General features: G+C 63.5%; 50 protein-coding genes (2 of these 50 running past the window's edge). 37 read left to right on the top strand and 13 right to left on the bottom strand.

Going from position 1 to position 57,671, the window contains the following annotated elements:
- From mnmC to ACFPTO_RS10450, 7 genes are all read left to right on the top strand, one after another.
- A protein-coding gene (gene mnmC, locus ACFPTO_RS10480; RefSeq protein ID WP_377711305.1) for a bifunctional tRNA (5-methylaminomethyl-2-thiouridine)(34)-methyltransferase MnmC2/FAD-dependent 5-carboxymethylaminomethyl-2-thiouridine(34) oxidoreductase MnmC1 crosses the window boundary here: on the top strand, positions 1-1,709 show its 3' portion. It extends 253 nt beyond the left edge of the window; only the last 1,709 of its 1,962 coding nucleotides appear in the window; the start codon falls outside the window, past its left edge; its stop codon occupies positions 1,707-1,709.
- Between the two features lie 830 nt (positions 1,710-2,539).
- On the top strand, positions 2,540-3,745 hold the full coding sequence (locus tag ACFPTO_RS10475; protein WP_377711304.1) for a cation:proton antiporter: 1,206 nt from the start codon (positions 2,540-2,542) through the stop codon (positions 3,743-3,745).
- A 100-nt stretch (positions 3,746-3,845) separates the two neighbouring features.
- Positions 3,846-4,961 (top strand): YbdK family carboxylate-amine ligase, encoded by a 1,116-nt coding sequence (locus tag ACFPTO_RS10470; protein ID WP_293033636.1) that lies wholly within the window; start codon positions 3,846-3,848, stop codon positions 4,959-4,961.
- Positions 4,962-5,676: 715 nt separating this feature from the next.
- Positions 5,677-6,318 carry a MarR family winged helix-turn-helix transcriptional regulator gene (locus tag ACFPTO_RS10465; protein WP_377711303.1) on the top strand — a complete coding sequence of 214 codons (642 nt, stop codon included), beginning with the start codon at positions 5,677-5,679 and terminating at the stop codon, positions 6,316-6,318.
- A gap of 97 nt (positions 6,319-6,415) precedes the next feature.
- Positions 6,416-7,168, top strand: coding sequence for a glutamine amidotransferase (locus ACFPTO_RS10460; protein ID WP_377711302.1), 753 nt, complete (start codon positions 6,416-6,418; stop codon positions 7,166-7,168).
- A gap of 120 nt (positions 7,169-7,288) precedes the next feature.
- The gene (locus ACFPTO_RS10455; RefSeq protein WP_377711301.1) at positions 7,289-8,401 is read left to right on the top strand and encodes an NADH:flavin oxidoreductase/NADH oxidase; all 1,113 of its coding nucleotides are present in this window, start codon (positions 7,289-7,291) and stop codon (positions 8,399-8,401) included.
- 254 nt (positions 8,402-8,655) lie between these two features.
- The gene (locus tag ACFPTO_RS10450; protein WP_377711300.1) at positions 8,656-9,168 is read left to right on the top strand and encodes an SET domain-containing protein; all 513 of its coding nucleotides are present in this window, start codon (positions 8,656-8,658) and stop codon (positions 9,166-9,168) included.
- A 106-nt stretch (positions 9,169-9,274) separates the two neighbouring features.
- Here the strand turns inward: ACFPTO_RS10450 and ACFPTO_RS10445 are convergent, their stop codons facing one another.
- Together ACFPTO_RS10445 and ACFPTO_RS10440 are read right to left on the bottom strand one after the other, a co-directional pair.
- Complete coding sequence (locus ACFPTO_RS10445) at positions 9,275-10,849, bottom strand: sensor histidine kinase (protein ID WP_377711299.1); 1,575 nt, start codon at positions 10,847-10,849, stop codon at positions 9,275-9,277.
- A gap of 256 nt (positions 10,850-11,105) precedes the next feature.
- Positions 11,106-11,792, bottom strand: coding sequence for a response regulator transcription factor (locus ACFPTO_RS10440; protein ID WP_293033626.1), 687 nt, complete (start codon positions 11,790-11,792; stop codon positions 11,106-11,108).
- Between the two features lie 127 nt (positions 11,793-11,919).
- Here ACFPTO_RS10440 and ACFPTO_RS10435 point away from each other — a divergent pair, with 127 nt between their 5' ends.
- A complete protein-coding gene (locus ACFPTO_RS10435) occupies positions 11,920-12,150 on the top strand; it encodes a DUF3717 domain-containing protein (protein ID WP_377711298.1) in 231 nt (76 codons plus the stop codon).
- Between the two features lie 48 nt (positions 12,151-12,198).
- On the opposite strand, the gene ACFPTO_RS10430 is transcribed toward ACFPTO_RS10435, so the two are convergent.
- Positions 12,199-12,504 (bottom strand): 4a-hydroxytetrahydrobiopterin dehydratase, encoded by a 306-nt coding sequence (locus ACFPTO_RS10430; protein WP_377711296.1) that lies wholly within the window; start codon positions 12,502-12,504, stop codon positions 12,199-12,201.
- A 244-nt stretch (positions 12,505-12,748) separates the two neighbouring features.
- Between ACFPTO_RS10430 and ACFPTO_RS10425 the strand changes: the two genes are divergently transcribed.
- A complete protein-coding gene (locus ACFPTO_RS10425; protein ID WP_377711294.1) occupies positions 12,749-13,255 on the top strand; it encodes an Lrp/AsnC family transcriptional regulator in 507 nt (168 codons plus the stop codon).
- Between the two features lie 70 nt (positions 13,256-13,325).
- Here the strand turns inward: ACFPTO_RS10425 and ACFPTO_RS10420 are convergent, their stop codons facing one another.
- Together ACFPTO_RS10420 and ACFPTO_RS10415 are read right to left on the bottom strand one after the other, a co-directional pair.
- Positions 13,326-13,850 carry a class IV adenylate cyclase gene (locus ACFPTO_RS10420; protein ID WP_198108135.1) on the bottom strand — a complete coding sequence of 175 codons (525 nt, stop codon included), beginning with the start codon at positions 13,848-13,850 and terminating at the stop codon, positions 13,326-13,328.
- Positions 13,851-14,094: 244 nt separating this feature from the next.
- Positions 14,095-14,982 (bottom strand): LysR family transcriptional regulator, encoded by an 888-nt coding sequence (locus ACFPTO_RS10415; protein WP_377711292.1) that lies wholly within the window; start codon positions 14,980-14,982, stop codon positions 14,095-14,097.
- A 170-nt stretch (positions 14,983-15,152) separates the two neighbouring features.
- Between ACFPTO_RS10415 and ACFPTO_RS10410 the strand changes: the two genes are divergently transcribed.
- The 23 genes from ACFPTO_RS10410 (at position 15,153) to ACFPTO_RS10300 (ending at position 41,449) form a co-directional block, all read left to right on the top strand.
- Entirely contained in the window at positions 15,153-16,676 is a 1,524-nt protein-coding gene (locus ACFPTO_RS10410; RefSeq protein ID WP_377711290.1) for a CoA-acylating methylmalonate-semialdehyde dehydrogenase, read from the top strand.
- A gap of 126 nt (positions 16,677-16,802) precedes the next feature.
- On the top strand, positions 16,803-18,515 hold the full coding sequence (locus tag ACFPTO_RS10405) for a GMC family oxidoreductase (RefSeq protein WP_377711288.1): 1,713 nt from the start codon (positions 16,803-16,805) through the stop codon (positions 18,513-18,515).
- A gap of 183 nt (positions 18,516-18,698) precedes the next feature.
- Positions 18,699-19,478 (top strand): ABC transporter ATP-binding protein, encoded by a 780-nt coding sequence (locus ACFPTO_RS10400; RefSeq protein WP_377711287.1) that lies wholly within the window; start codon positions 18,699-18,701, stop codon positions 19,476-19,478.
- Positions 19,475-20,230 (top strand): ABC transporter ATP-binding protein, encoded by a 756-nt coding sequence (locus ACFPTO_RS10395; RefSeq protein WP_377711285.1) that lies wholly within the window; start codon positions 19,475-19,477, stop codon positions 20,228-20,230. The genes ACFPTO_RS10400 and ACFPTO_RS10395 overlap by 4 nt, the downstream gene beginning before the upstream one ends.
- A gap of 146 nt (positions 20,231-20,376) precedes the next feature.
- Positions 20,377-21,597 (top strand): ABC transporter substrate-binding protein, encoded by a 1,221-nt coding sequence (locus ACFPTO_RS10390; protein ID WP_465262954.1) that lies wholly within the window; start codon positions 20,377-20,379, stop codon positions 21,595-21,597.
- Between the two features lie 89 nt (positions 21,598-21,686).
- Positions 21,687-22,571 (top strand): branched-chain amino acid ABC transporter permease, encoded by an 885-nt coding sequence (locus ACFPTO_RS10385; RefSeq protein WP_377711283.1) that lies wholly within the window; start codon positions 21,687-21,689, stop codon positions 22,569-22,571.
- Complete coding sequence (locus ACFPTO_RS10380) at positions 22,571-23,542, top strand: branched-chain amino acid ABC transporter permease (RefSeq protein WP_377711282.1); 972 nt, start codon at positions 22,571-22,573, stop codon at positions 23,540-23,542. The genes ACFPTO_RS10385 and ACFPTO_RS10380 overlap by 1 nt, the downstream gene beginning before the upstream one ends.
- A 1,199-nt stretch (positions 23,543-24,741) precedes the next feature.
- Positions 24,742-24,903 (top strand): hypothetical protein, encoded by a 162-nt coding sequence (locus tag ACFPTO_RS10375; protein WP_377711281.1) that lies wholly within the window; start codon positions 24,742-24,744, stop codon positions 24,901-24,903.
- An 870-nt stretch (positions 24,904-25,773) separates the two neighbouring features.
- Positions 25,774-27,732 (top strand): tRNA uridine-5-carboxymethylaminomethyl(34) synthesis enzyme MnmG, encoded by a 1,959-nt coding sequence (gene mnmG / locus ACFPTO_RS10370; RefSeq protein ID WP_377711279.1) that lies wholly within the window; start codon positions 25,774-25,776, stop codon positions 27,730-27,732.
- On the top strand, positions 27,729-28,424 hold the full coding sequence (gene rsmG, locus ACFPTO_RS10365; protein WP_377711278.1) for a 16S rRNA (guanine(527)-N(7))-methyltransferase RsmG: 696 nt from the start codon (positions 27,729-27,731) through the stop codon (positions 28,422-28,424). The genes mnmG and rsmG overlap by 4 nt, the downstream gene beginning before the upstream one ends.
- 108 nt (positions 28,425-28,532) lie before the next feature.
- On the top strand, positions 28,533-29,303 hold the full coding sequence (locus tag ACFPTO_RS10360; protein ID WP_377711277.1) for a ParA family protein: 771 nt from the start codon (positions 28,533-28,535) through the stop codon (positions 29,301-29,303).
- 35 nt (positions 29,304-29,338) lie between these two features.
- The gene (locus tag ACFPTO_RS10355; RefSeq protein ID WP_377711276.1) at positions 29,339-30,226 is read left to right on the top strand and encodes a ParB/RepB/Spo0J family partition protein; all 888 of its coding nucleotides are present in this window, start codon (positions 29,339-29,341) and stop codon (positions 30,224-30,226) included.
- Between the two features lie 34 nt (positions 30,227-30,260).
- Positions 30,261-31,400 (top strand): SLC13 family permease, encoded by a 1,140-nt coding sequence (locus tag ACFPTO_RS10350; protein ID WP_377711275.1) that lies wholly within the window; start codon positions 30,261-30,263, stop codon positions 31,398-31,400.
- Positions 31,401-31,716: 316 nt separating this feature from the next.
- The gene (locus ACFPTO_RS10345; RefSeq protein ID WP_377711273.1) at positions 31,717-32,292 is read left to right on the top strand and encodes an ATP synthase subunit I; all 576 of its coding nucleotides are present in this window, start codon (positions 31,717-31,719) and stop codon (positions 32,290-32,292) included.
- Between the two features lie 172 nt (positions 32,293-32,464).
- A complete protein-coding gene (gene atpB / locus ACFPTO_RS10340) occupies positions 32,465-33,316 on the top strand; it encodes a F0F1 ATP synthase subunit A (protein WP_377711272.1) in 852 nt (283 codons plus the stop codon).
- Positions 33,317-33,385: 69 nt separating this feature from the next.
- The gene (atpE, locus tag ACFPTO_RS10335) at positions 33,386-33,655 is read left to right on the top strand and encodes a F0F1 ATP synthase subunit C (protein WP_028203308.1); all 270 of its coding nucleotides are present in this window, start codon (positions 33,386-33,388) and stop codon (positions 33,653-33,655) included.
- Positions 33,656-33,796: 141 nt separating this feature from the next.
- A complete protein-coding gene (locus ACFPTO_RS10330; protein WP_293046351.1) occupies positions 33,797-34,267 on the top strand; it encodes a F0F1 ATP synthase subunit B in 471 nt (156 codons plus the stop codon).
- A gap of 2 nt (positions 34,268-34,269) precedes the next feature.
- Entirely contained in the window at positions 34,270-34,809 is a 540-nt protein-coding gene (locus ACFPTO_RS10325; protein WP_296662757.1) for a F0F1 ATP synthase subunit delta, read from the top strand.
- Positions 34,810-34,863: 54 nt separating this feature from the next.
- Positions 34,864-36,405 carry a F0F1 ATP synthase subunit alpha gene (gene atpA, locus ACFPTO_RS10320; protein WP_377711271.1) on the top strand — a complete coding sequence of 514 codons (1,542 nt, stop codon included), beginning with the start codon at positions 34,864-34,866 and terminating at the stop codon, positions 36,403-36,405.
- Between the two features lie 89 nt (positions 36,406-36,494).
- On the top strand, positions 36,495-37,376 hold the full coding sequence (gene atpG / locus ACFPTO_RS10315) for a F0F1 ATP synthase subunit gamma (protein WP_377711270.1): 882 nt from the start codon (positions 36,495-36,497) through the stop codon (positions 37,374-37,376).
- 89 nt (positions 37,377-37,465) lie between these two features.
- Complete coding sequence (gene atpD, locus ACFPTO_RS10310; RefSeq protein WP_296662749.1) at positions 37,466-38,860, top strand: F0F1 ATP synthase subunit beta; 1,395 nt, start codon at positions 37,466-37,468, stop codon at positions 38,858-38,860.
- A 79-nt stretch (positions 38,861-38,939) separates the two neighbouring features.
- The gene (locus ACFPTO_RS10305; RefSeq protein ID WP_377711268.1) at positions 38,940-39,365 is read left to right on the top strand and encodes a F0F1 ATP synthase subunit epsilon; all 426 of its coding nucleotides are present in this window, start codon (positions 38,940-38,942) and stop codon (positions 39,363-39,365) included.
- A 341-nt stretch (positions 39,366-39,706) separates the two neighbouring features.
- Positions 39,707-41,449, top strand: coding sequence for an AMP-binding protein (locus ACFPTO_RS10300; protein ID WP_377711267.1), 1,743 nt, complete (start codon positions 39,707-39,709; stop codon positions 41,447-41,449).
- Between the two features lie 745 nt (positions 41,450-42,194).
- Here ACFPTO_RS10300 and ACFPTO_RS10295 read toward each other — a convergent pair.
- Positions 42,195-42,998 (bottom strand): transporter substrate-binding domain-containing protein, encoded by an 804-nt coding sequence (locus tag ACFPTO_RS10295; RefSeq protein WP_377711266.1) that lies wholly within the window; start codon positions 42,996-42,998, stop codon positions 42,195-42,197.
- A gap of 208 nt (positions 42,999-43,206) precedes the next feature.
- Between ACFPTO_RS10295 and hemE the strand changes: the two genes are divergently transcribed.
- Entirely contained in the window at positions 43,207-44,295 is a 1,089-nt protein-coding gene (hemE, locus tag ACFPTO_RS10290; protein ID WP_377711265.1) for a uroporphyrinogen decarboxylase, read from the top strand.
- 445 nt (positions 44,296-44,740) lie between these two features.
- Positions 44,741-47,029, top strand: coding sequence for a primosomal protein N' (locus ACFPTO_RS10285; protein ID WP_377711264.1), 2,289 nt, complete (start codon positions 44,741-44,743; stop codon positions 47,027-47,029).
- A 52-nt stretch (positions 47,030-47,081) separates the two neighbouring features.
- On the opposite strand, the gene ACFPTO_RS10280 is transcribed toward ACFPTO_RS10285, so the two are convergent.
- Positions 47,082-47,204 carry a hypothetical protein gene (locus ACFPTO_RS10280; protein WP_377711263.1) on the bottom strand — a complete coding sequence of 41 codons (123 nt, stop codon included), beginning with the start codon at positions 47,202-47,204 and terminating at the stop codon, positions 47,082-47,084.
- 287 nt (positions 47,205-47,491) lie between these two features.
- On the opposite strand from ACFPTO_RS10280, the gene putA reads away from it, so the two are divergent.
- Both putA and ACFPTO_RS10270 read left to right on the top strand, forming a co-directional pair.
- Positions 47,492-51,463: a trifunctional transcriptional regulator/proline dehydrogenase/L-glutamate gamma-semialdehyde dehydrogenase gene (gene putA, locus ACFPTO_RS10275; RefSeq protein ID WP_377711262.1), complete on the top strand. Its 3,972-nt coding sequence runs from the start codon at positions 47,492-47,494 to the stop codon at positions 51,461-51,463.
- Positions 51,464-51,557: 94 nt separating this feature from the next.
- The gene (locus tag ACFPTO_RS10270; RefSeq protein WP_377711261.1) at positions 51,558-52,706 is read left to right on the top strand and encodes a branched-chain amino acid ABC transporter substrate-binding protein; all 1,149 of its coding nucleotides are present in this window, start codon (positions 51,558-51,560) and stop codon (positions 52,704-52,706) included.
- Positions 52,707-52,860: 154 nt separating this feature from the next.
- Here the strand turns inward: ACFPTO_RS10270 and ACFPTO_RS10265 are convergent, their stop codons facing one another.
- The 4 genes from ACFPTO_RS10265 to ACFPTO_RS10250 form a co-directional block, all read right to left on the bottom strand.
- Positions 52,861-53,289 carry a GNAT family N-acetyltransferase gene (locus ACFPTO_RS10265; protein ID WP_377711260.1) on the bottom strand — a complete coding sequence of 143 codons (429 nt, stop codon included), beginning with the start codon at positions 53,287-53,289 and terminating at the stop codon, positions 52,861-52,863.
- A gap of 56 nt (positions 53,290-53,345) precedes the next feature.
- Positions 53,346-53,639, bottom strand: a complete 294-nt coding sequence (locus ACFPTO_RS10260) for a type II toxin-antitoxin system TacA family antitoxin (RefSeq protein ID WP_377711259.1) — start codon at positions 53,637-53,639, stop codon at positions 53,346-53,348.
- A gap of 168 nt (positions 53,640-53,807) precedes the next feature.
- The gene (locus tag ACFPTO_RS10255) at positions 53,808-54,212 is read right to left on the bottom strand and encodes a DUF5384 family protein (protein WP_377711257.1); all 405 of its coding nucleotides are present in this window, start codon (positions 54,210-54,212) and stop codon (positions 53,808-53,810) included.
- Positions 54,213-54,304: 92 nt separating this feature from the next.
- Complete coding sequence (locus ACFPTO_RS10250; protein ID WP_377711256.1) at positions 54,305-54,856, bottom strand: hypothetical protein; 552 nt, start codon at positions 54,854-54,856, stop codon at positions 54,305-54,307.
- Between the two features lie 177 nt (positions 54,857-55,033).
- Between ACFPTO_RS10250 and ACFPTO_RS10245 the strand changes: the two genes are divergently transcribed.
- Positions 55,034-55,411, top strand: a complete 378-nt coding sequence (locus ACFPTO_RS10245; RefSeq protein ID WP_377711255.1) for a hypothetical protein — start codon at positions 55,034-55,036, stop codon at positions 55,409-55,411.
- On the opposite strand, the gene ACFPTO_RS10240 is transcribed toward ACFPTO_RS10245, so the two are convergent.
- Positions 55,395-57,125 carry a thiamine pyrophosphate-binding protein gene (locus ACFPTO_RS10240; protein ID WP_377711254.1) on the bottom strand — a complete coding sequence of 577 codons (1,731 nt, stop codon included), beginning with the start codon at positions 57,123-57,125 and terminating at the stop codon, positions 55,395-55,397. The two genes, ACFPTO_RS10245 and ACFPTO_RS10240, sit on opposite strands and share 17 nt — an antisense overlap.
- Before the next feature lie 102 nt (positions 57,126-57,227).
- On the bottom strand, positions 57,228-57,671 hold the final stretch of the coding sequence (locus ACFPTO_RS10235) for an L-serine ammonia-lyase (RefSeq protein ID WP_377711253.1). It continues 945 nt past the right edge of the window; only the last 444 of its 1,389 coding nucleotides appear in the window; its start codon lies beyond the right edge, outside the window; the stop codon is at positions 57,228-57,230.

The following is a 57,671-nucleotide window of genomic DNA, read 5'->3' as shown; positions in this document are numbered from 1 at the left end:
AGCGGTTGCATTTCGTCTCGGTGGAAAAGCACCCGTTTTCGCGTGAAGACCTGCGCACGGTGCTCGCTTCGGTGGTTGCGCACACATCGCTTATCGCACGCGCGCAGGAACTCGCCGATGCCTGGCCGATGCTCGTGCCCGGTACGCACCGGCTCGAATTCGAGGGCGGCCGCGTCACGCTAACGCTTGTTTTCGGCGATGCGGTCGAAGCACTTCCCAAAATGTGGTTGCGCGCCGACGCGTTTTATCTCGACGGCTTTGCGCCCGCAAAAAATCACGAACTCTGGTCGCAGACGATGTTCAAGGCGCTCGCGCGCGTGGCGGGCGAGGACGCCACATTCGCCACGTGGAGCTGCGCGGGAGAAGTCAAACACGCGCTCGTCGACAACGGTTTCGAATACCGCAAGATCGAGGGCTTCGGCTCGAAACGCGCCATGCTCGTGGGCCGTTTTGCGCCGCGCTGGCGCGTGCGGCGCTACGAACCGCCGCTGCCCGTCGCCGTGCGCGAGCGGCATGCGATCGTGGTGGGCGCCGGGATGGCCGGTTGCGCGCTCATCGAGCGGCTCGCCGCACGCGGCTGGCGCGTCACGCTGATCGAGCGGCACGCCGCGCCCGCATGCGAAGCGTCGGGCAATCCGGCAGGCGTCTTTCATCCGCTGATTTCGCGCGACGACAGCAGCACGTCGCGCATCACGCGCGCGAGCTACCTCTACGCACTACGACGCTGGTCCGAACTCGAAGCTGCCGGCCTGGCCACCATGCGCACGCACGAAGGTCTGCTGCATATCGCCACCGACGACGAATCGCGCGCCGTTGCCGCAGCGCTCGAATCGTTCGCGTATCCCGCCGAATACGCGCTCGCCGTTTCGTGCGAACGCGCAGAGCAGATCGCAGGCGTCACGCTCGCACAGGGCGGCTGGTTCTATCCGCTCGCAGGCGCGATCAGTCCGGCGGCAGTGTGCCGCGCGCAGTGCGAAGCGGCGGGCGCGCAACTCGACGCGCATTTCGGTGTGAGCGTCGCGCGCATCGAACGCGCGGGCGACGCATGGCGCGCCTTCGACGACAACGGCGCGCTGGTCGCCGAAGCGCCGGTCATGATCTTTGCGAATGCACACGATGCCTCGCGCGCGGCCGCGCTCGACCATGCGCCGACGCGTCTTGTGCGCGGCCAGTTGACGCTCGTGGAGCACAGCCCGCTTGCCAGCCTGCGCGTGCCGGTGGTCGGCGAGGGCTACGCGCTGCCGCTCCCGGACGGCGTCACGCTGACCGGCGCCACCTACGAACTCGACGATGCCGACGACGCGATCCGCGAGGCCGGTCACGCCGAAAACCTCGAACGCGTTGCGCGGATGCTGCCGGAACTCGCTGCGGCACGCGACGCCGCGCGCGCCCACGACCGGACCGGTCGCGTCGGGTTCCGCTGCGTGACGAGCGATCGTCTGCCGATGATCGGCCAGCTCGGCGACGAAGCCGCCGCACGGCGCGACGCGTCGCGCCTCAGTGGCGCATGGCCGCTCGATTTGCCGCGCCTGCCAGGGCTCTACGGCGCCTATGCGTACGGTTCGCGCGGGCTCGTGTGGGCCGCGCTCGGTGCGGAGCTGATCGCGTCGCAACTGGAAGGCGAGCCGTGGCCGCTCGAGCGCGAACTCGCCGAACACGTCGATCCCGCGCGGTTTCTGCAACGTGCGCTGCGTCTGCGCAGCCTCTGATCGCACCGGGCAGCCACCGGCTCCACGTTATCCACGCCAGTCTGTGGACAACCGCGTGAATTGCAGGTGAAGCAGGTGTGTAATGCATGTGGACGTAAACGGGGTAACTTGCGGCACCCTGCCAGGGGACCAAAAGTTACTCTTCGATCACAGCCGGCACCGCACATGCTGTGCAACCGGTTGTGCGTTCGGCAAACAACTGATTTTCCATACTTATCCAGGGTTATCCACAGAAAACGAGGCCCTTTGTTAACTCTTACTACGTATACATACGGTAAACAGTAAACCCGAAGGTGAAGCCATCGCCGTCACGCGTTGACTTCGCCCTCGAACCCGCCTGAATGGGGAACCTGCATGTGGGCACGGCATGAAGACCCGGTCAGGCAGCACGTCGATGTCCGCATCTGTGGACGTGAGCGCCGTTCCCAAAAAGCTATGGCACAATCGGCCTTCTTCCTGCGTATCGGGCTGGTGGAGGCCAGTGGGCCACCACAGACGATGCGTCCAAGGAACGGATGTCGCTTGTACTGATCTCAGTCGTGAGGAGGGCAAGCAGCGTTCGTTCATCCACGGCGGGCGCGCCTTGTCGCACATAAGCGCACACAAGCGCCCGCAACGGCTGTCCGCCTTATCCGGCAACCGGGCGTAGTGCATTTCCGCAGTCGAATTCCAGCCGGCTCATTGCGCCCCGGCTGCTTGCCATCCGCGTCGCAAACCGTGTATCGGATGACGAATATCAAGTCGTGTGGCACGCGGCTTGCCCGTGTGCCAGTCGTCGTCGAGCGATGTCGGATAGACGGACTGTCTTCTGCCAAGGAGAAGCCACCACGATGAAGTCGGCGTTTTCGTTCTTTCCCGCCTGGCCGTTGCAGCTCGATGGGATTTTCTGGGCCGGGCTCGCGCTGCTCGCCGCCGGACTGTGCGGCGAGTTGTGCTATCGCGCCTGGCGGCTGCCGCGCATTTCGGGTTACGCCGTCATTGGCCTGATCGCCGGATCGGCTGGCTTTGGTGTGATCGATACCGACATGGCCGACAACGCGCGCCCGCTGCTCGACGTCGCGCTCGGACTGCTGCTGTTCGAACTCGGCAGCCGGCTCGACCTGCGCTGGATCCGCCGCAATCCGTGGCTGATCCTGTCGAGCCTCGCCGAAGCGACGCTCACGTTCGTGCTCGTGCTGGTCGTGCTGCTCTTTCTCAAAGTGCCGGTCATGATCGCGCTGGTGGTCGCGTCGATTGCGATGGCGACTTCGCCGGCAATGGTCATACAGCTCAAAACCGAACTGCGCGCCGAAGGGCAGGTGACGCAGCGTTTGCTAACGCTCACCGCGCTGAACAGCATGTATGCGGTGATCGTCGTCAAGCTCGCGTCCGGCTGGCTGCATCAGGAGATTTACGGCAATGTGTTCGCGACAATTCTTCAGCCGCTCTATCTGCTCGTCGGATCGCTGATTCTTGCGTACGCGCTCGCGCGTGCATGCACGCTGTTCTATCGACGGCTCAGCCCGCAAGACGAGCATTCGTTCGTCGCGCTCTTCGGTCTCGTCCTGCTGGCGATTGCGATCTCGCACGTCCTCAAGCTGTCGACGATCCTGAGCCTGCTCGCCGCGGGCATCATCGTGAAGAACCTCGAAGCGCGCCCGCAACTGTGGCCGCAGCACTTCGGCACGGCGGGCTGGCTGCTCACCGTGATTCTTTTCGTGCTCACGCTCACGACCTTCGAATGGCACGATATCGCGGTCGGCGGCGTGGCGGCGGCGGGGCTGATCGTGGCGCGGCTGGTTGCGAAACTCGTCGGCGTGCTGATCTTTGCGCGGCCAAGCGGTCTCGAATGGAAGCAGGGCGTCGCGCTCGGTCTCGCGCTCACACCGATGTCGGCGCTCGCGCTACTGCTTGCAGAGGATACCTATGAGCTTTATCCCAACTTCGATCCTCAACTGCGCGCGATCGTGATGTGCGCGATCGTCGTGCTGCAACTGCTGGGGCCGTGGCTCGTCTATCGCGCGCTTGCACTTGTGGGCGAACGGGGCGAAAAATGAAGTCGGCGGCACCGGCTCGCCGCCGGGTGCCGCACACCATGCAACACCGCGTGCCGCAGCGACCGATGTTTCGCGCGGCGCGTCTGCAAGAGGGGATGTCATGTCACTGGAATCATTTGTCGATTCGAAGCCGTTCACATTCGGCATCGAACTCGAAATGCAGATCGTCAACACGCACGACTACGATCTCACGAAGGCCGGCAGCGACCTGATGCGCCTCGTCAAGGACCAGCAGATCCCGGGCAATATCACGCCCGAGATCACCGAAAGCATGATCGAGCTGTCCACCGGCATCTGCACGACGCACGAGCAGGCGGTGACCGACCTGCGCAGGATCCGCGACACGCTCGTCGCGGCCGCTGATCGTCTGAACGTCGGTTTGTGCGGCGGCGGCACGCATGCGTTTCAGCAGTGGAGCGACCGGCGCATCGTCGATACGCCGCGCTTTCAATACCTCTCCGAGCTTTACGGATATCTCGCGAAGCAGTTCACGGTGTTCGGCCAGCACGTCCACATCGGCTGCCCCGATGCGGACAGCGCGCTGTTCCTGCTGCACTCGCTCTCGCGCTTCATTCCGCACTTTATTGCGCTTTCGGCGTCGTCGCCGTATGTGCAGGGCGTCGATACCGGATTTCACTCGGCGCGGCTGAATTCGGTCTTCGCGTTCCCGCTGTCCGGCCGCGCGCCGTTCGTGCTGAGCTGGGAGGAGTTCAAGGATTACTTCTCGAAGATGGTCCACACGGGCGTCGTCAACAGCATGAAGGATTTCTACTGGGACATTCGCCCGAAGCCCGGCTTCGGCACGATCGAGGTGCGCGTGATGGATACGCCGCTTTCGGTCGAACGGGCCGCGGCCATTGCGTGCTACATCCAGACACTCGCGCGCCATCTGCTGATGGACCGGCCCATCGTGCCGCGCGAGGACGACTACCTCGTCTACACGTTCAACCGCTTCCAGGCGTGCCGCTTCGGGCTGGCCGGCACCTGCGTGAATCCGCAGACGGGCGAGCGGCAAACCATCTCGGAAGATATTCTCCGCACACTCGAGCAGATTGCGCCGCACGGCGAGGCGCTGGGGGCGACCCGCGCGCTGACCGAAATCGGGTTGATCGCGCGCGGGCATGCCAACGACGCCACCTGGCTGCGGGGCGTGGTCGCCGAGGAGAAGTCGCTGCACGAAGCGGTTCGTCAGCAGTGCCTGCGCTGGCGCGCGTGAGCGGCGCGGCGGATCGTCCGGAGGCCGGACTCGGGAAGCGGCGGGAGGCTGCCGAGGCCTCCAGGGGGGCGGTCTGCCAGCATTTCGGGCACCGAACCGGCCCGGACGCACCCGGCGGGTGAGCAGTGGGGCGTGCAGAACCTCACACTGTGAAAAAGATTTTTCGAGATATTACTCGGTCATTTCGCGATACTGCGGGGTTCTGATTGTTTCAATGGCGAAGGGCAATCAGGCACGCCGCGCGGGCGAGCCGAGCGCCCATCCGCCTGTGGGTAACCGGGAAAATTGCTGAATACTCAAAGTCTTGCGCAAGCGACCGCCGTGCAGATTTTGATTGCGTTTATGCAAGAAATACGGGATAACCTGGGAACGTCCGATGCGCTCGCCGCGCGTCATCACGCCGCTGTCGGCCCGCCATCGGCGTCTTTATCAACGGGTTATCCACAGTCTCGGGTGGATAACTTAGCTGTGCGATTGGCTACTCTCGCATAAAATGTCGAATTGTCGTTGTGCTCCTCGGAAGAGGACGGTGCTTGAGACCGTCGCGGCGAGAAGGGACGAATATGCGATGCGAGACCTTTTGACGGTCACGCAAAGCACCGATTTTTGAGATGGCATGCGATCCGGATTGCCGGATGCGGCCTTTTCCATGAGGCCGTCGGCCCATGCAGCGGCCGACGATGCAGCGCAAGCTGCCAATAACCAGCGAAAGATTATGAGCGAAGGCGTATACGGAGAGCAGGCAGCCGGGCGGGTAACCCATAGCCTGTTGCGACTCAGCACGGCGATGCGGAGCCAGGCATGGGACTGGGCCGAAGGAGCGGGGCTCACGCCGACTCAGGGTGAAATTCTCGTGCTGCTGATGCAGCGCAAGGGGCCGATGCGCCTCGGCGAGATCGCCCGGGAAACGGCGCTGACCGCAGCGACGACCAGCGATGCAGTGAGCACGCTCGAAACGAAGGGGCTCGTCGAAAAGCGCCGTGCGCTCGACGACGGCCGCGCGCTTGCAGTGCGCCTCACGGCGCGTGGCCGCACGGCCGCGAAGAAGGCGGCGCAATGGCCGGATTTCCTCTCGAAGGCCGTGGGCACGCTGCGCGGCGACGAGCAGGCGGTGTTCTATCGCACCCTTTTTTTGAAGACCGTCTATCAACTCGAAGTTCAGGAAGCCATCCCGCAGCACCGGATGTGCCTTACCTGCTCGCACTTCGAAGCCAGCAAGAATCCGAAGAAGACGCCGCATCATTGCCAGTTGCTCGGCATCGACATGGCCGACACCGATCTGCGGCTGGATTGCTCGGTGTACGAACAGGCTGAAGTGACGACCCAGAAGAAAAACTGGAAGATCTTCGCGGTGTAACGCGTGGTCTGTCTCGCGATGTAAAGCAAGCAAGCGAGCGGCGGCGTCATGCCGCCGCTCGGCCCGTCTGGTATCGCTGCTCCCGGGGAATGAGCCGATGAATCGCGAAGTATTGGCTGTCCGCCATGTGTATTTCGAGGACCTCGGCAGCTTCGAGCGCGTGCTCGGCGAGCGCGGGCGGCCCGTCCGTTACGTGGACGTCGGCTTCGCGCGCATCGGCGCGCTCAATCCGGTCGCGGCGTCGCTGATGGTCATACTCGGCGGGCCGATCAACGCCTGCGACGATGCGCGCTATCCCACGCTTGCGGCGCTCGCCGCACTGATCGAAAAGCGTATTCACGCCGGGCTTCCGACGCTCGGCATCTGCCTCGGCGCCCAATTGATCGCGCGCGTGCTCGGTGCGCGCGTCTATCGCGCGGCTGAAGCCGAAATCGGCTGGACGCCGCTCACGCTGACCGATGCCGGGCGCGCATCGCCGCTGCGTCATCTGGACGGCGCGGCGACGTCGATGCTGCACTGGCACGGCGATACGTTCGATTTACCGGCGGGCGCCACGCGTCTTGCCTCGACGCCACGCTGCGAGAACCAGGCCTTCGCATGGGGCAATCATGTGCTCGGCCTGCAATGTCATCCCGAGGTGCGCGCCGACCGCTTCGAGCCCTGGTTGATCGGCCATGCCGCTGAAATCGACCACGCGGGCGTCGATGTCAACGCGCTGCGCGCGGAAACGGCGCAGCATGGCCCGCATCTGGAACAGCAGGCGAGCCGCATGTTCGGCGACTGGCTCGATGCAGTCGATGCGCGTGCTGCCGACGCGGCTTCTGTGGCCGCCACGGTCAATCGTCCCTGAGATTGCATTGAGCGCTGCGCGCCGCTGCGGGCTCGCCAGGTTCGCCGTGCCGGGCGCGAGCACCTGAAAAGTCAGCGTGCTATTCTCGATCGCACCTTTTTCCCGTTCGAGTTTTCTTCCATGAGCCCGCTCTTCACTCCGATTGCACTGCGCGGCGTGACGCTCGCCAATCGCATCGTCGTCTCGCCAATGTGCCAGTATTCCGCCGATCGCGGTGAGGCCAACGACTGGCATCTGATCCATCTCGGCCATCTCGCGCTCTCGGGAGCGGGCATGCTGTGCATCGAAGCGACCGCCGTCGAGCCGGACGGACGCATCACGCCAGGCGATCTCGGCCTGTGGGACGACGCGACTGAAGCCGCGCTCGTGCCGGTGATCGCCGCGATCCGCCGCCATTCGCCGATCCGCATCGCGATGCAGATTGCGCACGCGGGCCGCAAGGCATCGAGCCACGTGCCCTGGGAAGGCGGCCAGCTGATTTCTCCGGCCGATGGCGGCTGGGTGACGCACGCGCCATCGGCGCTGCCGCACAAGGACGGTGAAGCGCCGCCGCTCGCACTCGACATCGACGGCCTGAAGCGCGTGCGCGAAGCGTTTCGCGCGACGACGCGGCGTGCGGCGCGGCTCGGCATCGACGCGATCGAGCTGCATGCGGCGCACGGCTATTTGATGCATCAGTTTCTCTCGCCGATCGCGAATCAGCGCAGCGACGCATACGGCGGCTCACGCGAGAACCGCATGCGTTTTCCGCTTGAAGTCTTCGATGCGGTGCGCGCCGAATTTCCCGCCGATCGTCCGGTTGGCGTGCGCGTGTCGGCAACCGACTGGGTGGAGGGCGGCTGGACGCTCGATGACACCGTCGCATTCGCGCAGGCTTTGAAGGCGCATGGCGCGGACTGGATCGATGTGTCGTCGGGCGGCGTATCGCCCTTGCAGCAGATCCCGCTCGAACCGGGCTATCAAGTGCCGTTTGCTCAAGCGGTGAAACATGCCACCGGCCTGCCGACGATTGCGGTTGGCCTCATCACCGATCCTCTTCAGGCGCATCAGGCGATCGCCGATGGCGACGCCGACATGATCGCGATGGCGCGTGCAATGCTCTACGATCCGCGCTGGCCGTGGCATGCGGCAGCCCAGCTCGGCGCGAGCGTGAATGCGCCGCCGCAGTACTGGCGCTCGCAGCCGCGCGATCAGAAAAAGCTCTTCGGCGAGACGACAATCGGACAGCGTTAGTCAGCGCGCGTCGTGCGTGAGCGCATGGGTTGAACGAAGATGGCGCGAACGTGTACGATGCCGGTTGTAGCGCGCGAGGCGCTGCACGAGCGCGGCGCCGACACGGCGCCGCGTTTGCGTAGAGAGGCGGGTGCAGCACGAGAGCGCACAAGAGCACACGAAAGAGCACATTCGGCGCACGCTCAGCGCACGTTTAGCGCGCCGCTCGCCGCAGCAGGGATAGTCTCGCTAGTACCATCACGAGGATGCATTCAATGAGTGTACGCAGGATCGTCGTGCGCCAGTCGGGCGTACACGGTAAGGGCGTGTTTGCGACGGCGCCGATCGAGGCGGGCGCGCGCCTGATCGAATACAAGGGCGAGCGCATCTCCTGGAAGGAGGCGTTGCGGCGCCACCCGCACAATCCGGACGACCCGAACCACACGTTCTATTTCGCGCTCGATGACGGCGATGTCATCGACGGCAAGGTGAAGGGCAACAGTGCGCGCTGGATCAATCACTCGTGCGCGCCGAATTGTGAAGCGGAAGAGATCGACGGGCATGTGTATATTCATGCGCTGCACGAAATCGCCGAAGGCGAAGAACTGTTTTACGACTACGGTCTCGTGATCGACGCAAGACAGACCCGCAAGCTCAAGCGCGAATACGAATGCCGCTGCGGCGCGCGCAAGTGCCGTGGCACGATGCTCGCTCCGCCGGAAAAAGAAAAGGGCAAGGAGAAGGGCGTAAAAGCAGGCAAGTCGGGGAAAAGCAAAAAGAAGAAGTGATCGCCGCGACTGTGCTGCACGCGAATCAAAAAAGGGCCGCTGTTCAATCAGCGGCCCTTGTTATCTGCAACGGCGGTTTTATACGGCGGTGAATGACGCGCGCGGCTCAGAGATCAACCGGCGCCTGATTAGGTGCCTGCTTGGGGGCCTGCTTGGGTGCCTGATTAGGCGCCTGATTCGGCGACGGCTTTGCCGCCAGGGCCGCTTTCTGATGATGTTTATCGGCTGAAGCGTCACTGCCCGCATCGGCCGATCCGTGTTGTGCGAGCGGGATGCGTACGATGAAGCGCGCGCCGCCCTCCGGGGCATCTTCGTAATGCACGCTGCCGCGATGGAGCGCCATGATGTCGTGAACGATGGCAAGACCGAGACCCGCGCCGCTGTCCACGCCGCTTTCGGTCTGGCCGTCGCCGCGGAAAAAGCGCTTGAAGAGATCGGCTTGCTGCGCAGGCGGCACGCCGCGCCCGTTGTCCTCGACGACGATCTCGGCCATCGGCGTGTCGTCGACGACGCTCCGCGTCACGCCGACCGTGATGCGCCCGCCGTCGAGCCGCGCGGGCGGCAGATACTTGAGCGCGTTGTCGAGCAGATTCGCAATTACTTCGCGCAGCAGCACCGGATTGCCGCGCGACATCAGCGGCGCGTCGTTTTCGGGCGCGTCGAGGCGCTGGAAGCCGAGGTCGACGTGGCTCGCCAGTGCGCGCGGCACCCATTCCGCGCCGGTTTCGAACGCGAGCGCGGCGACGTCGATATCGACGAAACGCGCCGCCTGTTCGGACGGTTCCGCACGCGCAAGCGAGAGCAACTGGTTCGACAGACGCACCGCGCGGTCGGCGGCCGCGCGCAGTTCGCGCACCGCATTGGTCACCTGCTGCGGCTCGCGCGCGGTGGCGGCCTGCTCCGCGTGCAGCTTCACGGCGGTCAGCGGCGTGCGCAACTGATGCGCGGCGTCGGCGATGAATTTACGCTGCGCATCGAGTGCGGTCTTCAGGCGGCCGAGCAGCGCGTTGAGCGCGCCGGTAAGCGGCCGAATCTCGACAGGCACGTATGTCTCGTCCACCGGTTCGAGCGACGTGTGCGTCTGGCGATTCAGCGAGTCGGCGAGATCGGTGAGCGGGTTGAGCTGCTGATTCACGACGCGCCACACGATCGCCCAGCCCGCGAGCAGCAACAGCAGGAGCGGCATCATGATCGCGACGAGAAACTCGGCGGCGATACTGGAGCGCAGGTGCACGGGCTGCCCGACTTCAACGACGATCGGATTACCCGTGGGCTGATCCACGCGCACCTGTGCGACGCGTAATTGCACGCCCTGATACTCCGCATCGAACACGTAGGCGTAATGCATGCGCCGCACATTCGCGCCCTGCAGCGGCATGTTGTGATCGCCGGCAATTTCCGTGCTGCCGTCGCTGATGCGATAGACGAGATGCTCGATCGGATCGGAGAACATGGCCTGCGCGAGCGGCGGCACGGTGACCGCCGCGTCGGGTCCGGCGATCTGGATCTGTTTCGAAACGGCGGTCGCGAGGTCGGCGAGCGAGCGGTCCACCACATGCTGCGTGTACTGCCACGCAAGCCAGTAGGCGACGAGGCCGCTCATCAGCGCAAGCAGCGACAGCGGCGCAGCCAGGCGGCGCAGCAGCGTACGGCGCAGACTGTTTGCAGCCGGATAGGACATGATGGTTTCGAGCGATGAATGAACCGGATGCGCCCGGCAGCCGGCATGCGTCGAGATTTTTACATGCGATACATGCGTTACATGCATTGCTTGCATTGCGCCCGGCGCATGCATCGAATGTAACGCAGGTAAAAAGCGCGACGCGCCGTGCGGCCCTGAATCCGCTCATTGTACGCGGGCCACTGCGCAGGCGGCACGGCAGGCACGCTGGCGAGCGGTCCGGCGTTGCGCCGGACCGGCAGGGGAAACGGCAGCGTCAGGCCGTCTGGCGAATTTCCTGCAGCAGATAGCCGAAGCCGCGCACCGTGACGATTTCGACGCGGCAGTTTTCGAGCTTCTTGCGCACGCGGTGCACGTAGACTTCGATTGCGGTATCGCCGAGATCGCCGCCGAAGTGCGTGAGATGGTCCTGAAGCTGCGCCTTGCTGACGACGCGGCCGTGACGCAGCAGCAGCATTTCGAGCACGGCGAATTCGCGCGGCGAGAGTTCGAGCGGCTTGTCTTCGTTGAAGATGCGGCGATCGACGCCCGAAAGACGCACGCCGCCAAGCGAAACTTCGGGGCGCGGCACGTCGCCGTGCGGACCGCTGCGGCGCATCACCGCGCGAATGCGCGCTTCGAGTTCCGCGGGTTCGAACGGTTTGAGCATGTAGTCGTCGGCGCCCGAATTCAGGCCCTGGACGCGGTCGTTCAGCTCGTCGCGTGCGGTGAGGATAATGACGGGCGTGTGCCGGTTGCTTTGGCGGAAGCGCGCGAGCAGCGTCATGCCGTCGATGCCGGGCAGACCGAGGTCGAGGATCACGAGTTCATGGCGATTCTGCGTGAGGGCCTGCTCGGCGAAGATGCCGTCGTGAACCATGTCCACCGTGAAGCCGGCTTGCTCGAGGCTGGACTGGATGCCGCGTGCGATGGGGCGGTCGTCTTCGATCAGAAGGAGTCGCATGGGATTCGCTCAAGTACAAATGGGTTTAGCGTTTGAGGCACGCAGTTCGCGAAGCGCCGCTCGATGCAGGTGACCTGCACGACAGCTAGCGGCGCCGCGTGCAACGATTGCGCGAGTCACGATCAACATGTCCGATATTTCGATTACCGAACTCGAAGCCGCGATCAACTTCTGGCGCAACCGCTCGCCCTCGCGTGGCGACGAACTCTCGTTGTGCAAGGAAGCTAGCGCGCTTTCCAAGCCGTATGCGCTGATGATTGTACAGCGTCAGAACATCATGTCGGCGGAACGTTTGGACCCCATTGCCCGCGCCGCCTGGGAATCTTACGTATCCCTCAAGAATGGCCTTCAACCTTGAAGGTTTGAGAACTTATCACCATTCATTCAGCTTTCAACTGGCGCATGCTCACACACTGAGCGGACCCGGCGCAATCGAGTCGATAAAGCGTGCGAGCGCAATGTCGCGTGCCGTAAGGCCGTCGGCTTCATGCGTCGACAGCGTAATTTCGACGCGGCTATAAACATTGAACCACTCGGGATGGTGATTCATCTCCTGCGCCTTGATTGCGATACGCGTCATAAAGCCGAACGCCTCGTTGAAATCGGCGAAACGGAAGGTGCGCGCAATGGCGTCGCGGCCCGCGACGGACTGCCAGCCGTGAAGCTCGGCGAGCTGGGTGGCGCGCTCTTCTGATGTGAGGCGGTTGATCATGTCTGCACCTGTCATGGAGTGGGCGCCCGCCCGGCGTTTTGGGCCGCACGAGCACCGGACACCGCACGAGATCCGCGCGCGCGGGTGGTGCGCGGACGAATGGCGGTAGATCGACTATTTTTTCACGGATATCGGCAGGGTGCGAGCGCTCCCGCGAGATGGCAATGCCGCACCGCCCGGCGCCGCAGGAATGGGGCTCGCCTACGGCATGTCATGCAATAATCGCGCATTAATAACCGGATTCATGCACAAATTTGTCATGCTGGAACTCGATCACTTTGATCTCGCGCTGCTCGACGTGCTGCAGCGTTTTGGCCGTGCGACGCACCAGCAGCTCGCGGAGCGGGTGCCGCTTTCGCCGTCGCAGATCGGCAGGCGGTTGCAGCGGCTGGAGGCAACGGGCGTGATCGACGGCTTTCGCGTCGTGCTGCGGCCCGAAAAGCTCGGGCTCGGCGTCACGGCGTTCACGAGCCTGAAGCTGAAACATCACGGGGATTCGGTGATGGAGCAGTTCCGGCAGCAGATCGACATGCTGCCCGAGGTGCTCGAATGCCATGCGGTGGTGGGCGACGCCGATTATTTGCTGCGGATCGTGGCGCCGGATCTGAACGCGCTGTCGTCGTTCGTGATGAAGAAACTGATGCACGTGACGGGCGTCGACAGCGTGCGCTCGAACATCGTGCTCACCACGTTCAAGCGCAACGGACCGCTGCCGCTCGGGCATCTGGAGCCGGGCGCGTCCGCGCCCTGACTCCACGCTGTTTCAGTATCAACGCGGCTTTTCAGGCCTGCATTTCAGGCCTGGATTTCACGCCCGCATTTCAGGCCGGTACCGCCGTATTGAGCAGATCGACGTAGGCACGCGCCACAAGATCGCCTGCTTCGACGCCGAGCTTTGCGAACATCGCGTGCGCCTCGGCTTCGCCGCCTTGCTCGTCGTCATCGGGCGCGAGCACCACTTCCAGTTCGACGAAATCGCCCAGGCCGTCCACGCGGTCCAGATGGATGCGCGTGCGGCCAACCAGATACACATGGCGCTCCTTCGATACGATCCCGCGCGTGGTCAGCGCCGTGGCGAGCAGCGCGTGCATCGCTTCGGCGTTCGTGACCGGGCTGCGCGTGTAGTACGAGACTTTCGGGCCGTCGCGGTCGTCGCGCTGATAAAAAATCAGTTCGGGCGGCGTGCCGTCGTCGAACTGGCGCAGCTTCAGCCGGCCACGGGGCACGTCGTAGAAAAAATCCTGTTGGCGAAAGATCAGCGGCGCGTCGGGTGCAAGCTGGGCGGCACGCGCGCGCAGCGCGTCGAAGTCGCGGGCACGGGCTTTGATTTCGATGTTGCGGGCCATGCAGGGCTCCTGTGGAACGAGGTAACGATGAGCGGGGCACGAAGCGCACCGTGCCGAACCGAATCGTCCGGCTTCGATGGGCTATCGCCTGGTGATCGATGGGTGATCGGCGCGGGCGAACATCGAATCTAGCAAACCTTGCGTGACGACGCCGTTACACCGCCGATGTCTCCGTACTCGTCGCGTGCTGGTCGCGTGTCAGTCGCGTGTTGGTCGAATACAGCGGCGCCCTCATGAGCGAGGCTCATATCGCCCACTGCGTTTCGATGGCCTTGAGCGCCGCGGCGATGGCGGGCTCGTTGCGTCGCGACGCGAGCGTGATGAAGGTGAGTTCGGTGGGCACCGTCACGCCTTCGACGATGGTCAGCGCGTGCGCATGCGCCTCCGCAATGGCGATGGAATCGCGCGCGAGTGTGAGCCCGACGCCCGATTTCACGAGGTCGAGCATCGACGGCTCCTGATCGACTTCCGCGACTTTCACGGGTTTTGCGTCGACCGCCTCGAAAAGACCCGTGAGCAGACGATTGTGCGCGGATGCGGGCGGCGTCCAGATCCACGGCAAGGCGGCGAGTGCGCGCCAGTCGCGTGCGCCTTTTACGCGGTCTTTCCAGCCCGCGGGCGCGAGCACGCGGTACTGGAAGCGCGTAAGCGTGATGGCGTGGAAGGTTTCGGCGTCCGGCCCGGGCTGGCCGATGTAGTAGCCGACATCGAGTTCGCGTGAGCGCACCTGGTCGAGCACCCAGCCCGACATGCCGTGGCGCAGCGCGGTTTCGATCTGCGGCCAGGTTTCGACGAGTTGCCGAAGAAACCCGCCGAGGCGCAGAAATGCCGGGTCGAGGATCGTGCCGATGCGCAGCTTGCCGCGCACTTCGTGACGCAGTGCAGCAGCGGCGCGCTGGACGTCGCCCGCGGCGGCGAGCGCGCGCTCGGCGTGCGGCAGCAGCGCCTGGCCGTCGCGCGTGAGCGCGAGGCCGTGGGCGGTGCGCGTGAAGAGCGTCACGCCGAGCGCTTCCTGCAAGTGCTTGATCTGCAGGCTCACGGCCGGCTGGGTCAGATGCAGGTGCGTGGCCGCGCGCGTGAGGTTGCCCTCGCGTGCGACCGTGACGAACGCGCGAAGCAAGGTCAGGTCCATCGCCTGATATTAACGCGCCTTATATCGCTGTTGAGCATTAATCATTGGATCGCGGCGCGCATTGCCGATTAGGCTTCTGACTATCCAGACGGTGAGGCGTGTGGTCGCATGCCGGCTGCGCGCGAACACCACACATAACACCGCAGATTCTTCCAACAAACGAGGCATCCATGGGCGAGACACATCTGAACGAAACCGGCGTTCGCACGCTGACGCATTTCATCGGCGGCAAGCCGCTCGACACCAAAAGCGAGCGTTATGCCGACGTTTTCAATCCCGCGCTGGGCAAAGTGAGCGCACGTGTGCCGCTCGCGAGCGTGGCCGACGTGAACGCGGCCGTTGCCGCAGCCCACGCCGCATTCCCGGCGTGGAGCGAGATGGCGCCCATCAAGCGCGCGCGCATCCTGTTCAAGTTCAAGGACCTCCTCGACCAGTACCACGACGAACTCGCCGAACTGATCACGCGCGAGCACGGCAAGGTGTTCTCGGATGCGAAGGGCGAAGTCATGCGCGGCATCGAGGTCGTCGAATTCGCGTGCGGCATTCCGAACCTGCTGAAGACCGACTTCACCGACCAGATCGGCGGCGGCATCGACAACTGGAACCTGCGCCAGCCGCTGGGCGTCGTGGCTGGCGTCACGCCGTTCAACTTCCCGATGATGGTGCCGTGCTGGATGTTCCCGGTCGCGCTCGCATGCGGCAACACGTTCGTGCTGAAGCCTTCGGAGCGCGATCCCTCGGCGTCGCTTCGCCTCGCCGAACTGCTCAAGGAAGCGGGCTTGCCCGATGGCGTGTTCAACGTCGTCCACGGCGACAAAGTGGCCGTGGATGCGTTGCTTGCGCACCCGGATGTCGCGGCGCTTTCGTTCGTCGGCTCCACGCCGATCGCCGAGTACATCTATACGGAAGGTGCAAAGCACGGCAAGCGCGTGCAGGCGCTGGGCGGCGCGAAGAATCACCTTGTCGTGATGCCCGACGCCAATCTCGACCAGGCCGTCGACGCGCTGATCGGCGCGGCCTATGGTTCGGCGGGCGAGCGCTGCATGGCGATTTCGGTGGCGGTGGCCGTGGGCCACGTCGCCGACGAACTGATCGAGCGTCTGACGCCGCGCGTGAAGGCGCTCAAGATCGGCAACGGCATGGACGGCGCTTCGGAGATGGGGCCGCTCGTGACGGCTGCGCACCGCGAGAAAGTGAAGGGCTATATCGATGCGGGCGTGAAGGCGGGAGCGAAGCTCGTGGTCGATGGCCGCGCGCATGCGCCCGAAGGTCAGGACGACGGTTTCTTCCTCGGCGGCACGCTGTTCGACAACGTGAAGACCGACATGACGATCTACAAGGAAGAGATTTTCGGTCCTGTGCTCGCGGTGGTGCGCGTGCCCGACTTCGCGAGCGCCGTCGAACTCATCAACGCGCATGAGTTCGCCAATGGCGTTGCGCTCTTCACCTCGGATGGCGGCATCGCGCGCGCGTTCTCGCGGCAGATCAAGGTCGGCATGGTGGGGATCAACGTGCCGATTCCGGTGCCGATGGCGTGGCATTCGTTCGGCGGCTGGAAGCGCTCGCTGTTCGGCGACCATCATGCTTACGGCGAGGAAGGCGTGCGTTTTTACACGCGCTACAAGAGCATCATGCAGCGCTGGCCGGACAGCATCGCCAAGGGCGCGGAATTCACGATGCCGGTCGCGAAGTAGGTGCGCGCGCAACGCATGCGGTGAACAGGCGGCGGCGCGTACCGCCGCCTGCAAAAATACAATCGGCATGAAACGCAGCGGGTCCGCACGGCGGCCCGCCTGCGTCGGACCGGATGGGAGACAAAAATGCCAGCAACGAGCGAAGCATCTCGCGCATCGTCGTCCTCGCGTCGCCTCGAAGGCGAATTCGATTATGTAATCGTCGGCGCCGGCACCGCGGGTTGCGTGCTCGCCAACCGTCTGAGCGCCGATCCCAACATCTCCGTGCTGCTGCTCGAAGCGGGCGGCAAGGACGACTATCGCTGGATTCACATTCCGGTCGGCTATCTCTACTGCATCGGCAATCCGCGCACCGACTGGCTCTACAAAACCGTTGCCGAAGCGGGCCTGAACGGGCGCGCACTGTCCTATCCGCGCGGGCGCGTGCTGGGCGGATCGTCGTCGATCAACGGCATGATCTACATGCGCGGCCAGCGTGAGGATTACGACGCATGGGCGCGCGCATCCGGCGATGCAGGTTGGTCGTGGGAATCCGTGCTGCCGGTGTTTCGCAAGAGCGAGGACTATCACGGCGGCGCGAGCGAATTTCACGGCGCGGGCGGCGAATGGCGCGTCGAGAAACAGCGGCTCAAGTGGAAGATTCTTGAATCGTTCGCGCAGGCGGCGCAGGAGCAGGGCATCGCCGCCACCGACGATTTCAATCGCGGCGACAACAGCGGCGTTGGCTATTTCGACGTGAACCAGAAACGCGGCGTGCGGTGGAACGCGTCGAAGGCGTTTTTGCGCGCGGCGATGAAGCGGCCAAACATTACGGTTGTAACGGGCGCGCTCACCGAGCGCGTGATTTTCGAAGGACGCAGATGCGTTGGCGTCGAATATCGCGGCGGCGATGTCGATTACGTCGCGCGCTCGCGCGGCGAAGTGATCCTGAGTGCGGGCGCGGTGAATTCGCCGCAATTGCTCGAACTCTCCGGCATCGGCGATATGCGGCGGCTCGTGCCGCTCGGCATCGGCGTCGTGCAGGATCTGCCTGGCGTGGGCGAGAATCTGCAGGATCATTTGCAACTGCGCATGGCGTATCGCGTAGACGGTGTGCGCACGCTCAACACGGCGTCGGCGCACTGGTGGGGCAAGCTGAAAATCGGCCTGCAATATGCGCTGTTTCAGAGCGGGCCGATGTCGATGTCGCCGTCGCAGCTCGGTGCGTTCGCCAGGTCCGATCCCGATGATCCCGCGCTCACGCGCCCCGACCTCGAATATCACGTGCAGCCGCTTTCGCTCGACCGTTTCGGCGAGCCGCTGCACCGTTTCAATGCCTTCACGGCGTCGGTCTGCAATTTGCGGCCCACGTCGCGCGGCAGCATCCACATCGTTTCCGCCGATCCGTCTACAGCGCCCGCCATCGCGCCGAATTACCTTTCTACCGACTACGACCGGCACGTCGCCGCCAATGCGTTGCGTCTCACGCGCCGCATTGCGGCGTCGCCCGCGCTCGCGCGCTACAAGCCGCGGGAAATTTTGCCGGGCGTGGCGTTCCAGACCGAAGAACAACTGGTCGAAGCGGCGGGTAATGTCGGCACGACGATCTTTCATCCGGTGGGCACCTGCCGCATGGGCCGCGCCGACGACGCCGACGCTGTCGTCGATTCGCGCCTGCGCGTACGCGGCGTGACGGGCCTGCGCGTGGCCGATGCGTCGGTCATGCCGTTCATCACCTCGGGCAACACGAATTCGCCGACGCTGATGATTGCCGAGCGTGCGGCGGCCATGCTGCTCGCCGATCGTCACGAGGGCACGAACGCACGCGCCGATTCCGCCGCGCATATGACGGAAGTGTGAACGCGGTCGTGTAAAGACGGACGCGTGAAACGGACGCGAAGGGCATTGAACGCGATGCGGGATGAAGCGTTTGCCCCATAAGTGCAAATCCCAATGATTGCGGTGCATCATTGGCGCGACAATGCGCGGGAGCGGGCGGAGCGCACACAGCGCGCCGCGCCTTTACTACGCGTGGAAGGGGACATGATTCTCAGCGACACGATTCTGGAGACGCGCGGGCTGACCAAGCAGTTCAAGGGCTTTACGGCCGTGAACGGCGTGAATCTGCGCGTGTGCCGCGGCACGATCCACGCGCTGATCGGACCCAACGGCGCAGGCAAGACCACCTGCTTTAATCTGCTCACCAAATTTCTTGAGCCGAGCGCGGGGCGCATCGTATTCAACGGCGTCGACATCACGCATGAGCGGCCCGCGCAGATTGCGCGGCGCGGCATTATCCGGTCGTTTCAGATTTCCGCGGTGTTTCCGCACCTCACGGCGCTGCAGAACGTGCGCATCGGCTTGCAGCGCTCGCTTGGCACCGCTTATCACTTCTGGAAAAGCGAGCGCTCGCTCGCCGAACTCGACGACCGCGCAATGGATCTGCTCACGGAGGTCGGCCTGACCGACTTCGCCGCTGTGCCGACCGTCGAACTCGCCTACGGCCGCAAGCGCGCGCTCGAAATCGCCACGACGCTCGCGATGGAGCCCGAACTGATGCTGCTCGACGAGCCCACGCAGGGCATGGGCCACGAAGACGTGGACCGCGTGACGGCGCTCATCAAGAAGGTTGCGAGCGGACGCACGATCCTGATGGTCGAGCACAACATGAACGTGATTGCGGGCATCTCCGACACGATCACCGTCCTGCAACGCGGCGAAGTGCTCGCGGAAGGCAGCTACGCCGAAGTGTCGAAGAATCCGCTCGTGGCCGAAGCCTATATGGGCAGTGCGGACGCAACCCTCGTCGGAGCCCACGCATGAGTACGGTGACGGAAAACGAACACGTCGACGCCGCCGCCGTGGAGGGCGAGCCCGCACTTGCGATCTCGGGGCTGCAAACCTGGTACGGCGAATCGCACATCCTGCACGGCGTGGATCTCTCCGTGGCGCGCGGCGAAGTCGTCACGCTGCTCGGACGCAATGGGGCCGGGCGCACGACCACGCTGCGCGCGATCATGGGCCTCACGGGGCGCCGTACGGGGTCGATCCGCATTGGCGGGCGCGAGACGATCCATATGCCCACCTATCGCATCGCGCATTGCGGCGTCGGTTATTGCCCGGAGGAGCGCGGCATTTTCTCGAGCCTCTCGTGCGAGGAGAACCTGCTGCTGCCGCCGCTCGTGAACGCGGGGTCGAAGGGCATGTCGCTCGACGAGATCTACTCGATGTTTCCGAATCTCGCGGAGCGCCGTTACAGCCAGGGCACGCGCCTTTCCGGCGGCGAGCAGCAGATGCTGGCCGTTGCGCGCATCCTGCGCACGGGTGCGAACCTGCTGCTGCTTGACGAAATCTCCGAAGGCCTCGCACCCGTGATCGTGCAGACGCTCGCGCGCATGATCGTCACGCTCAAGGCGCGCGGCTACACGGTCGTCATGGTCGAACAGAACTTTCGCTTCGCCGCGCCGCTGGCCGACCGGTTCTACGTGATGGAGCACGGTCATATCGTCGAGCACTTCGGCGTCGCCGAGCTCGAGGGCAAGATGCCCGTGCTGCACGATCTGCTAGGCGTCTAGCGTTCCGGGGTTCGGATTGCGCGCGGCGCGAGGTGCCGCACGCGAGACGTCCTGCCGTGATTTGCTGCCTTGATGTATCGATTCGCTGTTTCGATTCGTTTGTCGCTTCGATAACTATGACTATGCAACCAAAGAAGGAGACTGCAATGAGGAAAACGACGTTCGCGCGGCTTGCGGGCCTCTTCGCCGCCGCTGCGGCATCGATGACGCTTGGCGCAGGCAACGCACAGGCTGCTGGCGATACGGTGAAGATCGGCTTCATCACCGACATGTCGGGACTCTATGCGGACGACGACGGCCCGGGGGGGCTCACGGCGATCAAGATGGCGATTGCTGACTTCGGCGGCAAGGTGCTCGGCAAACCGATTGACCTCGTGTACGCGGACCACCAGAACAAGGCGGACATTGCAGCGTCGAAGGCGCGCGAGTGGATCGACCGTGACGGCATCACCTTGCTGTTCGGCGGTACGAACTCGGCGGCGGCGCTCGCGATGAACGACGTCGCGAAAGAGAAAAAGAAGGTGGTGTACGTCAACACCGGCGCGGGCACGGACGATCTCACGAACAAGCAGTGCACGCCGTACACGATTCACTACGGTTACGACACGGTCGCGCTCGCAAAGGGCACCGGCCTTGCGGTGGTCAAGCAGGGCGGCAAGTCCTGGTTCTTCCTGACCGCCGACTACGCGTTCGGCAAGTCGCTCGAAAAGAATACGGCCGACGTCGTCAAGGAGAACGGCGGCCAGGTGGTCGGCGAGGTACGCCATCCGCTTTCGGCATCGGACTTTTCGTCGTTCCTGCTGCAGGCGCAGTCGTCGAAGGCGCAGATTCTCGGCCTCGCTAACGCGGGCGGCGACACGGTCAACGCGATCAAGGCCGCGAAGGAATTCGGCATCGACAAGACGATGAAGACCGCCGCGCTGCTGATGTTCCTGCCTGACGTGAAGAGCCTCGGGCTCGACACGACGCAGGGCCTCGTGCTGACGACCGGATGGTACTGGGACCAGAACGATGCGTCGCGCAAGTGGGCGCAGCGTTATTACGAACAGACGAAGAAGATGCCGTCTGAGCTTCAGGCCGCCGACTATTCGTTTACTACGAACTACCTGAAGGCGGTGCAGGCGGCCGGTACGACCGACCCGGACAAGGTCATGGCGAAGCTGAAGAGCACCAAGATCAACGACTTCTATACGCAGGGCGGCTATATCCGCCAGGACGGCGTGCTGATTCACGACATGTATCTCGCGCAGGTCAAGAAGCCGTCGGAGTCGAAGAGTCCGTGGGATCTCTACAAGATCGTCGCGACGATCCCGGGCGATCAGGCCTATACGTTGAAGAAGGACAGCACCTGCGCGCTCTGGAAGTAAGCGCATCGGCGATCTGGCATGACGCCGCGCGGCGCCTGTGGTGCGCCGAGCGGCGTCATGAGTGAGCACAACCGTTAATGGCGGCTTTCATGACGATCTTTGGCATTCCGCTGCCGGCAATGCTGAGCCAGTTGTTGCTCGGGCTCGTGAACGGGTCGTTCTACGCGATCCTGAGTCTCGGCCTCGCAGTGATCTTCGGCATGCTCAACGTGATCAACTTCGCCCATGGCGCGTTGTTCATGCTGGGCGCGATGCTCACGTGGATGGGCCTTGCGTATTTCAATCTGCCGTACTGGGTGATGCTCGTGCTTGCGCCGCTGGTGGTGGGCGCGTTCGGCATCGTGCTCGAGCGTACGATGCTGCGCTGGCTTTACCGGCTCGATCATCTGTACGGACTCCTGCTTACATTCGGCATCACGCTTGTCGTGGAAGGCGTGTTCCGCGCGATCTACGGCTCGTCCGGCCAACCGTACGACGTGCCGGAACTGCTCTCTGGCGCAACCAATCTCGGCTTCATGTATTTGCCGAACTATCGCGCCTGGGTGGTCGTCGCTTCGCTTGCCGTGTGCTTCGCGACGTGGTTCATCATCGAGAAGACGCGGCTTGGCGCCTATTTGCGCGCGGGCACGGAAAACCCGAAGCTCGTCGAGGCGTTCGGCATCAACGTGCCGCTCTTGATCACGCTCACCTACGGCTTTGGCGTGGCGCTCGCGGCATTCGCCGGCGTGCTGGCCGCGCCGGTGATTCAGGTGTCGCCGCTCATGGGCCAGCCGATGATCATCACCGTGTTCGCCGTGGTCGTGATCGGCGGCATGGGATCGATCATGGGGTCTATTCTCACTGGCCTGCTGCTCGGCGTGATCGAGGGCTTCACGCGCGTGTTCTGGCCCGAGGCGTCGGCAACGGTGGTGTTCGTGATCATGGCGATCGTCCTGCTGATTCGCCCGGCAGGCCTCTTCGGCAAGGAACGGTGATGCAAAGAAAAGCGCTTTATGGACTGCTGCTGATCGGCCTGATCGCCGCGCCGTTTGTGGGTGCGTATCCGCTCTTCGTGATGAAGGTGCTGTGTTTCGCGCTGTTCGCCGCGGCGTTCAATCTGTTGATCGGCTATACGGGATTGCTCTCGTTCGGTCACGCGATGTTCCTCGCGACCGCGGGCTATCTAACCGGCTATACGATGCAGTCGCTGAACTTCACGCCCGAGCTTGGCGTGCTGGCCGGCACGGCGGCGGCAACGCTGATCGGCGTCGTGACCGGCTTGTTCGCGATCCGGCGGCAGGGCATCTACTTCTCGATGGTGACGCTCGCACTCGCGCAGATGGTTTATTTCATCTACTTGCAGGCGCCGTTCACGCATGGCGAGGACGGCTTGCAGGGCGTGCCGCGGGGCAATCTGTTCGGGGTGCTGCCGCTCGGGTCGGATCTCGTGCTCTATTACGTCGTGCTTGTCGTGATGGTGCTCGCGTTCCTGCTGATCGTGCGCATCGTGCATTCGCCGTTCGGGCAGGTGCTGGGCGCAATCAAGGAGAACGAGCCGCGCGCGATTTCACTCGGCTACGACACCGAACGCTTCAAGCTGCTCGCCTTCGTCCTCTCGGCGGGGCTTGCGGGACTCGCCGGTTCGCTCAAGGTGCTCGTGCTCGGCTTCGAGACGCTCGGCGACGCATACTGGACGCTGTCCGGTCTCGTGATCCTGATGACGCTTGTCGGCGGCATGGGGACGGTTTTCGGGCCCATCGTCGGCGCGGCGCTGATCGTTTCGCTCGAGGACCGGCTGGGCGATATCGGCACGGCGCTGGCGTCCGTTACGGGCGTCGGCTGGTTCAACTCGCTTGGCGAGTCGGCGACGATCGTTACGGGCCTTATTTTCATCGCGTGCGTGCTGGCGTTCCGGCGCGGCATCGTCGGCGAGATTGTTGCGCGTGCAAGAGTCTTGCGAGCGTGAGTTGGCGCGCTCGCCTGGTTGTGCGTGCGGGTTGCGCTGCGTTTGTGCCGCGTTTAAGTTGTGATATGCCGGTGTTTTCGTCGCGTGGGTGATCGAGAGCGGGGCGCGCCAGGTCGGTGCCGCGCTGGATCACTAGGGTAAATGCTAGTTGCCGCGCAAGGGGCTGACGATTAAAGTTTGGGCTAGTTCGATGCACCTAATTTGCAGGTGGAGGACGAGGAGACAACTGAGGCACAAAGTGCCCGGAAAAGGAAGCGCTGTTGGACGGGAGTCCAACAGCGCTTTTCATTTTAGCCGCCGGTTTTTCTGCCGTGTAGCTTTCCTCTGCTTTTTTCCCTTGTTTTTCCTTGTCGCGCGTCGCGTTTCTCTTGCGCGCAAATACATTCCTCTCTTTGGCGTGAAAGTCAGCGTGTGGCGCAGTTGAAGCCCGCTGTCTGCACGGCTGTTATCCGGTGGGATGCGCTTGCAGGTGCAACAGCCGTTTCGCTCGATTCATCTTTCTTCGCCGATCAAATTGTCTGGTTAATGTGCTGAGCGAATTCGGCATGCTGAATTCGCTTGCGAGGGTCGGCGTGGTCGCTGACTGGAATCACTTCGTGTAATCGGCCCGGGCTGTATGTGCGCTGCGGCTTTGTTGTTGTAGCACGCGATTCTTGCGGTGCTGGCAATGGGGCAGTGGGGCGCAGAGGTGTTGCGCTTGCGAACGTGGATGATCTGCGCGCCTCGTGCGGATCATCACGAACATGGCGGCCACCGATTACAACGTTATCGACGACCGTCCGTACGGACGGTTCAGCGTCATGCGGGGTAGCGCACTCAAGCTGTTCTTGTCGCAGGCCGTATCCGGTACGCAGTACGTCGTCGCCGATCCTGTGGCTCCGTTTTTTCGACAGGTGTAGCGCTGCCACTTTTTCGTCGTCACCCGGTTTCTGGACGCGGTGTGCATGGAAGGATCGATCGCCGCGATTCTCACTCAGGACGGCGTCACGATAGAGATAGGATCTGCGCGTTGCTCTCGCTGGCGTTTTCCGTCCTACGGGCGATCTTCATTTCGAAAGGCGTGTTCGTCTCGTAAGATGCACGCGCCGCGTTTCCGTCGCAGATATACCTGATCTGGGTCGGCGTGCCGTTTGCGGCGTTTTTATTCTTGGCTCACTTAATAAGGGCACAGTGTGTGCGACTTGCATGCCGAGACTGCGATGCCGTTCGGCCGGAATCGCGGCTTCGGATATCTGCTCATCGTGGTGGCGAGCGGTATCGCGCACGTGTCGGGCGCAGGGCTCGACGAAACGGAATCTCGCTGCGATAGCGGAGAGGAGCAACTGGCCACGTCGCTGTGCACGCTGAAGGCCGCAGCATGAGCGCGCGGGTAGTCGAACATGATATGGGCCTTAGGACGGATGGTGCGCAGCGGCTGGTTACGGTGGAATGCGGTGTGTGGATCGCAGGTGAATTGCAGAGGGCATTCAAGCGAAACCTGCCGCGCGGAAAGCGTTCCTGGTCGGAGTGAAACAATGGGGATCGTATGGTGCCCCGGACGTTTCGAGCGTCGCGATTCGCAGCAGCAGGTTTGAGGTGCTTGATCGCGTGGCGAGGAAGGTAGAGGCGGAGCAGATTGTGTTAGTGGATCGTGCGGCACCAGTGAGTTGACGGTGCGCGACGCGATCATGCGAGCGCATCGCGCAACCTGGTGATGCGTGGTGCGCTCCCCGTCGAGCAAGGTGACATCGGTTGCGTATCGGTACTAGCGGGCGGGAAAGTGCCGCTTTCTTGATTGGTGCGATGACAAGCGGCAGACAAGATTTCCGGCGGCGAGCGACAAATGCTCATCGTGAAAATGATTTCACATATCGTCGGCGCGATACGTTAGAAGCGGGGGGCGGCCGCTCATCGAGCAGAACAAGTGCACCGTGCGGCAGATTCCAGGTCATGGCTACGTGCGGGAAACCGGCGCCCCGACGCCAGATAATCACACCGACGAGTTGGCACAGAATCCACGAACGACCGAAGCCTGTCTCAATCGGATGGAGAAATCCGGCCGAAGAACCCCATTCGCGTGCTCTATATGTTGTTCACGAAGCAACGTGTTTCACGTGAAACAGCCAGTTTTTTCGCTCACGCATGGAACAAAATTCGGGCGGGAACGGACCAAATCTCGAAACCGCTATAATTCGCGCATCCCACACTTTTCTGAGAAGGCTCACGCGGTTCGCCGTGCGTGAGTTCCGGCCATGCTTTATCCCACAGAGTTTGACGTAATCGTTGTCGGCGGCGGTCACGCCGGTACCGAGGCCGCGCTTGCTGCCGCCCGTATGGGCGTCAAGACGCTTCTGCTCACGCACAACATCGAAACGCTCGGTCAGATGAGCTGCAATCCGTCCATCGGCGGTATCGGCAAAGGTCATCTGGTTAAGGAAGTCGATGCCCTCGGTGGCGCCATGGCGGCTGCCACGGACGAGGGCGGCATCCAGTTCCGCATCCTCAATTCCTCAAAGGGGCCGGCAGTGCGGGCAACCCGCGCTCAAGCCGACCGTATTCTGTACAAAGCCGCGATCCGCCGCCGCCTGGAAAACCAGTCGAATCTCTGGCTGTTCCAGCAGGCCGTCGAAGATCTGATGGTCGAAGGCGACCGCGTGGTGGGTGCGGTGACGCAAGTCGGCATTCGTTTCCGCAGTCGCGCGGTCGTGCTGACGGCGGGAACATTCCTCGACGGCAAGATCCACGTTGGCCTGAACAACTACACGGGCGGGCGAGCCGGCGATCCGGCGGCAGTGACGCTCTCCGCACGCCTGAAGGAACTGAAGCTTCCCCAAGGGCGCCTGAAGACCGGTACTCCGCCGCGTATCGATGGCCGCACCATCGATTTCTCGGTGCTTGAAGAGCAGCCGGGCGATCTGGATCCGGTGCCGGTGTTTTCGTTCCTTGGCCGCGCCGAGCAGCATCCGCGCCAGATTCCGTGCTGGGTTACGCATACGAATTCACGTACGCACGACATCATCCGTGGCGGCCTTGACCGCTCACCGATGTATACGGGCGTGATCGAAGGCGTGGGTCCGCGTTACTGCCCGTCGATCGAGGACAAGATTCACCGCTTCGCTTCGAAGGAATCGCACCAGATTTTCCTTGAGCCGGAAGGGCTGACGACCAACGAGTTCTACCCGAACGGGATCTCGACGAGCCTGCCGTTCGACGTCCAGCTGGAGCTTGTTCACTCGATGCGCGGCCTGGAGCACGCGCATATCCTGCGTCCGGGCTATGCCATCGAGTACGACTATTTCGACCCACGCGGTTTGAAGTCGTCGCTGGAGACGAAGTCGATCAACGGCCTGTTCTTTGCGGGCCAGATTAATGGAACGACCGGCTACGAAGAAGCTGCCGCACAGGGTTTGCTGGCCGGGATTAACGCTGGCCTGCAAGTGCAGGGCAGGGACGCATGGTGCCCGCGGCGTGATGAAGCGTATCTGGGCGTGCTGGTCGATGATCTGGTGACGCGCGGCGTGTCCGAGCCGTACCGTATGTTCACGAGCCGCGCCGAATACCGCCTGAGTCTGCGAGAAGACAACGCGGACATGCGCTTGACCGAGATCGGCCGCGAACTGGGTGTTGTCGACGACGCCCGCTGGGATGCGTTCTGCCGCAAGCGCGACGCTGTTTCACGTGAAACAGAGCGCCTGAAGTCGACCTGGGTGAATCCAAAGACGCTTTCTGCCGATGAAGCAACCGCACTGCTCGGCAAGCCGATCGACCGCGAATACAACCTTGCTGATCTGCTGCGCCGTCCGGGCGTCAGCTACGACGGTGTGTGTGGTTTGCGCGAGGGTACGTGCGGCCCCGACGCTCCGCTGGCCGACGACGAAATCCTGCTTGCGCAGATCAAGGAGCAGATCGAGATCGGCATCAAATATCAGGGCTACATCGACCGCCAGGCTGACGAGATCGAGCGTAACGGCGCGCATGAGAATACGCGGTTGCCGGAGGGCATCGATTACGCCGAGGTGCGTGGTCTGTCGTTCGAGGCTCGTCAGAAGCTCACTCAGCATCGCCCGGAAACCATCGGGCAGGCGTCGCGTATTTCGGGCATCACGCCCGCTGCGATTTCGCTGCTGATGGTTCACCTGAAGCGCGGCCTCGGCCGTCGGCGCCAGGATCCCGCCGATTCCGGCACCGACAACACGCCGGTGGCCCAATGACGGGGCGCGCACGGCAACCCGGCATCGCGGATCACGCGGCCCTGGCGCAAATGCTGGAAGAGGGCGCGCAGGCGCTCGGCGTCGAACTCAGCGATCGGCAGCGCGCGCAACTGCTCGATTACGTCGCGCTGCTCGCGAAGTGGAACGCGGTCTACAACCTGACCGCGATCCGCGATCCGCGACAGATGATGATCCAGCACATCCTCGATTCCCTCTCGATCCTGCCGCATCTTCCGGTGCGCGACGGCCTGGCTGTGCTGGACGTCGGCTCCGGTGGCGGGCTGCCCGGCATCGTGCTCGCCATTGCCCGGCCCAACTGGCAGGTGACGCTCAACGACATCGTGCACAAGAAGAGTGCGTTCCAGTCTCAGGCGAAGGCCGAACTGGGTCTCGCGAACCTTTCGGTGGTGACGGGGCGCGTCGAGTCGCTGCGCCCGGGGGGCGAAATCCCAAAAAAATTCGATTTGATCGTCTCGCGGGCATTCGCGGAACTCGTCGATTTCGTTACACTGGCCCGGCATCTGGTCGCTGACGGCGGCGCAATCTGGGCGATGAAGGGTGTGCGCCCGGAAGGCGAGATCGAGCGATTGCCGGACGGTGCGCAGGTGCTTCAGACCATCCGGCTCGCGGTGCCGATGCTCGATGCCGAGCGGCACCTGATCGAAGTGTCGGTCGAGCCGGCAGCAGCATGATTCTCCGCCTGCGCCGTGTGTCAATCGAACCAACGGCCAGGTCGACGCGCGGTATACGCGTGATAACGTAAGCAAACTCTTTACGGCAGCAAAAGGGACACCCCAAAGATGGCAAAAATCTTCTGCGTTGCGAACCAGAAGGGCGGCGTCGGCAAGACGACGACAACGGTCAATCTCGCCGCGAGCCTCGCATCGCAGGGACAGCGTGTCCTTCTCATCGATCTCGACCCGCAGGGCAACGCCACGATGGGCAGCGGCATCGACAAGGCCGCATGCGAGAACACCGTCTATGAAGTGCTGGTGGACGGCGTGACCGTGCCGGACGCGCGCACGCGTCCCGAGGCGCTGGGCTACGACGTGCTTCCCGCGAACCGGGAACTGGCCGGTGCGGAGGTGGAGCTGGTTTCGGTGGCGCAACGCGAGCGTCGTTTAAAAAACGCACTCGCCGAAGTCGACGCCGACTACGATTTCGTGCTGATCGATTGCCCGCCCGCACTGTCGCTGCTGACGCTCAACGGCCTGTGCGCCGCGCACGGCGTCGTGATTCCGATGCAGTGCGAGTACTTCGCCCTCGAAGGGCTCTCCGATCTGGTCAACACGATCAAGCAGGTTCACGCGAACATGAATCGCGACCTGAAGGTGCTCGGCTTGCTGCGCGTGATGTTCGACCCGCGCATTACGCTTCAGCAGCAGGTATCGGATCAGCTGAAAGAGCATTTCGGCGACAAGGTTTTCGACGCGGTGATTCCGCGTAACGTGCGCCTCGCAGAGGCGCCCAGCTACGGACTACCGGGCGTGGTGTTCGATCGCGCATCACGCGGCGCGCAGGCGTACGTGCAGTTTGGCGCCGAAATGATCGAACGGGTGCGCGCACTCTGATGCTCGCCGCGTCCACTGGAGACTAAGGAATCACGATGAACGCAGTAGCACGGAAAAAAGGGCTGGGCCGCGGGCTGGAAGCACTGCTTGGCGGTAGTGCCGACATTACCGAAGCGGTGAAGATCGACAGCGCGCCGAACACGCTGCCGCTCGCGAAGATGCAGGCGGGCAAGTACCAGCCGCGTACGCGCATGGACGAGGGCGCGCTGCAGGAACTGGCCGCGAGCATCCGTGCACAGGGGCTCATGCAGCCGATCCTCGTTCGGCCGATCGACACGGACCGCTACGAGATCATCGCGGGCGAGCGGCGGTTCCGTGCGGCGCACCTCGCAGGACTGATCGAGGTGCCGGTTCTGGTGAAGGACGTGCCCGACCAGGCCGCCGCCGCCATGGCGCTGATCGAGAACATCCAGCGCGAGGATCTCAATCCGCTCGAAGAGGCGCAGGGCATTCAGCGCTTGCTCGACGAATTCCATTTCACGCACGAGCAGGCCGCGGAATCGGTTGGCCGCTCGCGCAGTGCGGTGTCGAACCTGCTGCGTCTTCTGAATCTCGCCGCTCCCGTGCAAACCATGCTGCTCGCCGGCGACCTCGATATGGGCCATGCGCGTGCGCTGCTGGCCGTCGATGCCGCCACGCAGATCCAGCTGGCCAATCAGGTGGTCAACAAGGGCATGTCGGTGCGCGAGACCGAGCGGCTGGTGTCGGCGACGACGAAGGCCGCGCCGACGGTGAAGGCGAAGGTGGCGCACGATGGCGGCCGCGACACACGGCGTCTCGAAGAAGAACTTTCCGATCTGCTGGCCGCGACGGTCAAGATCAAGTTGGGGCGTCGCGGGCGGGGGCAGTTGAGCGTCGATTTCGGCGATCTCGACGCGCTCGACGGCATTCTCCTGCGCCTGCGCGGCGAAACGGCTGCCTGACGCGGCGTTGCCGCGCGCGCAGCCCAACTTTTCCATGCAGCAGATTCAAGCAGCCACGCAGGCCCGCCTGCGCACGTTCCTCGGATTCGTGGCCGGCGAGCCGGTGCTGGCCATCCTCGTCGCCGCACTCGTATTGCTTCAAACCTTCGCGCCGCGGGCATGGACCTCGCTGCCCGCGCTCGTCGACTGGCAGACCGTAATGACGCTCGCGGGCCTGCTGATTCTGACGAAAGCGATCGAATACTCAGGACTGCTGACGTGGCTCGCGCATCGCCTCGTGCACCACATTCATTCGGAGCGCTCGCTTGCGCTGTTGCTGATTGCGCTGGCCGCCGTGCTCTCGATGTTCGTGACGAACGATGTGGCACTTTTCGTCGTCGTGCCGTTGATGCTGTCGCTGCAGAAGTTGACACCGCTACCGCTCAAGCGGCTCGTGATTGTGGTTGCGCTGGCCGTCAACGCGGGATCGGTGCTGACGCCGCTCGGCAATCCACAGAACCTGTTTCTCTGGCAACTAAGCGGGGTTGCGTTTGGCCGCTTCGTCGCGGAGCTTGCGCCGCTTTGCGCGCTGTTGATGACGATGCTGGTCGTGCTGGCCATCTGCCTTTTCAAGCCGCACCCGCTCGATCTCTCAACCGATACGGATCCCCATCCGGTCGACCGCGCGCTCGCGCTGGTCGCCGCGCTGCTCTTCGTGGCGTTCGTATTGCTCGCGGATGCACATCGTGCGGGAATCGCGCTCGCGGGCGTGGCGGCAGGTTTCTTGATCTGGCGCACGCGCATCGTACTGAAGATCGACTGGCTGCTGCTGCTGATTTTCGTGCTGATGTTTATTGTCTTGCGCAGCGCGGCCGCATTACCCTGGATTCACGACCTGATGGGTGGATTATCGCTACAGACGCCCTTGCGGTCGTATGTCGCAGGGGCGGTGCTTTCACAGATCATCAGCAACGTCCCGGCAGCGATCGTGCTTGCGGGCTTCACCCATGACTGGCGGGCGGTTGCGTTCGGCGTGAGCGTCGGCGGCTTTGGCGTGGCGATCGGCTCGCTCGCAAATCTGATTGCCGTGCGTCTTTCTAATGAGCGGGGCTTATGGCTGCCGTTCCATATCATATCGTTGCCATTCTGGCTAATAGCCGTTCTCCTCGGCGCGCTGCCTTTGCATTTCCTCTGATCTCGCCCGCATACGCACGCTTATACCCGCTGATATCGGCCTGGCGGGCGGAATATCCACGCCGTTTTTGTCCCTGTACAAGGGTACTTTCCACTCCTTACAGATGCGTCCGCAGCCTTGTTCAAGAGCCTCTTTTTCGTATCGTGAAGCCCCATTTCACGGGCGTTTCCGAACATCGTAAAGTCTTGAATTGCCTGCAACTATCGCTTACAATCGCCCGGATTTATTTGGTTGGCGACCTCTAAGTGCGTTGTATCAGCGCGTACGTAGGCGTGAATGTCGCGAATATCCAGGATAACTGCGCGGAATAACTGCGATGGTGGATCAGAGACCAGGCGAAGCGCCCAAGGCGCATGAAGGGTCCGATGAACCGCAACGCGGGGTCGGACCTTCCGGCAGCGAACAGGGTGTGTCCCGGCTCACTGCCATGCACGAAGATCACAACGCGTTGTGGGACGCCGATCAGCAGCAGGATAACAACGACATCGTTCCGCTTACCCGGGTCGAAGCCGAGAAGCTCTTTGGTCCGCAGGTTAGCCGCCCATCGCGCGTCACGCCGTTTCGTGTCGTGGCAGCGCAAATGGTTTTGTCCCTGGTCGCAACGCTGGCGTGGTGGCTGTTCTACAAGCCGCCGGGCGCAGCTGCGTTGTCTGCGTTCCTGGGAGGAGCGATCTGCTGGTTGCCCGGTGCGCTGTTCGCTGCGCGCCTGAAGCATCTCGGCGGCGTCGGCACCGTGATGAACTGGATGCTCGGTGAAGCATTCAAGATGGGGGCGACGATTGCGATGTTCGTTGCTATCGCGGTCTGGTATCACGAAGTGCGGTGGATTCCGCTGCTCGTGACTTACCTGATCGCACTCAAGACTTACTGGATCGCGCTTGCATGGCGCTGACCTGTCGCTGTCGTTACAACTGCGCCGCACTGCGGGCGCCGGTTAAACGAAGCGGCAAGTGAACAGCTGACGTGCGGGTTCGATGTGATCCGCGGCGGCGCATTCCCGCAATAAGGCACGGCGGCGGGAATGGCCGGAAACGATTTTCGACAATTTGGGTGTCTTTAACGATATGGCAGCTAGCGAAGGAACGCGCGCTCTGGATCCGTCCGAGTACATTGCGCACCACTTGCAGAACTTTTCCACCTCGCATCAGACGTCGATCGTCGATTTTCACATCCTGAATATCGACACGCTGTTCTGGTCGATTCTCTGCGGTCTCGCGACCATCTTCCTGCTGCGCCTCGCCGCACGCAAGGCAACGTCGGGCGTTCCGGGCCGCTTCCAGTGCGCCATCGAGATGCTGGTCGAAATGGTCGAAGACCAGTCGAAGGCCATCGTCCACGGCAACCGTGCCTTCATCGCACCGCTCGCGCTGACCGTGTTCGTCTGGGTCGCGCTGATGAACTCGCTCGACTTCATCCCCGTCGACCTCCCGACCCGCGTGATCGGCTGGCTCGGTCTCTCGGAAGTGCTCCCGCACCAGCGCATCGTCCCGACCGCCGATCTTAACGGCACGTTCGGCATCGCGCTCGGCGTGTTCGCACTGATGATCTATTACAACTTCAAGATCAAGGGCGCAGGCGGCTTCGTGCACGAGCTGCTCTCCGCTCCGTTCGGCGCGCATCCGCTGCTGTGGATCCCGAACCTTGCACTCAACATCATCGAGTTCGTCGCAAAGACGGTTTCGCTCGCCCTGCGGTTGTTCGGCAACATGTATGCAGGCGAACTGCTGTTCCTGCTGATCGCCCTGCTGGGCAGTCTGTGGAGCTTCGGCGCGGACACGACGGTGCTTGGCTTCATCGGCCATGTGATTGCCGGCAGCGTGTGGGCGGTCTTCCACATCCTGATCGTTCTGCTGCAGGCGTTCATTTTCATGATGCTGACGCTGGTGTACATCGGCCAGGCACACGACTCCCACTAAGGCGGGTTGTCGGACTCAAGAATTGCAGTTTTAAATCCCAGTTCCAGAAAATCTCATAAAGGAGTGATCATGCAAGCTTTCATCGCCAACATCCAGGGTTTCACGGCCATCGGTATCGGCATCATCATTGGCCTGGGTGCTATTGGCGCCTGTATCGGTATCGGCCTGATGGGTGGCAAGTACATCGAAGCCTGCGCGCGTCAGCCTGAGCTGATGAACCCGCTGCAAACGAAGATGTTCCTGCTGGCCGGTCTGATCGACGCGGCGTTCCTGATTGGCGTGGGTGTTGCAATGCTGTTCGCGTTCGCTAACCCGCTGCTCTCGAAGCTCGCGGGCTAAGTTCCCTGGAAGGTTGCGCCTGACCTATAACCATAGAGCGGGCGCATAGCGGAACGGGTGACGAGGCGCTGATCGAGTTTCACAACCGATGAGCGCCTTGCCGTTTCAATTCCCCGGAATAGCAACGATTAAGGAAACACCGTGAATCTCAACGCAACCCTGTTTGCGCAAATGGTCGTGTTCCTGATCCTCGCGTGGTTCACGATGAAGTTCGTGTGGCCGCCGTTGATCAACGCCCTCGACGAGCGCTCGAAGAAGATCGCCGACGGCCTCGCAGCCGCCGAAAAGGGCAAGACGGAACTCGAAGCTGCGCACAAGCGCGTAGGTGAAGAACTGGCGCAGGCCCGCAATGAGGGTCAGCACCGTATCGCCGACGCCGAAAAGCGCGCGCAGACCGTCGCTGAAGAAATCAAGGCTCAGGCCCACGCGGAAGCGGCGCGCATCGTCGCCCAGGCAAAAGCCGACGCTGACCAGCAAGTCGTCAAGGCGCGCGAAGCACTGCGCGCACAAGTCGCCGCACTCGCTGTCCAGGGCGCCGAGCAGATCCTGAAGCGCGAAGTCGATCAGTCGGCCCACGCCGAACTGCTGAATCAACTGAAAGCCGAGCTCTGATCATGGCCGAACTTGCAACCATCGCCCGCCCGTACGCAGAAGCGCTGTTTGGCGTGGCCGAAGCTGGTGACGTCGCCGCCTGGTCCACGCTCGTCGCGGAGCTGGCGCAGGTTGCGGCCTTGCCCGACGTGCTGTCGATCGCCTCGAGCCCGAAAGTGAGCCACGCACAGGTCGTCGACCTGCTGCTGTCGGCGGTGCAGTCGCCGCTGAAGAGCAGCGCCGAGGCCAAAAACCTCGTGCAGATGCTGGTCGCGAACCGTCGCCTCGAACTGCTGCCGGAAGTCGCCGAGCAATTCGAAGCGCTCAAGAACGCAAAAGAAGGCGCAGCCGATGCGCTGATCGTCAGCGCGTTCCCGCTTGAAGGCGCCCAGTTGAACGACCTCGTCGCCAGCCTCGAACACAAGTTCAAACGCAAGCTGAAGCCCACCGTCGAAGTCGACAATACGTTGATCGGCGGCGTGCGCGTCACGGTCGGCGACGAAGTGCTCGATACCTCGGTCCGCGCGCGGCTCGCCAGCATGCAGGTGGCTTTGACCGCTTGAGCGCCTTCGGCGCTGCGGCTGGCACGCAACAGAATTGAACATCAGGAGCGAATAATGCAACTCAATCCCTCTGAGATCAGCGAGCTGATCAAGAGCCGGATCCAGGGCCTTGAAGCGAGCGCAGACGTTCGCAACCAGGGCACCGTGATCTCCGTGACCGACGGTATCGTGCGTATCCACGGCCTGTCGGACGTGATGCAGGGCGAAATGCTCGAATTCCCGGGCAACACCTTCGGCCTCGCGCTGAACCTCGAGCGCGACTCGGTCGGCGCGGTGATTCTGGGTGAATACGAGCACATCTCGGAAGGCGACATCGTCAAGACGACGGGCCGCATTCTCGAAGTTCCGGTCGGCCCGGAACTGGTCGGCCGCGTGGTCGACGCGCTCGGCAACCCGATCGACGGCAAGGGCCCGATCAACGCCAAGCTGACGGACGCAATCGAAAAGATCGCCCCCGGCGTGATCTGGCGTAAGTCGGTGTCGCAGCCGGTGCAAACCGGTCTGAAGTCGATCGACTCGATGGTGCCGATCGGCCGCGGCCAGCGCGAGCTGATCATCGGCGACCGTCAGTGCGGCAAGACCGCGGTGGCCGTCGACGCGATCATCAACCAGAAGGGCAAGGATCTCATCTGTATCTACGTCGCGATCGGCCAGAAGGCTTCGTCGATCCAGAACGTGGTGCGCAAGCTCGAAGAAACGGGCGCGATGGAGTACACCATCGTCGTCGCCGCCTCGGCTTCGGAATCGGCCGCCATGCAGTACCTGGCACCGTACGCCGGCTGCACGATGGGCGAATACTTCCGCGATCGCGGCCAGGACGCGCTGATCATTTATGACGACTTGACCAAGCAAGCCTGGGCCTATCGTCAGATCTCGCTGCTGCTGCGCCGTCCGCCGGGCCGCGAAGCGTATCCGGGCGACGTGTTCTATCTGCACTCGCGTCTGCTCGAGCGTGCTGCTCGCGTCTCGGAAGAGTACGTCGAGAAGTTCACGAACGGCGCAGTGAAGGGCAAGAGCGGTTCGCTGACGGCACTGCCGGTCATCGAAACGCAAGCGGGCGACGTGACGGCATTCGTGCCGACGAACGTGATCTCGATTACCGACGGCCAGATCTTCCTGGAAACCGACCTCTTCAACGCGGGTATCCGCCCGGCTATTAACGCCGGCGTGTCGGTGTCGCGTGTGGGTGGCGCGGCACAGACCAAGATCGTGAAGAAGCTGTCGGGCGGCATCCGTACCGACCTCGCACAGTACCGTGAACTGGCGGCGTTCGCACAGTTCGCATCGGACCTCGACGAAGCGACCCGCAAGCAGCTCGAGCGCGGCCGCCGCGTGACCGAACTGCTCAAGCAGCCGCAATATCAGCCGCTGCAGGTGTGGGAACTGGCTGTTTCGCTCTTCGCAGCGAACAACGGTTACCTCGACGACCTCGACGTGAAGGACGTTCTGTCGTTCGAGAAGGGTCTGCGCGAATACCTGAAGACGAGCCATGCGGACCTCGTGAAGCGTATCGAGGACACCAAGGACCTGTCGAAGGACGACGAGAACGCGCTTCACGCGGCTCTGAAGGACTTCAAGAAGTCCGGCGCATATTGATCCGTCCGGGAATCATCCAACGATAAACGGACATTGAAGCGAAGCGGGTTGCAGTGAAATCCGCCTCGCTTCGATCAAGGGAGCAAGCAATGGCTGGAATGAAGGAAATTCGCGGCAAGATCAAGAGCGTGCAAAACACGCGCAAGATCACCAAGGCGATGGAAATGGTCGCGGCATCGAAGATGCGCCGCGCCCAGGAGCGCATGCGCTCGGCCCGCCCGTATGCCGACAAGGTCCGCGACATCGCTGCGCACATGAGCCGTGCGAACCCCGAGTATCGTCATCCGTTCATGACGGAAAACGTCGATGCGAAGGTGGCCGGCCTGATTCTCGTCACGACCGACAAGGGTCTGTGCGGCGGCATGAACACCAACGTGCTGCGCGCGACGCTGCAGAAGTTCAAGGACCTCGAAGCCGCCGGCAAGACGGTCGAAGCGACCGCAATCGGCAGCAAGGGTCTCGGCTTCCTGAACCGTCTGCGTGCGAAGGTTGTCTCGAACGTCGTGCAGCTCGGCGACACGCCGCATCTCGAAAAGCTGATCGGCGCGGTGAAGGTGCAGCTCGACCAGTACTCGGAAGGCAAGATTTCCGCCGTGTACCTCGCGTACACGCGCTTCATCAATACGATGAAGCAGGAGCCGGTGATCGAGCAACTGCTGCCGCTGTCGAACGAGCGCCTCGAGGGCAATGACGACGGCACGACGCCGAAGTCCGCGTGGGATTACATCTACGAGCCGGATGCGCAGACCGTCGTGGACGAACTGCTGGTCCGCTATGTCGAAGCGCTGGTCTATCAGGCCGTCGCCGAGAACATGGCTTCGGAGCAGTCGGCACGGATGGTCGCGATGAAGGCGGCGTCGGACAACGCGAAGACGGTCATCAACGAACTGCAGCTCTCGTACAACAAGAGCCGCCAGGCCGCGATTACGAAGGAACTTTCGGAAATCGTCGGCGGTGCAGCAGCGGTCTGACCGGGCGCAGGGTGCAAGCGCCGAACGCGAAACCGCGCCGCCGTGCATCGGTGGGCGAGTGAAGAATTCAGGTATCTAAAGGAAAATCGATGAGTACAACTGCTTTGGTAGAAGGCAAGATCGTACAGTGCATCGGCGCGGTGATCGACGTGGAATTCCCGCGTGAGACCATGCCGAAGATCTACGATGCGCTGATCCTCGAAGGGTCGGAGCTGACGCTCGAAGTGCAGCAGCAGCTGGGCGACGGCGTCGTGCGCACGATCTGTCTGGGTGCGTCGGACGGTCTGCGTCGCGGCCTGATGGTCCAGAACACGGGCAAGCCGATCAGCGTGCCGGTCGGCAAGCCGACCCTCGGCCGCATCATGGACGTGCTCGGCCGTCCGATCGACGAAGCCGGTCCGATCGTCAGCGAAACGAAGCGCTCGATCCACCAGAAGGCTCCGGCGTTCGACGAACTGTCGCCGTCGACGGAACTGCTCGAAACCGGCATCAAGGTTATCGACCTGATCTGCCCGTTCGCCAAGGGCGGCAAGGTGGGTCTGTTCGGTGGCGCCGGCGTCGGCAAGACCGTCAACATGATGGAGCTGATCAACAACATCGCGAAGGAGCACGGCGGTTTCTCCGTGTTCGCGGGCGTGGGCGAGCGTACCCGTGAGGGCAACGACTTCTACCACGAAATGAAGGACTCGAACGTGCTCGACAAGGTCGCGCTGGTGTACGGCCAGATGAACGAGCCGCCGGGCAACCGTCTGCGCGTCGCGCTGACCGGCCTGACGATGGCCGAGCACTTCCGTGACGAAGGCCTCGACGTGCTGTTCTTCGTCGACAACATCTACCGTTTCACGCTGGCCGGTACCGAAGTGTCCGCACTGCTCGGCCGTATGCCGTCGGCCGTGGGCTATCAGCCGACGCTGGCTGAAGAAATGGGCAAGCTGCAAGAGCGCATCACGTCGACCAAGACCGGCTCGATCACGTCGGTTCAGGCCGTGTACGTTCCTGCGGACGACTTGACCGACCCGTCGCCGGCTACGACCTTCGGCCACCTTGACGCAACCGTCGTTCTCTCGCGTGACATCGCCTCGCTGGGTATCTACCCGGCAGTCGACCCGCTCGACTCGACCTCGCGCCAGATCGACCCGAACGTGATCGGCGAAGAGCACTACACGATCACGCGTAGCGTTCAGCAAACGCTGCAGCGCTACAAGGAACTGCGCGACATTATCGCGATTCTGGGCATGGACGAACTGTCGCCGGAAGACAAGCTGAGCGTGGCTCGTGCGCGTAAGATCCAGCGTTTCCTGTCGCAGCCGTTCCACGTCGCGGAAGTCTTCACGGGCTCGCCGGGCAAGTACGTGCCGCTGAAGGAAACGATCCGTGGCTTCAAGATGATCGTCGACGGCGAGTGCGATCACCTGCCGGAGCAGGCGTTCTACATGGTCGGCTCGATCGACGAAGCCTTCGAAAAGGCCAAGAAGATCCAGTAAAGGTTGAGTCGCTGGCAAAGAGGCGCGGCGCTTCGTTTCGAAGCGCCGTGCCGCCGCAACGACACAGGAGTCGACACAAATGGCAGCAACCATCAAGGTAGACGTCGTCAGCGCCGAAGAGAACATCTTCGCGGGCCAGGCGAAGTTCGTCGCGCTTCCGGGCGAGGCGGGCGAGCTGGGCATCCTGCCGGGTCACACGCCGCTCATCACGCGGATTCGTCCGGGTGCCGTGCGCATCGTCGGTGAAGACGGCGACGAAGAGTTCGTGTTCGTGGCTGGCGGCATTCTCGAAGTACAGCCGGGCGCCGTGACGGTGCTCGCCGACACCGCGATTCGCGGCAAGGACCTCGACGAAGCGAAGGCCGCCGAAGCGCGCAAGCGCGCCGAAGAGGCGCTGCAGAACGCCGGTTCGAATATCGAGTACGCAACGGCGCAGGCGGAACTCGCCTACGCAGTCGCGCAGCTCGCGGCGATCCAGCGCCTGCGCAAGATGAACCAGCATTGATCTGGTGCGTATGCGGCGCTCGTGCGCCGCGGTACGCGAAGGGAAATGGGCTCCTCAGGGGGCCCATTTTTTTTGTCTCCGTTTTTCAGCGCTTTTTACTCATTCTCGGCGCGATGCCTCGCCGGCCTGTAATTCCAAAAAAAATCGCGCAAAACCCTTGACGTTAACGGAAGGGTGATGCGAAATCAGGTCTTTGTGTCTTGAGCGGGCGCCGATGCAGCGCGCAACCGCGGCCCATGCACCACGGGTAAAACTTGATGCTGCCGCACTTTTAGACGGTGGCACAATAATTTTCCAACTCTGTTCAATCGGGAGAAGGACGCCCGAGGGAGGCAGTCACCATGGCAGTCGACGCAACAGCCGCGCGCGAAGCGCTCATCGTGCCGAAGGACGGGCTTTCTTACGTGCGCGGCACGGCCGACACGCCACTGAGCGAAGCGACCATCGGCGCATTCCTGCGGGAAACCGCGCAACGCTTCCCGGAACGCGCGGCGGTGGTGTTCCGCGAACAGGGGATCGAGTGGAACTGGCGTGAATTTGCGGAAGAAGTCGACGTGGTTGCCGCCGGTTTTCTCGCACTCGGGATCGGCAAGGGCGACCGTGTCGGCATCTGGTCGCCGAACCGAGTTGAGTGGCTGCTCACGCAGTTCGCGACGGCGCGCATCGGCGCCGTGCTGGTCAACATCAATCCTGCCTACCGTCTCGCCGAACTCGAATACGCGCTGAACAAGGTCGCCTGCAAGGCGATTGTCGCGGCCGAGCGCTTCAAGACCTCGCAATACCTCGACATGCTGCAGACGCTCGCGCCGGAACTGGCGCGCGCCACGCCAGGCGATCTGCATGCCGCGCGCCTGCCGGATCTGCGCGCCGTGATCCGCATGTGCGACACGGACACGCCCGGCATGCTGAATTTCAGCGAACTGGTGGAGTCGGGCCGGGCACGGCTCGCGCGCAGCGGCAGGGGCGAACTGGATGCGATCGACGCGACGCTTCAGGCAGGCGACCCGATCAACATCCAGTTCACGAGCGGCACGACCGGCAATCCGAAGGGCGCGACGCTCACGCACCGCAACGTCGTCAATAACGGGCGTTTCATCGCGATGGCGATGAGGCTGACCGAAGCGGATTCGCTTTGCATCCCCGTGCCGCTCTATCACTGCTTCGGCATGGTGCTTGCGGTGCTCGCGTGCGTGTCGGTGGGCGCGGCCATGGTGTTTCCGGGCGAGGCGTTCGACCCGCGCGCGACACTCGAAGCGGTCGCGGAAGAAGGCTGCACCGCGCTGCACGGCGTGCCGACGATGTTCATCGCCGAACTCGATCATCCCGACTTCGCGCGCTTCGATCTCTCGCGCCTGCGCACCGGCATCATGGCGGGCTCGCCGTGTCCGATCGAGACGATGAAGCGCGTGGTCTCGAAGATGCATCTCGCCGAAATCACCATCGCTTACGGCATGACGGAGACGAGCCCCGTGTCGTTCCAGAGTTCGACAGTCGATCCGCTCGACAAGCGCACGTCCACGGTCGGGCGTATTCAGCCGCATCTGGAGGTGAAGATCGTCGATGAACGCGGCAACGTCGTGCCGGTCGGCGCAACCGGCGAATTGTGCACGAAGGGCTACTCGGTGATGCTCGGCTACTGGGACGACGAGGCAAAAACGGCGGAAACGGTCGTGGACGGCTGGATGCACACCGGCGATCTCGCGACGATCGACGCCGAGGGCTACTGCAATATCGTCGGCCGCCTCAAGGACATGCTGATTCGGGGCGGCGAAAACATCTACCCGCGTGAAATCGAGGAATTCCTGTTCCGGCATCCGAAGGTGCAGAGCGTGCAGGTGTTCGGCGTACCCGATCCGAAATACGGCGAAGAAGTGTGCGCGTGGATCGTGCTGCGCCCGGGCGAGCAGTCGAGCGCGGAAGAGATTCAGGCGTTCTGCCAGGGGCAGATTGCGCACTACAAGATCCCGAAGTACATCCGCTTTGTCGACGAACTGCCGATGACCGTCACGGGCAAGGTGCAAAAGTTCGTGATGCGCGCGCGCATGATCGACGAACTGAAGATCGAAGCGCAGAAGACAGCATGATTACGGCAGCCCGCGTGCGGCGTGCGAACGCTTCGCGGGCTGTTTGAACGCCTGCTCTGGAAAACCGAGGATTGCGAAATTGCGAAGCGCAAGAGATGGAATGGGATCGGAAATCCTGAGACATTCCGGAATATCGCCAAACCTGAAACGTACAGGCGAAAAAAAAGCGGGCCTGGAGCCCGCTAAAAACCACACGCTACGGGGTTAGCGCGAGGAGACCAAACGAGGAGCCGACGGTAGGTCGTGCAGAACACGCCGGTCACGGCTCCAACAAGGATGCCCCCTTCAAAGGGCTTCGGCATGATGCCGACCGGCTGGTGGTTCATGTCCGTTCATACCGACACCGGACCACATCCGTGTTGAAACCGTTGAAGGCATTGTGGTCGAATTAATGAACATTCGCGGTAACAAAGTGTTTCAGGTTGTAACGCCCACCAAATAAGGCTCTGCGGGATTTTTTGCTAGCGCGAAGCTATCGGAAAAGTCATTTTTACCGATGTTTTTATCGCTGTGATTATCGGTGCATTTATTGCCGGGATATGAGTCTGAAGAGCGATCGAACCGGGTAATGCCAGGCGCATGCGTGAACGCCCCGCAGTGCCGGTATTGCAGGCTATTCGTCGGGTAAAGAATACATGCCGTCTGCGTTCTATTCGGCCATGCGCAGTTTCAACCGGTTTCATTCCTTGCCTGAATGAGTGCACGCGGCGCCGGTAATGAACGCCGCGCGATTATGGGCGATGGCTCACTTAAGCCACTTGTCCGAGATCGCCTGGTATTCGCCGCTCGCCTTGAGCAGGTGCAGCCACTGATCGACATATTGCTGGAATACGACGTCGCCGCGCGGCACCATCCACGCCTTTTCGCCATACTGAAACGGTGTGTCCGGATGCACGGAGCACAGGCCCGGATTCAGCTTTTGCTGAAGCAGCGTCTCCGAGGCATCGGTGACCATCACGTCCGCTTTGCCATCGAGAATCTGTCTGAAGATCGTCACGTTGTCCGGGTACACGGTGAGATTCGCATGCGGAAAAAACTGCCGTGCAAAACGTTCGTTCGTGCCACCCGGATTCACGATCACGCGCGTCGAAGGCCGATCGATCTGCGCAACGGTCTGAAATCTGCCGACATCGCCGCAACGCACGATCGGCGTCTTGCCGTCCACCTGATACGCGTCGGTGAAGAACGCGCGCTTCTGGCGTTCGAGCAACGTCGATACGCCGCCCACGGCCACGTCGCATTTCGCGAGGAAGTCGGTCATCAGGTTCGACCATGTCGTCTTCACGAATTCCGCCTTCACGCCGAGCGATTTCGCGAGCGACTCGGTCATGTCGATATCGATGCCTTCGAACATGCCGTCGGGGCGATAGAACGAATAGGGCCTGTAGTCGCCGGTCGTGCAGGCGCGCACCGTGCCGCGCGCGATCACTTCATCGAGCCGCGACGGCGCGGCTGCGTTTTGCGCGAACGCGGGTTCTGCGAGCGCGAGCGCGGCGGTGACTTGTACGGCGACGATGGCGATGACGCGACAGATGGCCGCCTTCTTCATGTTGTGTCCCGGATTGCGGATGCTTCGATATACGTTTTCTGAAAGGCGGTTGATGATAGCCCGCCTCCGGAAGACAGTTAAGCCGCGGTTTACCTGTTTGTAGAGGCGTCGTTATGCCATTCATGAACGCGGGTGGAGCGGCACGCGCATCCGGTAAAATGCCCCACTGTTCCTGAAAACTCTGAAGCGCTTTTCGGCGCATCCGCTCGTGGCCAATACACTTCTGAACGATACATTTTTGCGCGCGCTGCTGCGTCAGCCTACCGAATACACGCCGATCTGGCTGATGCGCCAGGCAGGCCGCTATCTGCCGGAGTACAACGCCACGCGCACCCGTGCGGGCAGCTTCCTCGGCCTCGCGAAGAACCCGGATTACGCAACCGAAGTGACGCTGCAGCCGATCGACCGCTATCCGCTCGACGCCGCCATCCTGTTCTCGGACATCCTCACGATTCCCGATGCGATGGGCCTCGGCCTCTCGTTCCAGGCGGGCGAGGGCCCGAAGTTCGCCCATCCGGTGCGCACCGAAGCCGATGTCGCGAAGCTCGCCGTGCCGGATATCGGCGAGACGCTGGGCTACGTCACCGACGCCGTCACTGAAATCCGCCGTGCGCTCACGGACGCGCAGGGCCGTCAGCGCGTGCCGCTGATCGGCTTTTCGGGCAGCCCGTGGACGCTCGCGTGCTACATGGTCGAAGGCGGCGGCTCGGACGACTTCCGCACGGTGAAGTCGATGCTGTACGCGCGCCCGGATCTGATGGAGCGCATTCTCGACGTCAACGCGAAGACCGTTGCCGCTTATCTGAACGCGCAGATCGAAGCGGGCGCGCAGGCCGTCATGATTTTCGATACGTGGGGCGGCGTGCTGGCGGACGGCGCCTATCAGCGCTTCTCGCTCCGTTACATCGAGCAGGTCGTCGCGGGGCTCAAGCGCGAGCACGACGGCCGCCGCGTGCCGGTCATCACGTTCACGAAGGGTGGCGGCCTCTGGCTCGACGAGATCGCTTCGACGGGCGTGGATGCGGTCGGCCTCGACTGGATGGTGAACATCGGGCGTGCACGCGAGCGCGTGGGCGACCGTGTGGCGTTGCAGGGCAATCTGGATCCGAACGTGCTGTTCGCTTCGCCCGCGGCGATTCGTGCCGAAGCGCGCGCGGTGCTCGACAATTTCGGCGCGCATCCGGGGCACGTATTCAACCTGGGCCATGGCATTTCGCAGTTCACGCCGCCTGAAAGCGTCGCGGAACTGGTCGACGAAGTCCATAGCCATAGCCGGAAGATTCTCGCTGGCGCTTGAGGGCGGATTCGACGTCAGGATTGACAGCAGTTTTGTTGCAGTGCGATAGCCGGATTCACTGGGGCCTGTGGAATGGGTGCGCCGGAGCACCCATCCACAGGCCCTTCCGGTAATGTCAAGACTTGACTTATTCACACTTTCCTCGTTGCGCCGCGCAAGAGGGAAAGATTGCCGCAGCTGCGCATCGTGGTTCGCGAACGATGAATCGGACCCTTGACAGACAAGGCTTTCGGCGCTCCGTGGCGGTTTGTGCGCTGTCCCACAGGATGGCCATGCAACGGCGCTTGACGCTGCCCGGCAGAGAGTTCTTAACAAAGTTATCCACAGGCACGAGGACAGGGTCACGTTTGTTCTGCGGAATCCAAAACTTAGCGCGGAATATAAAGTTTTACTTTAAGTCGGGCGATGCGTGCGCTGGCGCACAGACGCGAACCAGGAGAAACCCTTGACGGCCGGGTTCGTGCGCGTGGCGCTCGATCATCCGCTATCTGCGCTCTACGACTACCGCTACCCGGCCAGCGCGCCTGCCCCGACGCCCGGCATGCTCGTGCGCGTGCCGTTTGGCCGGCGCGACGTCGTCGGTCTCGTTTGCGAAGTGAGCACTAACAGCGACGTTGCGGCCGACAAACTCCGCGATGTGAGCGCCGTATGCGCGGCGTGCCCGCCGCTCAGCGCGCAGTGGCTGTTGCTCGCCGCCTTCGCCGCCGAGTACTATCAGCGCGGCCTGGGCGAAGTGGCGCTGCCCGCGCTGCCGCAGGCGCTGCGGGACCCGTCGCGCTGGGATCGCCTGCTCGCGCCCGAGGAGCGTTATCGCCTGCTGCCGGCGGGGCGCGCGGCGCTGCCCGAGGCCCTGCCAGCCCGCGCGCAGGCGCTGCGCCGGCTCGCGCAGGCGCTCGCGGAAACGGGCGTGCTCGATCTTGCCGACGCCAAAGCGCTTCACCCGAAAGCGGTTCCCGCGCTGGAAAGCTGGCGCGAGGCGGGCTGGGTCGACTATGAGCGCGTCGAGTTCGGCGCGGCGCCCGGCGCTACCAAGGCAAGCAACGAGGCCAACAGCGAGGCTAACAACGAGACCAGCGACGTCGATGTCGTTCAGGTTCCGACCCTGAGCGACGAGCAGACGGCCGCCGTCGAATCAATCGTCGCCGCACACGGCTTCGCGCCTTTTCTGCTGTACGGCGTGACGGGCAGCGGCAAGACCGAGGTCTATCTGCGCGCGCTGGCCGCGCTGCTCGAACGCGAGCCCGATGCCCAGGCGCTCGTCCTCGTCCCCGAAATCAATCTGACGCCGCAGTTCGAGGCGGCGTTTCGCACGCGCTTCGCGGCCACGCTCGCCGCCGATGCGATCGTCACGCTCCACAGCGGTCTGGCCGAAGGCGAGCGCGCGCGCAACTGGCTCGCGGCCCACGTGGGCCGAGCGCGCATCGTGCTCGGCACGCGCCTGGCCGTCCTCGCTTCGCTGCCGCGTCTTGCGATGCTCGTGGTCGACGAGGAGCACGATCCCGCCTACAAGCAGCAGGAAGGGCTGCGCTATTCGGCGCGCGATCTTGCCGTGTGGCGCGCGAAGCAGCTCGACGTGCCGGTGGTGCTCGGGTCGGCTACGCCGTCGCTCGAAAGCTGGTGGCAGGCCGAACAGGGCCGCTACACGCGCCTCACGCTCTCGCGGCGCGCCGTGGCCGACGCCGTGCTGCCCGCCATCAGACTGATCGATCTCGAAGAGGAGCGCCGGCGCGGCCGTGCGTCGTTCGAGGGATTGTCGGGGCCGCTGGTCGCGGCCATGAAGGCGCGTCTTGAGCGCGGCGAGCAAAGTCTCGTGTTCCTGAACCGGCGCGGTTACGCGCCGGTGCTCTCGTGCGATGCCTGCGGCTGGGTCGCGGGCTGTCCCCGCTGCAGCGCCTACGTCGTGCTGCACAAGCCGGAGCGGGCGCTGCGCTGCCACCACTGCGGCTGGGAATCGCGCATCCCGCGCTCATGTCCCGATTGCGGCAACGTCGATATCGCGCCGATGGGACGCGGCACGCAGCGCATCGAGGAGGCGCTCGCGAGCGCGGTGCCGGGCGCGCGCGTGCTGCGCATCGACGCCGACAGCACGCGCCGCAAGGGCAGCGCACAGGCGCTCTTTTCGGATGTTCACGCGGGCGACATCGATATCCTGGTCGGCACGCAGATGATCGCGAAGGGCCACGATTTCCAGCGCGTGTCGCTCGTGGGTGTGCTCAACGCCGACAACGCGCTCTTTTCGCACGACTTCCGTGCGAGCGAGCGGCTCTTCGCACAACTGATGCAGGTGAGCGGGCGCGCGGGCCGCAGCGGTCTGCCGGGCGAAGTGATGGTGCAGACGCGCTATCCACGGCACGCGCTCTATCACGCGCTCGCGCGGCACGACTACGTGGGATTCGCGAATGCGCAGCTCGCGGAGCGCCGCGACGCGCATCTGCCGCCGTTCGTCTATCAGGCGCTGCTGCGCGCCGAAGGCCGCACGCTGGAGGCCGCGCTCGCGTTTCTCGGCGAGGCCGCGCAGGCGCTTGCCGCGATCCCGGCTGCGGAGCGGGTGACCGTCTACGACGCCGTGCCGCTCACGATCGTGAAAGTGATGAACGTCCATCGTGCGCAACTGCTCGTGGAGAGCCAGTCGCGGGCCGCGCTACAGGCGACGCTGCGCGCGTGGCAGCCGATGCTGCGCACCTTGCGTGGCGTGCTGCGCTGGAACCTCGAAGTCGATCCGCTCGACATCTAGCCGAGCGCGCAACGGCGGATCATTCGCCGCTCATTTGCCACTCATTCGCCGCTCACTCCATCGCGCGCCGGGTTGCCTTGCGCCGCGCGACGGGCGCCGACGCGCCGCGGATGAACAGCAACGCGCACAGCGCGCACATGCCCCAGATTCCGATCACCACCATGGCCTTCTCCATTGTCTCCACCGTGCCTTTTTTCTGGCCGTCTGTTGTCTCGTATCACCGTTATAACGGCGCAGGACCGGATTCACTGAGGGTTATCAAAATAAGTTGTGCCCAGGGAAAATACCGAGCGCAACCGGTTGCCCACCGGGCGGGGCATTCGCCGCAAACTCCTAAGGTATAAGGGTTTTCAGGGGTGCAACCTTAGTCATAGAGTGGTTGCACCTTTTAAATTGGAGGCGTACGATGCGCCAACTTTTTAGTCTTTCGCCGGCGCGGTTTGCCCGGCAAACGAAGGAAACATGGCCAGCACCACTCTTGGCGTCAAAGTCGACGACGTTCTCCGCTCACGGCTGAAAGATGCCGCCACGCGCCTCGAGCGCACGCCGCATTGGCTTATCAAGCAGGCGATCTTCGCTTACCTCGAAAGAATCGAGCACGGCCAGTTGCCCGCCGAACTCGCCGGCCACGCAGGCGTGGCCGATGTGTCCGACGGCGCCGCTTCCGATGCCGACGACGAAGGCGCCTCGCACCCGTTCCTCGAATTCGCGCAGAACGTGCAGCCGCAATCGGTGCTGCGCGCGGCGATCACGGCTGCGTACCGTCGCCCCGAGCCGGAGTGCGTGCCGTTCCTGATCGGCGAAGCGCGCCTGCCCGCGAACCTCACGGGCGACGTGACGAAGCTCGCCGCGCGCCTCGTCGAGACGCTGCGCGCCAAGCGCACCGGCGGCGGCGTGGAGGGCCTGATTCACGAGTTCGCGCTGTCGAGCCAGGAAGGCGTGGCGCTGATGTGCCTCGCCGAAGCGCTGCTGCGCATTCCCGACCGCGCCACGCGCGACGCGCTGATTCGCGACAAGATCAGCAAGGGCGACTGGAAATCCCACGTCGGCCATGCGCCGTCCCTGTTCGTGAACGCGGCGACGTGGGGCCTCATGATCACCGGCAAGCTCGTCACGACGAACAGCGAGGCGGGACTTTCGTCGGCGCTGACGCGTTTGATCGGCAAGGGCGGCGAGCCGCTGATCCGCAAGGGCGTTGACATGTCGATGCGCCTCATGGGCGAGCAGTTCGTCACCGGCGAGAACATCTCCGACGCGCTCGCGAACAGCCGCAAGTTCGAAGCGCGCGGCTTCCGCTACTCGTACGACATGCTCGGCGAAGCGGCGACGACCGAAGCCGACGCCCAGCGCTACTACGCCTCGTATGAGCAGGCGATTCACGCGATCGGCAAGGCCGCTGGCGGCCGCGGCATCTACGAAGGCCCGGGTATCTCGATCAAGCTGTCGGCGCTGCATGCGCGCTATTCGCGCGCGCAACAGGAGCGCACGATGAGCGAGCTGCTGCCGCGCGTGCGCGCGCTCGCCGTGCTGGCGCGCCGCTACGACATCGGCCTGAACATCGACGCCGAAGAAGCCGACCGGCTCGAAATCTCGCTCGATCTGCTCGAAGCGCTGTGCTTCGATCCGGAACTGCAGGGCTGGAACGGCATCGGCTTCGTGGTGCAGGCGTACCAGAAGCGCTGCCCGTTCGTAATCGACTACATCGTCGATCTGGCCCGCCGCAGCCGTCACCGCATCATGGTGCGCCTCGTGAAGGGCGCGTACTGGGACACCGAAATCAAGCGCGCCCAGATCGACGGCCTCGAAGGCTATCCGGTGTACACGCGCAAGGTCTACACCGATGTCTCGTATCTCGCGTGCGCGAAGAAGCTGCTCGGCGCGCCCGATGCCGTGTATCCGCAGTTCGCGACGCACAACGCCTACACGCTCGCGGCGATCTATCACCTCGCGGGCCAGAACTACTATCCCGGCCAGTACGAGTTCCAGTGCCTGCACGGCATGGGCGAGCCGCTGTACGAAGAAGTCACGGGGCCGCTCTCGGCAGGCAAGCTCAACCGTCCGTGCCGCGTCTACGCGCCGGTCGGCACGCATGAAACGCTGCTCGCCTACCTCGTGCGTCGTCTGCTCGAAAACGGCGCGAACACGTCGTTCGTGAACCGCATCGCCGACGAAACGGTGCCGGTCGCCGAACTCGTCACGAACCCCGTCGACGATGCCGCGAAGGTCGTGCCCGCTGGCGCGCCGCACACGAAAATCCCGCTGCCGCGCGATCTCTACGGCAACGAGCGCCTCAACTCGATGGGCCTCGATCTGTCGAACGAGCATCGTCTCGCGTCGCTCTCGTCGGCGTTGCTCGCGAGCGCGCACCATCCGTGGCGCGCCGCACCGATGCTGGAGGGCGGCGACTCGGCGAACGGTTCGGGCGTGGCACGCGACGTGCGCAACCCGGCCGATCACCGCGACCTCGTCGGCACCGTTGTGGAGGCAACGTCCGAAGACGTGAGCGCCGCGCTCGCGCACGCCGTGGCCGCCGCGCCGATCTGGCAGGCGACGCCCATCGAAGCGCGCGCCGACTGTCTCGCGCGCGCCGCCGATCTGCTCGAAGCGCAGATGCACACGCTGATGGGCCTGATCGTGCGCGAAGCGGGCAAGTCGCTGCCGAACGCCATTGCCGAAATCCGCGAAGCGACCGACTTCCTGCGCTATTACTCGACGCAGATCCGCCAGGAATTCTCGAACGACACGCATCGTCCGCTCGGCCCGGTCGTGTGTATCAGCCCGTGGAACTTCCCGCTCGCGATCTTCATGGGCCAGGTGGCCGCCGCGCTCGCAGCCGGTAACACGGTGCTCGCGAAGCCCGCCGAACAGACGCCGCTGATCGCAGCCCAGGCCGTGCGCATCCTGCGCGAAGCGGGTGTTCCGGCCGGCGCCGTGCAACTGCTGCCGGGCAACGGCGAAACCGTGGGCGCGGCGCTCGTCGCCGATGCGCGCACGCGCGCCGTGATGTTCACCGGCTCGACCGAAGTCGCGCGCCTCATCAACAAGACGCTTGCGGAGCGCCTCGATTCCGACGGCCGTCCGATTCCGCTGATCGCCGAAACCGGCGGCCAGAACGCGATGATCGTGGATTCGTCGGCGCTCGCGGAACAGGTCGTCGCGGACGTGCTGCAATCGGCGTTCGACTCGGCAGGCCAGCGCTGCTCGGCGCTGCGCGTGCTCTGCCTGCAGGACGACGTCGCGGAGCGCACGCTCGAAATGCTCTCGGGCGCCATGAAGGAACTGGCGATCGGCAATCCCGACCGGCTCTCGATCGATGTCGGCCCCGTCATCGACGCCGAAGCGAAGCGCGGCATCGACGCGCACGTCGCCGCGCTGCGCGAGAAAGGCCGCAACGTCACGCAACTGCCGGTGCCGGAAGGCTGCGCGGCAGGCACGTTCGTGCCGCCGACGCTCATCGAACTCGACAGCATCGACGAACTGAAGCGCGAAGTGTTCGGCCCGGTGCTGCACGTGATCCGCTATCGCCGCAGCCAGCTCGACAAGTTGCTCGAACAGATCCGCGCGACCGGTTACGGCCTCACGCTCGGCATCCATACGCGTATCGACGAAACCATCGCGCATGTGGTCAGCAATGCGCATGTGGGCAACATCTACGTGAACCGCAACGTGATCGGCGCGGTGGTCGGGGTGCAGCCGTTCGGCGGCGAAGGGTTGTCGGGCACGGGGCCGAAGGCGGGTGGCGCGCTGTATCTGTCGCGTCTGCTCGCGAAGCGTCCGGCCGGTCTGCCGGCCTCGCTTGCGCAGGCGCTCGTGGTCGATGTGCCGCAGAGCGTCCAGGGTGATAGCGGCGAACCGGCGCACTCGACGCACACCGCACTCACGTCGCTGCGCGACTGGCTGATCGCCGAACGCGAACCGGCGCTGGCCGCGCGTTGCGACGGCTACCTCGAATACGTGCTGGCGGGCGCAACCGCCGTGCTGCCGGGGCCGACGGGCGAGCGCAACACCTACACGCTTTCGGCGCGCGGCACGGTGCTGTGCGTGCCGTCGACGGCGACCGGTGCGCGTGCGCAATTTGCCGCGGCGCTCGCGACGGGCAACCGCGCGCTCTTCTCGGGCGCGGCGGGCGAAGCGCTCGTGAGCGCACTGCCGGCGAAGTTGAAGGCGCAGGCCGCAGTGCACAAGGGCAAGGACGGAGGCGGTGATGCGAAGTACGACGCGGTGCTCTTCGAAGGCGACAGCGACGAGCTGCTCGCGCTCGTGAAGGAAGTGGCAAAGCGTGCAGGACCGATCGTGTCGGTGCAGGGTGTTGCAGCCCACGCACTCGCGAACGGCGACGAAGATTACGCCCTGGAACGTCTCCTGACCGAGCGTTCTGTGAGCGTGAACACGGCCGCGGCGGGCGGCAACGCGAATTTGATGACGATCGGTTAAGCAGCCGCCATACTGACGGTCGTCTCAATGACAAGGAAGCGGCACGGCGCACGCCGAAGCCGCTCCGTTCCATACCTGGTAGCAAGGAGAAGATATGCAGCACACCATGAAGCAGCTGGCAGGCGCAACGATTGTTGCCGCCATGTCGCTGGCCGGGACCGCGCACGCGCAGCAAGTCGAGGATGTGAAGATCGGTTTCTCTGGCCCGATGACCGGTGCGCAGGCGCACTATGGCAAGGATTTCCAGAACGGCATCACGCTTGCTGTCGAGGAAGAGAACGCAACCAAGCCGGTGATCGGCGGCAAGCAGATTCACTTCGTGCTCGACGCGGCTGACGACCAGGCCGACCCGCGCACGGGCACGACCGTCGCGCAGAAGCTCGTGGACGACGGCATCAAGGGCATGCTCGGCCACTTCAACTCGGGCACGACGATCCCGGCTTCGCGCATCTACGCGAACGCGGGCATCCCGCAGATCGCGATGGCGACCGCGCCGGAGTACACGCAGCAAGGCTTCAAGACGACCTTCCGCATGATGACCTCCGACACGCAGCAGGGTTCGGTGGCAGGCGCGTTCGCCGTCAAGTCGCTCGGCATGAAGAAGATCGCCGTGGTTGACGACCGCACGGCTTACGGCCAGGGCCTCGCGGACCAGTTCGCGAAGGCAGCGAAGGGCGCGGGCGGCACGATCATCGACCGCGAGTACACGAACGACAAGGCCGTGGACTTCAAGTCGATCCTGACCAAGCTGAAGGCGCAGAATCCGGACATGATCTATTTCGGCGGCGCGGATTCGCAAGCGGCCCCGATGGTCAAGCAGATGAAGTCGCTTGGCATCAAGGCTCCGCTGATGGGCGGCGAAATGGTTCATACGCCGACCTTCCTGAAGCTCGCAGGCGACGCGGCGAACGGCACGGTGGCATCGCTCGCGGGCCTGCCGCTGGACGAAATGCCGGGCGGCAAGGGCTACGTGGAGAAGTACAAGAAGCGCTTCGGTGAAGACGTCCAGACGTACTCGCCGTATGCATTCGACGGCGCGATGGCGATGTTCGCAGCGATGAAGGCGGCGAACTCGACGGATCCGGCGAAGTACCTGCCGTACCTCGCGAAGACGAACATGCCGGCTGTGACGACGAAGGAACTCGCGTACGACGCGCACGGCGACCTGAAGAACGGCGGCATCACGCTGTACAAGGTTGTCGACGGCAAGTGGACGACGCTGCAAAGCGTGGGCGGCAAGTAAAGCTGATGCGCCTCGCGGCGTGAGCGGCAGCCGGAATATCGGGTGCCGCGCGCCGCGGCTGATGTAGCGCAGCAAGTAAAAGCCCCGCAGGGAGAATTCCCTGCGGGGCTTTTCGTTGTGCGACTGTGTTGCCGGTCAAGCCGTGCGGAGCTCTTTAAAGGGCGGCTTTTAGATCGGCAAGCGTCACCAGTAGTGTCATGGGATCAAGTTGTGATCGCTCGAACCCCATTCGCTCGTAGAACGTCTGTGCTTCCTCCGAGAGGGCGTGTACCAGCATCCCCCGGATGCCGATCGTGTCAGCGGCCTGGATCACGCGCAGGCAAGCATCCCGAACCAGAGCACGGCCGATGCCTCGGCCATGCAATGATTGGTCGACGGCGAGCCGTCCTAGAACGACTACGGAAATCGGGTCTGGCATGTTCCGGCGGAAGCGGCCGGGAGCCGCGTCTACCGTGACAGCGCTCGATGCCAGAGCATAGTAAGCGAGCACCCGCTGCCCTTCGGCAGCGACGAATGTCCGTGATGCGCCTGTACCCTGGTTCTTCAATGCCCGGCGTTTCAACCATTGATCCAGGCTTTCCACTCCCGATCTGAACACGTCCAGTTCGTGATCTGACGCGAGTGGCCCGGGCGCTCCAATCATCGATCCGTATCCCACGGCGCCGGCGTCTGGAGCATTTTGCGCAAGCGCTCGTTTGGCTGTGGAGGCATGTCGAGGCGCGCCAGAAAGGCCGCGTAGGCGTCCGGCGAACTCGTGATGATGGTCTGATCGAGTAGCGCCTCTTCCGCGGCATTGCGCGCGGCGTCCAGCACGAAATCGGTGCGGTTTTTTCCCCGTAGTTTCGCGGCCCTGTCGATCAGGCTTCGCTCTTCAGGCTTGATGCGAATGTTCAGGGTTTCCCGCTTGGCGGGCAATGCATTCTGTGCAGTCATGGAAGCGATCCTCCAATGCATTAGATCACTTGCACTCTAGCATGGTGCAATGACATTGTCATTACGGAATGATCGCGGTGCAATCCTGGTATGGCCTACGGCTATCGCGACGGCGCCGACTTGTTTCTCAAGATCAGCGCCGCCTGGCCCGGTAATCCGCAAAGAATTTTACTTTTCCCACCAGTGCCGATTGGCGTCCTGCAGATTCTTTTGAAGGCCCTTACTGACGTTGCGGGAAGCCTCCGCGCCGGATTGCACCGCGTCCGTTTCCGCTTTCGAGCGCGCCAGATCCGCGTTGATCAGATCGTTCTCGCGATTAACCTGCGTTTCCAGTTTTTTCAGTTGTAGTTCCTTGTAGCGGTTCTCGTAGCTGCGGTCCTGATCCTCGATCTCACGCTGGCGGTTAATCGAAGCCTGCCGCTCGCGATTGGCCTGCTCCTGTGCTGCAGCCTTCGCCTGCGCGCGCTTGCGTTGGGCCGCCTCTTCCTGCTGTCGCCGCTTGCGGTTGTCGGCTTCGGCTTTTTGCTGCTGCGCGGCGCGCTCGGACTCCGCATTCGATTCCAGCGCCTGCATGCGTGCGAGGCCATTGTCGAGATTGACGGGCGCTTGCTCTTGCGAAAAAGCAGGCATTGCCGATAGCAATGAAAGAGCGAAAACTCCGCGCCTCATTTGCTCACCTGCTGCTCCGGTCTTTTTGTCCCGTCAGCGACCGGGCATTGTGCGTTCGGCTGAATACGCGTCGTCGTATCGGAACCGACCATCATCGCGGGGCCGGGCTTGAATTCACACACCCGGCCGACCTGAGCCGAGGCAAACGCCGACTTGCCGTCGCGGTACATGATCTGCACGCCGTCGACCAGAACCGTGTCACTCACCATCGAGCCTGCCACCGCCCCTGCGGCGCCGCCTGCGACGGTACCCACCCCCGTGCGCTCCCAGCCACCCGGGCCGGTCGAGCCGCCGACGGCCGCACCTGCGAGTGCGCCAAGCACCGCACCGGCCATTTGTGCGGCCTTCTTGTTCTCGGCGTTGCTGACCTGCACCTTTCCCGGCAGGATCGTCAGAATCTCGACGGTGCGAACTTCCTGACGCTGATTCACATCGAGAACACTGTACGAGTCGGCCTTGCTTTCCATTCCCGGCGTAGCGCAGCCGGCGAGCACGGCCGAGGTGGCGATAAGAGTCATGACGCCCTTGCTCATGAATTTCTTTGGCATGTTTCTTTGCATGTGGTTATCGGAGGGACCTGGATTTCGGAAAGAGATGTCTGCGTGTCTGATTTCATACTTCGCCGGCTACACGCCGCCGACCGCCTTGTTTACCGGGTTCGAATACCCGGCGGGAACCGTCTTGCCATCATGAATAACCTGCAGTACTAACCATCAAGATCGCTGTTGAATCCGGCAGCGCAAAAAGCAGGCATCCAGCAACCCCGCCATTTCGATTCGATTGACGCTGTCTATTCCTCTATTCCAACAGGAGCCAACCGATGCCAGTCGCTGGCTTTTCTTTCAAAAATGAAAGGGATGATATGGGGCCAATATGACGATCCCATGACTCGATTTGGAGTACTCCTATATTTTTCGGGCTGTCGGGATTCAGATCATCACGCGCCAACGCACGACCTTGGCGGCGGTAAATTCACCGCCGTAATGGGCGAGGGCAGAATGTCAGCCATCGTGGTGAACGGGCAATCCTTTGGATTGCCCGTTCACCCCCCGCCGGAGGAAACCGGACTGGCCGACTGGCTGGCGCTTACGCGCCCTGCTTGAGCGCCGCTTCGCGAATCTGCGTGAGCGTCATGGCGGGCGTGCTCGCGTCCTTCGGGATGCGGATCTCGATGAGCGCGGGCCGCCCGGCGTCGAGCGCGCGTTCCAGCGCGGGCAGGAATGCTGCCGTGGATTCGACGACTTCGCCGTGCGCGCCGAACGCGTGCGCGAAGGCCGCGAAATCCGGGTTCGTGAGCTGCGTGCCGTGAACACGCCCCGGATAATGCCGCTCCTGGTGCATGCGAATCGTGCCGTAGTGCCCGTTGTTCACGACGATGAACACGACGTTGAGCCCGTACTGCATCGCCGTGGCGATTTCCGGCGCCGACATCATGAAGCACCCGTCGCCCGCGAGCGCGACCACGGTGCGCGCCGGATAGAGCGACTTCGCGGCAATCGCGGCGGGCACGCCGTAGCCCATCGCGCCGCTGGTGGGCGCGAGCTGCGAGCGGAAGTGACGGTACGCGAAATGCCGGTGCAGCCACGTTGCGTAGTTGCCTGCGCCGTTCGTGACGATGGCGTCGTCGGGCAGGCGCGCGCGCAGTTGCTGGATTATTTCGCCCATCTGAACATCGCCGGGCATCGGACGCGGCTCGCGCCACGCAAGATACGCGCGGTGCGCTTCCTCGGCGCAGCCGTCCCATGCGCATGTGGCGGGCACGTCGAGCGCCGCGAGCATCGATGCGATTTCCGGCAGGCCCGACACGATCGGCAGATCGGCCGCATAGACGCGCCCGAGTTCTTCGGCGCCCTGGTGAACGTGGATCAGCGTCTGCTTCGTCTTCGGAATGTCGAGGAGCGCGTAGCCGCCCGTGGTCGCTTCGCCAAGGCGCGGGCCGAGCGCGAGCAGCACGTCGGACTCGCGGATGCGCTGCGCCAGCGCCGGATTTATGCCGAGGCCCACGTCGCCCGCATAGTTCGGGTGATCGTTGTCGAGCGTGTCCTGGAAGCGGAACGCGAGCCCGATGGGCAAGCGCCAGTTCTCGACGAAGCGCTGCAGATCCACGCAGGCCGCGCGGGTCCAGCCGTGGCCGCCCGCGATCACGAAGGGTTTTTTCGCGTTTGCGAGCAGCGTGCGCAACTGCTCGATCTGCGCGGCCGAAGGCGAGGCCTGCACGCGCTGCGCGGCGGGCGCGACGGGCTGCGCGTCGGCGGCGGGAAACGCATCGCTCAGCATGTCCTCGGGCAGCGCGAGCACGACCGGCCCGGGGCGTCCCGAAGTTGCGATATGGAATGCGTGGCTCAGATATTCGGGCACGCGGCGCGCGTCGTCGATCTGCGCGACCCACTTCGCCATCTGGCCGAACATGCGCCGGTAGTCGACTTCCTGAAACGCCTCGCGGTCCATCTGCTCGCGTGCGACCTGGCCGATCAGCAGGATCATCGGCGACGAATCCTGGAACGCCGTGTGCACGCCGATCGACGCGTGCGTCGCGCCCGGCCCGCGCGTGACGAACGCGATGCCCGGCTTGCCGGTGAGCTTGCCCGCGGCTTCGGCCATGTTCGCGGCCGAAGCTTCGTGGCGGCAGACGATGGTCTCGATGCGGTCGGTGACGTCGTAGAGCGCGTCGAGCACCGCGAGGTAGCTCTCGCCCGGCACGCAGAACACGCGTGTCACGCCGTTCGTGGCGAGCGCGTCGACGAGGAGGCGCGCGCCCGTGGTGGTCGGTGCGCTTGCGCGGCTGGCGGAATCGTGCGGCGGCGTGGTCGCGGTCATGTGTTGCTGTCTCCTGTCGTTTGTTTTAAAGGAAAGGGCAACGCGCGCGACCCGGCAAAGGACGACGCGCGTGGCGTAGCAAAGAAAGACGCGCGCGGCGCGTCAGCACTCGACGATATTCACCGCGAGGCCGCCGCGCGAGGTCTCCTTGTACTTCGTTTTCATGTCGGCGCCGGTCTCGCGCATGGTCTTGATGACCGAGTCGAGCGAGACATAATGCTCACCGTCGCCGCGCAGCGCCATGCGCGCAGCGTTGACGGCCTTCACGGAGGCCATCGCATTGCGCTCGATGCAGGGAATCTGCACCATGCCGCCTACGGGATCGCAGGTGAGGCCGAGGTTGTGCTCCATGCCGATCTCGGCGGCGTTCTCGACTTGCTGCGGCGTGCCGCCGAGCACGGCGGCGAGCGCACCCGCGGCCATCGAGCACGCGACGCCCACTTCGCCCTGGCAGCCCACTTCGGCGCCGGAAAGCGACGCGTTGAGCTTGTAGAGAATGCCGATGGCGGCAGCGGTGAGCAGGAAGTCGATCACGCCCTGCTCGGT

Origin of the sequence: Paraburkholderia denitrificans, from assembly GCF_042655705.1 — a bacterium.
GTDB classification, from domain to species: domain Bacteria; phylum Pseudomonadota; class Gammaproteobacteria; order Burkholderiales; family Burkholderiaceae; genus Paraburkholderia; species Paraburkholderia denitrificans.
Note: the sequence above shows the minus strand (reverse complement) of the source record. Positions and strands in the feature narration are given on the sequence as shown.

Coding starts and splice junctions, on each gene's coding strand:
- mnmG (WP_377711279.1), top strand. CDS start 25,774: ATGCTTTATCCCACAGAGTTTGACGTAATCGTTGTCGGCGGCGGTCAC.
- ACFPTO_RS10350 (WP_377711275.1), top strand. CDS start 30,261: ATGCAGCAGATTCAAGCAGCCACGCAGGCCCGCCTGCGCACGTTCCTC.
- atpB (WP_377711272.1), top strand. CDS start 32,465: ATGGCAGCTAGCGAAGGAACGCGCGCTCTGGATCCGTCCGAGTACATT.
- ACFPTO_RS10325 (WP_296662757.1), top strand. CDS start 34,270: ATGGCCGAACTTGCAACCATCGCCCGCCCGTACGCAGAAGCGCTGTTT.
- ACFPTO_RS10300 (WP_377711267.1), top strand. CDS start 39,707: ATGGCAGTCGACGCAACAGCCGCGCGCGAAGCGCTCATCGTGCCGAAG.
- ACFPTO_RS10440 (WP_293033626.1), bottom strand. CDS start 11,792: ATGCGACTCCTTCTGATCGAAGACGACCGCCCCATCGCACGCGGCATC.
- atpA (WP_377711271.1), top strand. CDS start 34,864: ATGCAACTCAATCCCTCTGAGATCAGCGAGCTGATCAAGAGCCGGATC.
- ACFPTO_RS10305 (WP_377711268.1), top strand. CDS start 38,940: ATGGCAGCAACCATCAAGGTAGACGTCGTCAGCGCCGAAGAGAACATC.
- ACFPTO_RS10360 (WP_377711277.1), top strand. CDS start 28,533: ATGGCAAAAATCTTCTGCGTTGCGAACCAGAAGGGCGGCGTCGGCAAG.
- ACFPTO_RS10380 (WP_377711282.1), top strand. CDS start 22,571: ATGCAAAGAAAAGCGCTTTATGGACTGCTGCTGATCGGCCTGATCGCC.
- ACFPTO_RS10425 (WP_377711294.1), top strand. CDS start 12,749: ATGCACAAATTTGTCATGCTGGAACTCGATCACTTTGATCTCGCGCTG.
- ACFPTO_RS10280 (WP_377711263.1), bottom strand. CDS start 47,204: ATGGAGAAGGCCATGGTGGTGATCGGAATCTGGGGCATGTGCGCGCTG.
- putA (WP_377711262.1), top strand. CDS start 47,492: ATGGCCAGCACCACTCTTGGCGTCAAAGTCGACGACGTTCTCCGCTCA.
- ACFPTO_RS10400 (WP_377711287.1), top strand. CDS start 18,699: ATGATTCTCAGCGACACGATTCTGGAGACGCGCGGGCTGACCAAGCAG.
- atpE (WP_028203308.1), top strand. CDS start 33,386: ATGCAAGCTTTCATCGCCAACATCCAGGGTTTCACGGCCATCGGTATC.
- ACFPTO_RS10465 (WP_377711303.1), top strand. CDS start 5,677: ATGAGCGAAGGCGTATACGGAGAGCAGGCAGCCGGGCGGGTAACCCAT.
- ACFPTO_RS10455 (WP_377711301.1), top strand. CDS start 7,289: ATGAGCCCGCTCTTCACTCCGATTGCACTGCGCGGCGTGACGCTCGCC.
- ACFPTO_RS10395 (WP_377711285.1), top strand. CDS start 19,475: ATGAGTACGGTGACGGAAAACGAACACGTCGACGCCGCCGCCGTGGAG.
- ACFPTO_RS10405 (WP_377711288.1), top strand. CDS start 16,803: ATGCCAGCAACGAGCGAAGCATCTCGCGCATCGTCGTCCTCGCGTCGC.
- ACFPTO_RS10255 (WP_377711257.1), bottom strand. CDS start 54,212: ATGCAGGCGCTGGAATCGAATGCGGAGTCCGAGCGCGCCGCGCAGCAG.
- ACFPTO_RS10415 (WP_377711292.1), bottom strand. CDS start 14,982: ATGGACCTGACCTTGCTTCGCGCGTTCGTCACGGTCGCACGCGAGGGC.
- atpG (WP_377711270.1), top strand. CDS start 36,495: ATGGCTGGAATGAAGGAAATTCGCGGCAAGATCAAGAGCGTGCAAAAC.
- ACFPTO_RS10410 (WP_377711290.1), top strand. CDS start 15,153: ATGGGCGAGACACATCTGAACGAAACCGGCGTTCGCACGCTGACGCAT.
- ACFPTO_RS10435 (WP_377711298.1), top strand. CDS start 11,920: ATGTCCGATATTTCGATTACCGAACTCGAAGCCGCGATCAACTTCTGG.
- ACFPTO_RS10430 (WP_377711296.1), bottom strand. CDS start 12,504: ATGATCAACCGCCTCACATCAGAAGAGCGCGCCACCCAGCTCGCCGAG.
- ACFPTO_RS10475 (WP_377711304.1), top strand. CDS start 2,540: ATGAAGTCGGCGTTTTCGTTCTTTCCCGCCTGGCCGTTGCAGCTCGAT.
- ACFPTO_RS10355 (WP_377711276.1), top strand. CDS start 29,339: ATGAACGCAGTAGCACGGAAAAAAGGGCTGGGCCGCGGGCTGGAAGCA.
- ACFPTO_RS10450 (WP_377711300.1), top strand. CDS start 8,656: ATGAGTGTACGCAGGATCGTCGTGCGCCAGTCGGGCGTACACGGTAAG.
- ACFPTO_RS10240 (WP_377711254.1), bottom strand. CDS start 57,125: ATGACCGCGACCACGCCGCCGCACGATTCCGCCAGCCGCGCAAGCGCA.
- ACFPTO_RS10445 (WP_377711299.1), bottom strand. CDS start 10,849: ATGTCCTATCCGGCTGCAAACAGTCTGCGCCGTACGCTGCTGCGCCGC.
- ACFPTO_RS10470 (WP_293033636.1), top strand. CDS start 3,846: ATGTCACTGGAATCATTTGTCGATTCGAAGCCGTTCACATTCGGCATC.
- ACFPTO_RS10375 (WP_377711281.1), top strand. CDS start 24,742: ATGCCGTTCGGCCGGAATCGCGGCTTCGGATATCTGCTCATCGTGGTG.
- rsmG (WP_377711278.1), top strand. CDS start 27,729: ATGACGGGGCGCGCACGGCAACCCGGCATCGCGGATCACGCGGCCCTG.
- ACFPTO_RS10390 (WP_465262954.1), top strand. CDS start 20,377: ATGAGGAAAACGACGTTCGCGCGGCTTGCGGGCCTCTTCGCCGCCGCT.
- ACFPTO_RS10250 (WP_377711256.1), bottom strand. CDS start 54,856: ATGCCAAAGAAATTCATGAGCAAGGGCGTCATGACTCTTATCGCCACC.
- ACFPTO_RS10260 (WP_377711259.1), bottom strand. CDS start 53,639: ATGACTGCACAGAATGCATTGCCCGCCAAGCGGGAAACCCTGAACATT.
- ACFPTO_RS10385 (WP_377711283.1), top strand. CDS start 21,687: ATGACGATCTTTGGCATTCCGCTGCCGGCAATGCTGAGCCAGTTGTTG.
- ACFPTO_RS10460 (WP_377711302.1), top strand. CDS start 6,416: ATGAATCGCGAAGTATTGGCTGTCCGCCATGTGTATTTCGAGGACCTC.
- ACFPTO_RS10420 (WP_198108135.1), bottom strand. CDS start 13,850: ATGGCCCGCAACATCGAAATCAAAGCCCGTGCCCGCGACTTCGACGCG.
- ACFPTO_RS10270 (WP_377711261.1), top strand. CDS start 51,558: ATGCAGCACACCATGAAGCAGCTGGCAGGCGCAACGATTGTTGCCGCC.
- atpD (WP_296662749.1), top strand. CDS start 37,466: ATGAGTACAACTGCTTTGGTAGAAGGCAAGATCGTACAGTGCATCGGC.
- ACFPTO_RS10295 (WP_377711266.1), bottom strand. CDS start 42,998: ATGAAGAAGGCGGCCATCTGTCGCGTCATCGCCATCGTCGCCGTACAA.
- ACFPTO_RS10345 (WP_377711273.1), top strand. CDS start 31,717: ATGGTGGATCAGAGACCAGGCGAAGCGCCCAAGGCGCATGAAGGGTCC.